Source organism: Segatella maculosa DSM 19339 = JCM 15638, from assembly GCF_000382385.1.
Lineage (GTDB): Bacteria > Bacteroidota > Bacteroidia > Bacteroidales > Bacteroidaceae > Prevotella > Prevotella maculosa.
Map to the genome: position 1 here is coordinate 1 of NZ_KB908325.1, position 57,671 is coordinate 57,671.

The window sequence follows — 57,671 nt, forward strand, 5'->3', positions numbered from 1 at the left end:
GCTGCCAATGAAAGTGATATGAAACACTTAGAAACACCCCTGAAGAAAGCTAAATTGCCACGGAAAGCACTTGTCTATGCCGATAAAGGATATGACTCGATGGAGAACAAAGAAACCCTCAAACGTATGAAACTTAAAAGTCGTATCATGCATAAGGGAACAAGAGGACATGAAATTACAGAAAGGCAGCAGCGTATCAACGTTGCTATAAGTAAGATACGCTACAAAGTAGAACGTACCTTTGGTTCTATGCATAGATGGTTTGGTGCTGGAATAGCAAGATACGTTGGACTTTCAAAAACACATGCGCAGCATATAATGGAGTCCATTGCCTACAACTTATACTGAACACCAGAGATTATGGTGTCAAATTGTATCAGATAAGGGGAAAATACACCGATAAAAAATTGTTATCTACTCAAAAATAACCTCCAACGGCATCTTTTGATCAAAAATATTCATTCTTCTAAGAGTGTATGGGTGAAAATTGAGAGGGTGGTAGGTTTTGCAGAGGTCTCGCTTTGCTCATTTTCTTCCCGAAAAACGTGCAAAAGGGGGGGGGTGACGGATTTTGTATCTTTGCAGAACAACTCTTTCAAGGCAAGAAGATGACTTTGACAGATATAATACCCACGCAAAGGAAACATTCCTAATTGGTCATTATAAATACTCATATTCAAATATTCTAATGACCAATTTAAGATAAAGTTTAAACAACTAAGTCGTTTGACAATAAGTAACTGAGAATGATTATAAAAGCGATTGAAAATAAGCACGAAGATCTTTCCAGTGATAATAGGGGAAGACATCTGTGCGTAATGCAAGATGTGCCTCTTTTTCGTTATGGAGGATCTTCACCAAGATATCATTCTTTTTATTCTTATAGAAAACAAACTGAACGTTGCCTGCCATGGGTACAGCCTTGAAATCACTCCACACCTTATAGACTTCATAAGGATTACTAACACTGACATCAAAGTGCTCAAGCTTGATGAATGCCAGCAATGGAATGATATTTCCATCATGACCGAATCTCAAGGTGGCTGCGATGTTCTTATTGGCAATTGCCTCATCGGCACTTTCTATGATATTCTTTACCAACGGCGCAGCTTTACCCGGACAAGCACCTTTTCCATCTGCATGGTTGGCACCATCAACATAAAACTTATAGTTGATGACCTGCCACAGGTCGAACAACTCACGATTGGTCAGCACTTGAGGCAACTGAATAGCGGTATCAATGTCCTGCATGTCAACAACTATCCAATAGAGTCCCCACATGAGTTCGCTTGGATTTACTTTCTTCAACACGTAGATGCTATCGCTAAAAATAGACTGACACATACGTTCGGGGCGTGTCTGAGCGAGTGAGAACTTGCGATATTCCTCCACCCAGGGACCATGCTTGCCATCGGCAAATGCATTGGAAGCTTTCGACTGCCAGTTCAAATATCTCACATATTTTTCACTGGCTTCAAGGTGCATGTCAAGTCCTGGTGACAATCCTTTGAGCTCATCGCAGAAGGCTGCCATGCTCATTGCACACCGCAAGGACATGGTAGATCTTGCAGAAACCTTCTTTGCCTTTCGAAAAACTTCAGGGTAATGGGCATACATGCGATGTGCAATTCCACGATGCTGACGCTCGCCTACCGAAGTTAGGTCACCGCCTCTGCCCTCTACCACGGGCCACAGTTCTTCGAGTTTAGTAAGCAAGTCGCGTCCCAAGTCGGTCAATGCCTGCTGCACCTGTGCATCCTTGAGCAAGTCTATAATCCATTTATAGTCCCTGTCGCCCAAGAGAAAACGAGAACCATGTCGGCCATAGTGGCTGATATAGAATGGCTGATAGCCTTTGGGAGCAGGAGTCTGCAAATGTTCCTCTACAGGATAAGCCAGGTAAACTCCTCCCGCCTTGGCAGGGTTGGCATCAATCTCTTCGAAAGAAGTCTGAGCCCAAGCCCCACCAAGGGGCAGGAGAAGCATGATAAGCAGGTATATTTTAATAGTTTTCATTCTGTTTCAAAGTTGGATTGTTGGTGAGTTCGGTTTCTGGTATTGGGAATAAAATGTATTTATCATCAACATCTGCACCTTGCTGCTGAGCAGCTTTCCAATCCCAGTTCTTTCCTTTTGTAAACTTTCCGAATCGAATGAGATCCGTACGACGCACAAGTTCTGACGCCAATTCGCGCTGACGCTCTGCAAGAATGAAATCAAGCGTAAGCTGTGAGGCAGTAATAGCACCACTCACATCAGAACGAACACCTGATTTAGCATATCGACCGCTCATATAGGCACGCTCACGAATCTCGTTCACATAGTTAAGGGCATCTGTCATTGAACCGCCTTGTGCCCCACGCAGGATAGCTTCTGCAGCAATGAGGTAAGCCTCACCGGTACGGAACATTGGGAAGTTGATAGAGGTATAGGCTTCACCTTGCGCCGGAATCTGATTTTCCTTAGTAACATTGCGCCATTTGATATAGCCATAACCACAGGTGAATGTGCTTGTCATTGCACCCTTATCATCATAAGTTTCCTTCTTTTGATTAGGGAGTGCGGTCATGAACTGCGCACGCTTGTCCTTTTTCTGATTACCCCACACATCGGTCTTGTCAAACAAAACATCATCAGTATCAAACGCATCTACAAGGGTTGCCTTGGCACGCACATTACCCCAACCACGTGAACCAACACCCGTCTTATAGAGTTCATTCATTGGACCATTTACAAAAGCCTTAACATAAAAGTTTGTTCCTGCCGAGCTCTGCGCTTTCTGTCCATCCTGACAAAGAGGCCAGATGATTTCAGAACACTGGTCATTATCAGCAAGGAAGATGTGACGATAGTCTGAAGCCAATGGGTAACCACCTTCATTGATGACTTTCTTGGCATAAGCAAGAGCATCAGTATAACGGTTTTCGCCTATCCATGTCTGTGCATTAAGATACATTCTTGACAGCAGAAACCATGCTGCAACCCTGTCTATTCTGCCATATTCGTTGCTGCGTGGTGCTTTCAAATCAGCATCAATGGCTTTTAGTTCACTTTCAGCAAATTCAAAGATTTGTTTTCTCTGCCACTGTACAGGGATTTCCTTTACACCCGTATTCTCGTCGATATAAGGAACATTACCAAAAAGGTCGCACAAGGTTGCATAGCAGTAAGCCCGAATGAAACGAGCCTCAGCACGATAGCTTGCATATTCACCTGACATTTTATCCCAGAGTCCACGCTTTTTCAGCTTATCCTCCGTGCATTCACGCAACACCTCATTGCAATAGGCAATACTCATGTATAGGCGCTGATAGGTCCAGGTGACTACAGGAGCATTAGAAGCATCCCATGACAGATTGAGCATTTTGCGAAGACCATTGGAAGAAGAAGGCATGAGGAAATTGTCGGTGTTCAGTTCCTGAAGATAGAACAACAGACGTACATACCCTGAATAGCCTTCATTTGCACCTTGCAAATCGCCATCTCCTCCATCGCCACCTTTCTGACCAGTTAGAATCATTGAGCTGTAACACTTTGCAAGCATACCGGCATATCCGTCTGTTGTGCTGTAGACTTCTTCGCTAACAATCTGGTTATCATCAAGTGGCATGGTATCAAGATCATTGAAACATGATGTAAATCCTAAACAAAATAGGATTGATATGACTGCGATGATTTTATTCTTATTCATAGTTGTATATTCTTGGGTAATTAGAAATTCAGATTCACTGATAAAGAGAATGTGCGTGGACGCGGGTAGACATCACGGTCGATACCATTCGCCAACTCGGGGTCAATACCCTTATAGCCTGTAAGCGTACAGACATTCTGTATGGCAAAAGCCAAACGGAGATCAGACTTATCGTTCCATAGTTTCTTAAAGGTATATCCCAACGTAATGTTGTCTAAACGGAAGAAATCACCTTTTTCAAGGAAGTAATCTGAATAGAGCTGCTGTACATCAAAGCCCAAATCCCGAGTAGAAGGAAGAATGTTAGAGAAGCTTCCTTGATCACTATACACCTGCTGCAAATATTGGTCAGCACGAATATAGTTATAAACATAGGCTCCGAAAGCACCATGAGCATTCAATCCCAAATACCAATTCTTATAGTTCACATGAGTATTAAAGCCTAAATATGCCTTGGGAAGTGCACTCTTGTCAGTAGCATAGCGGGTTTCCGTAGAGGATATTGAGCCATCAGGCTGCACATATTTCCCCTCTAAAGGCTTACCGTTATTATCGTATGCCTGCTTGGCAAGATAGAAGGTATATGGACGCTTGTCTACCATGAATACTTGAACATATTTTCCTGTACCTGAGATTGCACCCGTTTGAACAAAGTTAGACTCAGAGTCGATGGTGTTCAGTTTCGTAATCTTAGAAGTATTCCATGTGTAGTTCAGCCCTAAATCCCAAGTAAGATTTTTCGTGCGGATAGGTTGTGTATTGATAGAAAACTCTATACCTTTATTGTTCATCTCACCAATATTCGTAGTGAGAATAGAAGAGAAATTAGTTCCTGAAATCACATTGATAGTATTCAAGAGGTCTGTTGTATGGCGCTTATACAAATCAACAGTTCCATAGATGCGGTTATCCAGGAAACCATAATCGAAACCTACGTTCCAGGTTGCAGTTGTTTCCCACTTGATATCCGTATCGTAAGCATTCGGACGATAAGTGCGATACCATTTATCTCCAAAACGATAGCTTGCTTCAGGATAAGAAATTGTAAAAGTAGTCATGTAAGGATAGTCGTTAAGGATATCCTGTTGACCGGTTTCACCATAACTCAGACGCAGTTTCAAATTGCTCAAAACACGGTTGTCCTTGAGGAAATCCTCGCTGCTTACACGCCATGCCAATGCAACAGAAGGAAAGTAACCCCAACGATTGTCCTTAGCGAAACGTGATGATGCATCAGAACGCAAGGTGGCTGTCAGCATATACTTTTCATCATAGGTGTAGTTGACACGGCCATATAAAGAAAGCAAGTAATATTCAGACTCATAATGCGATGGAGAGAACAGTTCCTTACCTGTAGGTGAAAGTGTAGTGTCATCGTATTTTTTCCAAAAATGCTGCCATCCATAACCTACCATGGCACTGAAATCATGCTTCTTATCAAACACATGCCGATAGTTGGCATAGAGGTCTAAAAGCGTGTTGCGCTTATTCTGCGTACCATCATAATCCAATCCTGTCCCATCCTTCATGTTTGAAGTGTACATTGGTCCTGCCTTATCTGGGACATCCTTGGTATAAATGCTTTTGAGAATATCAAAACCAAGATTTGCATTCAACTGCAAGTCTTCAAAACCATGCATTTTATAGTTTACGGTGGCATTACCAATCGCACGGGATAGCTTATTGTTGAACTTCTGAAGTTCAAGTTGTGCCACAGGATTATCAGTCTGAATAGCCATTGGGGAACCGCCATTCATCCAAATAAAATATCCCAATCCAGGAGTGTTGCTGCCTCTTGCTCCAGTCATAACCGGACGCGTTGGGTCATACCGCAACGCATTATTTACAACATCGCCACTTACCATTGCATTATCTTCATACGAAGCCTTCAACTTCAAACCAACAGTGAGATGATTATCAAAGAATGTAGGATTTATACCACCATCAAACGTATAACGGCTATAGTGATTGGTTCTGATGATACCACTTTGGTTTGTATAACCTACAGAAACACGATACGGAGCCTTTTTCATCGCATTGCCTGAAAGCGAAACATTGTGCTCTGTACCAATAGCCGTACGGAAGATTTCATCTTGCCAATCAGTATTTGCAGTACCAAACGAAACACCGGAAGGGACACCAGTTACTGTTGGCACAAAGCGACGAAACTCGTCAGCTGTCAGTGGAGTAAGACGCTTGGCAATAACGCCCACTGAAACATTTCCATTATAATTCACCTTTATACCGCCTTCACTTCCCTTCTTGGTGGTAATCACAATTACACCATTCGAAGCTCGTGAACCATAGATAGCTGTAGCCGAAGCATCTTTCAATACAGTGAATGTCTCTATATCATTAGGGTTGATACCGCCCAAAACATTACCTCCACCCTCAATCGTCGAATTGTCGACAGGAACGCCATCAATAACAATCAATGGGTCGTTGCTTGCAGAAAGCGAAGCACCACTACGTATTCTGATTGTAGAACCTGTTCCGGGAGCACCTGAATTTGTGATAACATTCACACCAGCAATCTTCCCCACAAGAGCTTCCTGAGCAGTGTTCTGAACACCTTTATTAAGATCATCGCGATTGATTGCCGTTACAGAACCCGTAAGGTCCTTCTTTTTCACCTGACCATAACCAATCACTACGAGTTCGTTCAGCGTATTACTGTCTTCATTTAGTTTAAAGTTATAACTACGCTGATTACCTACCTTGAACTCCTGTTGATTATAACCTACATAAGAGATTACGAGTGTTACACCATTAGGAACGTCCAATTGGAAATTACCATCCATGTCTGTAACGGTAGCAATAGTACTGCCTTTAACCATTACCGTAGCACCAATGAGAGGTTCACCGCTGGCGTCGGTGACATTTCCACTAATCTTCTTTCCATCTTGTACAGCTGCAACCATTGAGGTTATGCCGCCATGTGTATGGCTTGAGGCAAAAGTACCTACAGGAATAATAAGCAATCCTGCCATACATAGCAAATGGAAGACATGCACATTTTGCCAAATAGAATCCGATTTTTTCATCGTCATAAATTTAAGATATAAAATATTAATAGTATATTCAATTGTATTTAGGTTTCAGCTTTTTTCAAATAAATTAGCCGAAACAAAAATACATCAAATATGAATCGTTGTCAAGTGGTATTTGATAAAAAGTAAGTATATAAAGAATGTTCCTTTACTAAATATCAATAACTTATATATTCAGGCTATAAACAAAATAGTAACTTTAAAGTAAGTCTTACTTTTCATAAAAGTCTTACCTTTTCAATCAATTCTTCACGAGAAGCACCAATATGTGAACGCACTTTCTGTCGATAGTTATATACCGTTTGCTTCGAGTAACCAAGAAATGAAGCTATCCGAATACTATCGGTAATCCCCAAACGAACCAATGCATAAATCCTCAACTCAGGCGAAAGGATTTCACCTTCCTTGGGCAGGAACGTCGTTCCATCAGTGATGAGTCTATTGAAATCAGTAATAAAATCGGGAAACAACTTTAGGAAGATTGTATCGAAAAGACGATAAAGTTCCTTCTTATACTTCAATGCTACAGGTGATTCAAGAGTTGCCAGCAGTTCATGAGTTTTACGCGTTTTCATTTTTGTAAGCAAACTAAGACGATAAGCCTCCAACTCATTAATATATATAGAACAAATATTAAAAAGCTGAGCAATATATTCTTCTTTGAGGTTATTATCTTCTTGAAGCTGTTCATTTAACAAAGCAAGTTCTTTGTTCTTAGCCTCAATAAAGACATCATTCTCTTGCAATTTAATATTCTTTACTTCAAGTTCATTTCGCAAAATAGACAAGCTTCGGTTTCGTTTTAAAACAAGGATAACCATGGTTACTAACACCAAAAGTAAAAAGCCAAGCGTTACAATATAAATGATGAATGTCGTACGTTTCTCTTCCACCACCTTATCATGAGCAGCTGTAATGATTGGGAGAAGGCCTGCCACATTGGTTAACCTACTCTTAGCCTTACTTTGCATAATATCATTCATGCAAACCGTCATATACCGGTAAGCACGGTCTATATCCCCTCTCTCATAAAGCATTCGGGAAAGGTCCTGGAGAGCAGTATAACTCTTGTTTCCCACCAATTTATCCAAAATTGCAGCCTTAGCAAGAAAACACATACTATTATTTTTATATCCCGCAGCAGCATATAACTCTGAAGCCACTGCACACGCTGAAGCATCATTCCAAACACTATCAGGATATTTCTTTTCATAACTGCGAAACAAGTTTATCGCTTGATTATACCGCCCATCTAAACGCAGAATCATACTCTGATTGCATACAGACATCATCGTATTTGGAATCTCATAGACAGCCATTGAATCCCTATACCGACGTTGCATAAGGCGATAAAACCTTTGTTCTTCGCTACTCCTCTCCTCTTTCAGCAAAGAAAAATAAATTCCATGAAGCATATTGTAATATTGTTTGCCATGTATACGGATATAGCTTCTATCCATATTCCGCAGAACATTCAGCGCCTCGTCATATCTTGCAAGCTTCTTATATGCATCGGCAATATTCAGCATGGAACTCTGTATCTTCTCATAATCGCCCATCTTCTTTGCTAACAACCAACCTTCTTTCGCATAGATAAACATCGAATCAAGATTATACTTCTTGTATTGGCTGAAAAGGTCCACGCAAATCTCATACCGATTCTTGTCATTCACTGCTTCATCAAACATCTTGAGCGACTTTTCTATTGATTTCCTCTGTTTGCGGTCTATATCACTTGATAATGCTATGGCCTCATCAAGTTTATACAACAATGATTGTAAATTATGCTCTTCACATTGCATTGGCAATGAGAACAAGAAAAATATCATAGCAATTAGAATTCTTTTCATCAGTATATTATAGTTATTGGACGTAAGATACTTTTGGCATTACTTTCATCTACATACAAATATAACAACATTTCCGCCAAACATCAAATCATCATGGTGCTATATGTCCCCAATTAATGATTTTTATATTCTAAAAAGCACAATGTATAAGCTTATTCCGAATAAGAACTGACTTCACCGATACCAGCAGCAACGACCTTATGTAAGAAGAAATATAGGAGAACAACAACTGTATCAAGACAGAGATGAAACAGATTGTAAAAGATGGGCCTGAGTGGACTAAAAATCATTCAAAGCTTGCACATTAGCGCAAATGCAAGAAAAGTTTACTCATGCTTGTATTTCATGTAGAACGAGCAATGTTATGTGAGAGAAAAAAAAACAGTTAAAAACTTGCAAATCGAGTGCAGAATTTTGTATCTTTGCATTCAGCAAAAATATATTAAAAATTCTGCGAAAAAAGAAAACTCAAATAGAAATTTAAATAAATTAACAAATTAGGCCATTGATAATCAACCTGTTAACGTTCCTAAGAACAATGAACAAGAACAAGAACAAAAAAAAGACGACGAAAAGAGTAGAAAAAGTCAACGACGTCGACGACGTTGTTCTCGAAGAAAAGGAATACCTCCCCCAACCACTCAGATACCTCCCCCAACCACTCCGAAGGAAGGGAGCGCAAATTGCTTGCAAACCTGATATTCCTCCCCAGATATTGCTACAAACGAGCCCTCAAATACGGGCACAAAAGCGGCTTGCTTGCTCAATACCTCTCACTGTATTCACGGCGAGAGCAGACGCTGTATTACGTCCGCCATGCCCACAAGGTCGGTCTCCCTCCCTTTGGGAGGGTCGGGGTAGGTTTTTGGAGGACAGGGCTGGGCATCGCCTTGCAATCCCAGCCACTTTGCCATGCAATCTCAACCATTCTACGTGTCAATCTCAGCCACTTTGCAAGGCGATATAGCCTACACTAGCAGTGATGAATTCAAGTACGAGTGTATGTTGCGACTCAAGTTACCGTATAGTCTTTTCAATCTGATGGCTCTGATTGTCGTTACAACAAACCGTTCTTTGCATCAGCGTTCAGCCTTATGTTAAATTTCACATTGATGTACATAATTAGAGAAATCTATCTATTATATGAAGAAATCTAATGCAAAAGTATTAAACATAAGAGAAATGGCACATACATGTGGAGGATTTAATCACCACACAAAGAATCTTCGGAGTCGTAAGACAAGACAAGAACAACTTAGTGCAGTAGCAGATAATGATTCTATACAAGTTAAAATTGATGGCACAATAACTTTCGATAAAGAAAAACAAAACTTTTTGTACATTTTGGCTTAATCGTTGTAAACAAACGTAATATAACTAATATCGATTATGAAAAAAAATAAAGTAAGTTCAATGAATTTTCAGCAGATATTTGGTATTTGAGATAGTGGTATGGGAATCACTATAAAAGATATAAAATTTCATATGATTAGAAAACAGAAAAATAGTCAAGTGGTGATGGCGCAGGATCAGTCAATTGAAATATCTGATACTGTGACAGATGAAAGTTAAAATATTGATTTTTATAAGTAATCTTGAATACGACTCAAGGCACACTTAAATTTAATGGATGATGATATATATACCGAAAATCATAATTCTGATGGTTATGTTATTGAATTTTAACAATGTATATAGCCAAATGCTAAATAAGGAGCGTATAGTTTCTATATTGAATGAGGCGCACCAAATGGATCAAGCACCACGATATATTATAGATAGTTTGATGCGTGCTGGAGAAAATGATGGTAATAAGTATTATGAAGCAATATTAAAGATGAATCATAATGATAGCCTTAATCAAAAAACTATTTTACCTTTAATAGATTCAATATATGAGTTGCAGATTTATGATCTTGATTCTACTGCCTATAATACTTGCTGGGAAATAATTCAACATTCACCAAATGAGGTTTTATCAAAATATTATGATTTTGTCAATAATTTGCTTAAAAAAGGTTTGATACCAAGGAGTTCATATATGGCTTATATTGACCGAGTTGAAGTTGAAAGTTCAAGACCTCAACTTTATGGTTACCAATTCCATCGTTTTACTAACGGTGCAGTGACACAGTATCCGCTTTTAAAAGGTTATAAAAAGCGATGGGAAAAAATGGGGTTAGAATATTGTGAAAATAATCTTATCCCCTCAGAGTATAAGGCAAATTTAAAGGATAAGATTTGTATTGATAGAAAGCAGTTTGCTATTATAGGGCTTATCGAAAATCATTTTTTCGACTCTGATGTTAACAATATTTCAATAACGATAAACGGTACCAACAAAATAAATATAGATTCTAATGGACTATTTAAAATGGTCGTTAAGAAAAAAGATTTACCATTAGTTATCTATTTTACAATAGCTGGAAGAAGTAAAAGTTTTACAGTTGAAAAGGTCCAAGATAAAAGTTTTATTATGCTGAATTGCATTTTTAGTGATAATACAATAGACATAATGAAAGAATGAAATAACTATTTGGTTGAGTTAAATTAAGGCATATTTATCTCTCCGATATACATATATGTCAGCTTCTTAATTATCATTTTACGAAATAATGACTATATTTGCAACATATACAAAATAGCTGGTTTATGAAGAAAAAGGCACCTAAATTAAGTCGCAGGACTCTGAAGAAAGCTGTCAAGACCTTACGGTTCATTTCTTAGTTCTGCTTTATTGCAGCCATCTTGCTTACCCGTATGGACTTAACGTTTGAAAATTTCATGATGACAGGTGCATTGCTTTTCATCAGCTTTGTTTCTTACCTACTGAAAGTAGGTACAAAGACCGAAATAGAATTTTTAAATATCGAAGAAGGGAAAGACTGTCCGTGGTGGTATGCGCCACTCACTCCGTGGTGGCAAGGTGCACTTTAAGTCGGTTGTTGTTTGATTCCACTCTTTCCTAAAAACTCTTCTTTGGTTCGTTCCAAACATAAATCATCTGAAAAATCCAAACGGCGGAAGATATTGAGCAGCTTATTACTGATATTATCGAGTTGCCAATTCGTCCTCAAGACTTCAGTTGTTCGACCTTTAAGGCGTTCTTTGTCAATATCCCAAAGAGACTTCAAAACAGAGATACCCGTTGATCCGATCGAGAGACGCTCATTGTTGAGATAAATTCTCAACATCATAGGTTTCTTCCCTTCTTTGTTCACATAATTACTTCTAAGATATAAGGTTGACTTAAAAGTTTACTTTATAAATATTTGTTTTTAATTGTAGCCATAGTATGGATTTTGTGTATCTACACTACTCCAAAAGAAGGAAATAATACAAAACAAAAATATCATAACTCCTTGAAGTTATGACATTTATTGTTTTCTTTAGAAATCTCTGCTATTATTTTCAGAGTACTTAAAGCGGTGCGTACGAGATTCGAACTCGTGACCTCCTGCGTGACAGGCAGGCATTCTAACCAACTGAACTAACGCACCAAGGTGCTGATTGCGGCAAAATAAAGGCGGTGCGTACGAGATTCGAACTCGTGACCTCCTGCGTGACAGGCAGGCATTCTAACCAACTGAACTAACGCACCAAATGGCCTTGCGCTAAATTGCGAGTGCAAAAGTAATGATAATATTTTATTCCGCAAAACTTTTTATGCCCTTTTTTGGAAAAAATATTGCAGCAAATAGGCTTCCCGATACGTATCATTGGCATGCAGCCAATCTTTCAATACGGCACCATCTTCGAACCCCAAGGACTTGAAAAGTTTTAGGGAGACTTCGTTCTCCACGGAAATAACGCCATAGACTTGATGCAGATGGACCACCTCGCGGGCATAATCCAACGCAAGCCGCAAGGCTTCGGTAGCATACCCCCGGCGACGGTAACGCTCTTGAATGACTACACCCACTTCTGCCCTACTGTGCCGTGGGTCGAAATTCACCAAATCCACCATTCCGACGCAAGCTCCTTCGACATTCTCTATCATCAGTCTCACCTGTTTATCCGCATAAATATCACCCGTAGCATTGGCGATATAATCATGCAAAAGATAGCGGGAATATGGCACATTGACAACACCCACGCACCACGTTCCCGGGTCGTTCTCAATCTGATAAAGCACATCGAGATCCTCTGGCTCCATAGCCCTTAGTCGTATTCTACCCTTCATAACGTATCACTTCTTTTGCCGTAATCAGCGTTCCATGGCGATAAGTGCCCAACGAACAGTGGCCGTCGAAACGCAAAACCATGTCTTTTAGAATGAAAGCATAGTCGAAAGTCTCTGTGTCATAAACAATATAGGCGACTCCGCTACCTGCATCGGGCAAGAAATCTGGCATATCCGAGGGACTTCCTGCTACGAACCGAGCTCTCAAATCATTGTTTTCTGCCAACTGACGACACTCATCCAACATTTTTTTCCTACCGATAAAAACATAGCTGGCCTCGTTTTTCTTATGTGAAGACAATCCAAAAGCATGCAAAACACCACTTATCATCTGCCCGACCAAGGCCGTAAAAGCTTTTAAAAAGATGGCCACCTTCACGGGAATGCTAATCAAAGAGGCGGCGGTGTAGTGCTTACACATGAAAACGAGCATGGCCTTATAGAACACATGCACATAACGAAACGACGACTTCTCGGTACTCTCGCCCTTATAATGGAGGATATCAAGCGGTAAATACCAATTCTGCCATCCCTTTTGAAGCAGTTGATAACTCAACTCAATGTCTTCCCCATACATGAAATAGTCCTCGTCCAATAACCCCGCCTGAAACAAGGCCTCACGGCGCAGCAAACAGAAAGCACCGCTGACCACTTCGATCTGCTGCGGACTGTCCCACAGCAGGCCACCCATGTAATAATGTGCGAAACGACTGCTTTCCGGAAAACGCTTGCATAGTCCCACCATCTTATAAAAAGCCGTCATGGGTGTCGGAATACCGCGTCTGCTTTCCATTGCTCGCTTTCCACCAGCCTTAAGCATGCTAACACCTACGGCCCCAGCCTTGGAATGGTTTTCCATGAAAGCCAAAGCCTCCCTTAACACCTGCTCGCCAACAATAGTATCAGGGTTCAACAGCAACACATAGTCGCCCCTGCTTTGCCTAACGGCCATGTTGTTGGCACGGGCAAAACCCAGATTATGACTGCTTTGAACAAACCTGACACTGGGAAACAGTGGCTTTAAATAAGCTACACTACCATCTTTCGAATGATTGTCTACAACAATGACCTCGGCCTCAATCCCTTCCACGGCACGACATAAGGAGCACAGACACTGCTCCAGATAAAATTTCACGTTGTAGTTGACAATAACGACCGAGAGTTGCATAGTCCGTTCCAAGAGAAAGTGTTTCAACCGTTCGCAATCGCAGCGTACTCATCTTCACAACGCGCTTTCGTGGGAAGAATAAAGCATGCAGACAGAAAGAGAATGATACCCATGTAGCCAAAAGCCACATTCATAAACAAATAATAAAAAACGACATTGGCCAGCATCGGCAGCAAAATCATCTCCAAACGCACGAGCGAACAAATGAGAAACATGCGAAGATGAGGGTCGTTATCGTTCTTGACGGCATTCCGAATACATCGGAACTTGAATAAACGCAGGGCAACCGGAATGACACAGATGGTCAGAATCTCCATCAACGAAGCAAAGATGAACTCCTGATTGGCATCGGCATGTCCTGTTCCTAAGATTTCAAACACATCGTTCTCATTGATGACAACCCACGATAATGCCATCATCAACGGCACAAGATAGCCAACGAGAAGAATCTTCTGTATGCGTTTCATTGCTTAAAAAATGCGTTTCATTGCTTAAAAGGGGTTCGGTTAATGATTGAACGACCGAGCGTCACCTCGTCGGTATACTCCAATTCGTCACCTACGGAGATGCCCCGGGCTATCACACTGACCGCAACATCAAAACCAGCGAGCTTACGTGAGATATAGAAATTGGTCGTATCGCCCTCCATCGTAGAGCTCAATGCAAGGATAACTTCCTTGATTTTCCCGCTTTTCACGCGCTCCACAAGCGACTCTACCGCGATGTCATTGGGGCCAATGCCGTCCATCGGCGAGATAATTCCACCCAAAACATGGTACAATCCATTGTATTGTTGGGTTTTTTCTACAGCCATCACGTCCTGAATGTTCTCCACCACACAAATCGTTGTGTCGTCTCTTCGAACGTCAGAACAGATGGGACACACCTCCGTATCACTGATATTGTGACACACTCGGCAGTATTTCACCTCATGTTTCAGTGTCGTGATGGCCCGACCGAACGCATCCACCTCTTCATCTTCACGTCGGAGCATATACAACACCAACCGCAAAGCCGACTTACGCCCTATACCCGGCAACTTGGAAAACTCGCTTACGGCTTTCTCCAACAATGCCGAGGGGTACTTGTCCGTCATAGATTCAGAGATAAACGCCTATTCCTACCTTCAAACCTATCGTGGAATATTGGCTGTGGTCCTTGAAACTTTGGTCGTAATAAATAGCCGGTTCGATGGTAACCGTGCCGCTGACGAAGAAAGCATAGCCCACTTCAACTCCCGGCATGAAGTCATTATAGTTCTTAATGTGCACGAATTTAGTATTTGCACCAAGGAAAATACCATTCTGTTCAATATAATATCGTGCGCCGACACCAGTCATAAAACGATTTGGTGTCAAGGCATTCGAGTTCATTTGAAAGTCTATCAACCCCAGCAACATCAGGTCATCGGTGAAGAAGTAGCCCAACTTTCCCTGCACACCGAGGTTCAAATTGTCGGCTCCACTATAGCTCATGTTCAAGCCGGTCAGTGAAGCTCCGGCATAAAACTTACCTTCTTCAAACTGCGCATGGGCGGTGATGGCCATCAACAAGGCTGCCACAAACAAGATAATTTTCTTTTTCATCGTTCTTTTTCTCTTATAAAACGCTAATTATATGAATTCTTTCAACAGAAGTAATGCTGCAAATTTAGTGATTTTATCACAGCCCGCAAAATTTTGAATGGCTTTATTTATACACAAAGAAAGTTCCTCCATCGGTGCCGGCATACTTTTTCAACAAATCAAGAATATATCCCGCGTTGGCCTTTACCCGCTTTTCATCGCCGTCATAGCCATTGATGAGCACCAAAAGATGCGTTGTTTTGTCCGTTATCTTCGTGCGTTCATGGTCACTGGTCGGCGTTCCTACGCCCCCGATTTCATCGCGATAGACGGGCAATCCCTCTATATTGAGCAGTCCACGCCCTATTCCTTCGTAGGGTTCACCGGCTTTTCCGATGCCCAAGGTCAGCCTTTCTCCCACGATTTTATCGGCATCAAAGCCACCGATACTATAGCCATAGGCCATCGAAGCAAGGTTAATCAAGTCCACCAAAGTGTCGATTTGATAGAGCGCTTTGCCCTGTAACAGCCTTCGAATCAAGGCTTCTGAGGCCGGACGATAGCGTGATGGGTCTTTCCCTGAAGCCCGATATACACGACGGGTTGCCGCAATTCCGCTAATATTCTTCAACGTTTCGGTGGTGAGTTCCGTCCGAATTCGCTTGCCAAAAGCGTGGATTTCGTCCCACAAACTACCGTTATAGGGCGAGTTGACGACCTTTGCTTCCACACAAGCCCCAACAAATTCGGGGCAAACCTTCGCTATTTCTTTGCTTACAATGATTTCCATAACGACTACAAATGTAGGCAAAAAAATCAAGAAACATAGGCTTTCATTTCACAAAACAAATCAAGTGCCCTATTATGTCCTAAACTTTATGGGCACAGCAAAAACTTTATGGGCACAGCAAACCTGCAACGAACGGGTCGTCCGTCCTTGATGGCAGGCTTGAAACGCGGAAGCTGTCGCCACACTTTCAAGGCTTCGATTTCAAAAGGCACATCGGTTCTATGAACCAATTGGGGACATGAGAGCGTGCCATCGGCCTCAACGACAAACTGAATGACCACTTTCCATTGCCCACATGACTCCTGAGCTACGGCCGGCCACAGCAAATGATCGATTAAGAACTTGAACATTGCCTGCTGACCACCCGGAAATTCGGGCATTGTATCGCAGACTTCGTAAATCCGTCCACGTGTTTCTCGCCAGCCATTCAGCTTGAAAAAGAAGGAAGGGACAGCCATTCTACACTCGCCATCTATGTGATATTGCTCCCAAGGATAGACCGAAACCAACGACGAAACAACGATTTCTTTCAATCGTTTTTGGGCAGATAGGGATAGTGAATCGGGCCACATGCGCATGATTTCTACCCTGCATGAGTCGGCCATTTGGCCCCAACGCGAAGGGAACAACCGTGCTTGCAGCACTATCGAATGGCCTTCCAACTCGGGAATATCGGCCAAAGGAATATGATTTTCGATGGAATCGGGGTGGAAAAGCTGCATGGGTGACAGCCCCACAAGCTTCTCATTGCGAAACGTTCTCTGCTTTGTAACATTCCCATTCAGCACATCTGCCATCGTTTCCTGCACGTAATTGCGGTCGAAACCATCGTGCACATAGCGCACAAGATCGCCTCTTCCGTAGCGCAAGGTGCCCGAAACCCACTTGGCAACCACGTGCCCATGCTTGAGATAGGCCTTGAAAATGCGATTGAAACTGCATTTGTCAAGCATCGCATAACCATCACCTTTCTTCGAAACATAGCCCACACTGTCTAACAACAATTGCCCGTTTGCTATCGTCCAATAACCTTTGAAACCGTCCCAATTAGAGGTCCTGGAACCTTTTTCCTTGTCAACAAGGCCCTGTAACGATTGAAACAACGTTTCATTCTGCACTATCGGTCGTGCCAACAACGCATAGGCGATGCCGTCAACATAAACAACATCCGCCTCTTGTGCTGTCGCAAAGCCCCGCAAGGTTAATGCCGTAAGCCATAAAATCAAAAGCAAACGTCGCCTCATAAACTTAAAATTCAAGGCCGTTGATACGCACCCATGAAACAAATGGCACCAAAACGATTGGTCACTACATAGAGAAACGGATGGTTGCAAAGCACAAAACGTTTCTTCAATTCCTTCTTCTTAGGTTGTTCAGTGGCACTAAGCACAGCGACTTCCACCGTAGTTTGGGCCTCAGCATGGGTGCGCTGCTCATTGAAATCAATCCGAACTTCCTGCTTGACACCATCAACATAGGCCCGTTCTGCCACCATATTGGAGAGGTTGGCAAGCTTCATATCAAAAGCATCTTGCACGCCTAACTGCCTCAGAACGCCTTTCATGTCATTTTCTTTGGCTGCACTGAACTTCGGAAACCATAGGCTCACGTCGGCCAACTCCATTTGTTTCGCAGCCTGTCGCCATGCCGTAGCATTCAAATTCGGCACAATCTGCCCCAATTTCTTCCCCATCTTAGGCAGCAATACATAGAGATTGAAGTTGCCTTTATACGGAATCTTAACCAACTGATAATCTTCTGTTTCCATATAATTGAGGTCGAATTGGCCCTTCATCAGCGGCACTTTGGTTGCCTTTCCCTGTTCGGTCGTGAACGTATGAGGCTGCGTTTCCATTGGTTCGAACTCCTCTTTCCAAGCCCCATCAAATGTCAATATATTGCTAAGAATGAGCTTTTGAGTCTCTTTTCCCGCTTCAATCGTTGCAAAATAACTTTGTATCATGCGCTCTTCAAAGGCAGACAGCAACGCAACATCGGCCCCGACCACGAGCTTGTTGGCGCTTGTCAGCGTGGCAACCTCGTCATCAGGGCTTTCAGAATGGCTTTTCACCGTAGCTGCATCGGCCAACAACATCTTACGGCATAGACTGTCTGCCAGTCCTTCTCGGCCCAAAACACGACTGATTTGCTGTTGTGTCATGCCCTCGGCACCTGCATTCAGCATATTCAAAGCATAGCAAAGACCGAGCGGAGAAACCAAGAAGTTCTCTTGATTACGGTGCATTTCGTGGAGCAATTGAAAGGCCACACCATTCACCATACTGTCAATTTGGGTGCATTCCGTGCCGTTTGCCTTGAACAAACCATACTTCCCGGCTGCCTCTTCCTGCAATGTCGGTGCCTTACATGCCACAAAAAGCACAGCCAAAGACCCTATATACCACTTTGTTTTCATCATGCGTCGATAAGATTTTTATTTGAAAAATGTAAAAACTGTCGTTGTCTTAATCATGTTCTTCTTTGCAAAGATAAAGCTTTTTTGTGCAGATTGGTTCAAATGATGCCCTAAATTTGAAACTCATCTCTGATTTTAAAAAGAAAGGGGAAGCCTAAACTTGCAGACTTCCTATGGCGTATAAAAGTGCAAACTTAGTGCTCTTTCGGTTTTTAGAGCCTGAAACAGGGCCTCTCTTTTGTCAATTTTTACTCCCTATTTTTAACACTTCGAGAGGTGATGAAATAGAAATAAGGAGACCCTAAAACGGACTTTCCTGCAATGGTTTTATGCTATTGAGGGTCGTTTTCCATCACTTTCCGACGCAACATGCCCCATATTTGCATGCAAAATGAGCCTTATCGCACATCAAAATAAGCCATGTGATGACCATAAGCCACCCACTTTTCACTCAAAAACCTATCATCTTTCAACACAGAATGCCGCAAAAAGGCACCTATCTTCATCTATCTTTCATAACTATTTGGCAAACAATAATTTACAAACTACGCTCAAAACACACGTATTTCCCCCAAAAGATTTTGAATTTTGAATAACGCAAGCACGCAAAGGCATTTGTAAAAGAAAATCGGAGAGCCCGAACCGTGAGTCAATAAAAATTTAATGGGGAAGAATAAGCTGACAAAAACTATTGCTAAATATTTGCTTTGTCGGCAAAAATGCACTATCTTTGCCTTGGAAACAAATAAAAACGATGATGGAGAAACAAATCGGATTAAACCCCACACAGTTGTATCTGCTGAAGCTGTTTGCCCAAAATGGATCAGAAAAAAGCCTGAATGAACTGAAAAAAGTGCTGGTGGAATACTACCAAAAGAAATTAAACAAGAAACTTAATGACCTTTGGAATGACGGAGTAATAACTCCTGAGAAGTTGGAAGAAATCAAACACATGCATCTCAGGACTCATACCAGCAATTGATGGAACATATTGTTCTTGACACAAATTGCCTTATACTCTGTCTTCCAGAGAAGAGTGCCTACCATAAGGTGTGGCTATCTTTCCTGAAAGGAACGTATAAGTTATGCGTATCCAATGAGATTATGGAGGAGTATGCCGAAATCGTCGGCAGGTTTTGGGGTAAGGACATTGCTGATTATGTAATGAAAGTCATTATCGGAAGCAGCAATACACATTTCTTTACGCCTTATTTCAAGTTCGGCCTCATTACAACTGATCCTGACGACAATAAGTTCGTAGACTGTGCCATTGCTGCGAACGCCCATTTCATCGTAACAGAAGACAAACATTTTGAGGTTTTGAAAGAAATAGACTTTCCACAAGTAGACGTAATAGGCATTGATGCCTTTGTCGAACAACTCAATAAGCTTCCCACAGCGTCCAAATAAGCCCATACAAGTAGTCACTCACTCCCTTTGGAAGGGTCGGGTTGAGCGTCCTACTCATTCTTCCTGTAACTCAAAATAGCCCAAGTGTCGAAGAACAGGGCAAAGACCGAAAGACCAAGCAGTTGGGGAAGAATGCTTTGGAAATCGCCCCCACGCACGAAGACCGTGCGAATGCCTTCAATGAAATAGGAAACAGGGTTGACGAAAGTGGTCAGATAGGCCCACCAGGGCATAGAACGTACGGGCGTGAACAGGCCGCTCATAAGCATCAACACTACCAAGAAAAACCACAAAACGAACATAGCTTGCTGCATGGTTTGGTTGTAATTGGAGATAACTAAGCCGAAACCACTGAAACAAAAGGCCAAAAGCAGTGCCAAAAGATAGACCCATCCAAGGCTTCCCACACATGTAATGCCATACACAAGCCATGCAAGCACGAAGCAAATCGTCATCACTATCAATCCAAGAAACCAATAAGGAATGAGTTTAGCCATGATAAACGAGAACTTACCCACAGGTGTTACGTTGATGGCCTCAATGGTTCCGGTCTCCTTTTCGGCCACGATATTGAGTGCAGGTAGGGCACCACAAACCATCATCAACAAGATGCCCATAAGCGCAGGCACCATGAACAGTTTGCTGTCAAGGTGCTTGTTGTAGAGATACAAGGTGGAAACGCGGTCGGTCAACGTAGAAAACAGAGCGTCAGCCGATAAATGCTCGGTCACAATACGGTTCATATAAGCGGCCCCCATAGCCCCTTTCGTCCCGTTGACTGCATTCACAGCCACGAGAATTTGAGGCTGTTTGCCTTGCATTCTGTCGCGTTCAAAATGGTCAGGAAGCTCGACAATGACATCTGCTTCAGACTGTTCGATGTCGTTCAAAGCGTCACTATATGATGCTTTCTCACCCTTGAAAACGAAGTAATGACTTGCTTCAATGCGATGAACCAATTGCTGTGAAAGTGTAGAACGGTCGTTATCGACAACCACAACCGCGATATTCTTCACCTCCATATTCATCACCCAAGGCATCACACACATGATGAAAACGGGGTAAATCAGTACCAACACCTTGAGAAAAGGATTGCGCTTCATCTGCAACAACTCCTTATATATGAGATAATGTAAGCGCATTTTATTCCAATCTTTTGTTAAACTTCAACAGAGCCGCTGTCAAGAAGACTACCGTCATGGCTGAAAGTATGATAACTTCTTGCGCAATATGACGGAAACCTACGCCCATAATGAGTAGCTTGCGCATGGCGGAAATGAAATAACGAGGGGGCATCAAGGCCGAGACCCACTGCAAAACAGAAGGCATGCTTTCGATAGGGAACATCATACCGCTTAGCAAACTGGTCGGCATAAGCAGCATGATTGCTGATGCTAAAAGGGCAACCATCTGCGTCTTTGCTACCGTACTGATGAGTAAACCCAACGATAATCCCAAGAGAATATAAATGGCTGAGACCAATAAAATGAGCCAAACACTGCCAGCAATCGGCACGTTCAACACATAACGCGACATGAGAAGGATACTCAACAGCACGGCAAATGCTAATACAAGATAGGGCACTGCTTTCGACAAAATGATAAGTAATGGGCGCACAGGAGACACCAACAAGACTTCCATTGTACCCCGTTCTTTCTCACGAACAATGCTGATACTCGTCATCATTGCACAGATTAACATGAGCAACATGCCCATGATTCCGGGCACAAAGTTGTAGGAACTCCTCATTTGGGGATTGTAAAGCATTTTTAAGGAGACACTATTTGGTACTTCAATCCGCATGATATTCATCAGCTGAGTACCCATGATTTGCGAAGCATAATTGCTGTATTGCTGTGCCATATTGGGGTCGGCACCATCTATAATGAGCTGCACTCCACCATGTTTAGTGGCAAAATCGGGGCTGAAAACCACAGCCATATCGGCCTTTTGATTGCGAATGAGACGTTCAGCTTCAGCGGGTGTGTGAACCCAAACCGTCACATTGAAGTATTCAGACTGGTCGATTGCCTCGACAATACGCTGCGTCTGGTGATCGAGTTGTGAGGCAACGACCACCGTACGCACATTGCGTACATCGGTAGAAATGGCGAAACCGAAGAGCAACATCTGCACGACAGGCATGCCAAAGAGTATCAACATCGTACGCACATCACGTGTGATATGCTTAGTTTCCTTGATGATAAATGACCAAAACTCTTTCATGTCTAATCACTTTGCCGAGTAGATTGGCGTGCTAAAAGCGTGAACACACTGTTCATATCGGGCTGATTGAAGCGCGTTTTCAATTCATTGGGCGTGCCAATTGCACTGATTTTACCATCTACCATGATGGAGATACGGTCGCAATATTCGGCTTCATCCATATAATGCGTGGTTACAAAAATCGTTATACCTCGTTGAGCCGCCTCGTAAATCAGCTCCCAAAACTGTCGCCGAGTGGCTGGATCTACACCACCAGTTGGCTCATCCAAGAAGACAATATCGGGCTCGTAGAAGATGCTTACCGAGAAAGCAAGTTTCTGTTTCCAGCCTAAAGGGAGCGACGAAACAATGTCATTGGCATGGTCGGTAAACTGCAAGCGTTGTAGCATTCGGTTGAGTTTAGACTCTATCTCTGCCGATGCCATTCCGTAAATATGGCCGAACAGACGGATATTCTCTGCCACCGTGAGGTCTTCATAGAGTGAGAACTTTTGGCTCATATAGCCGATATGTCGCTTGATTTGCTCGTATTCCGTCGACACACTAAAGCCTGCTACAGTCGCATGTCCACCGGTGGGCTGACTAAGTCCTGTCAGAATGTGCATCGCTGTGGTCTTTCCTGCTCCATTGGCTCCCAAGAATCCGAAGATTTCTCCACGGTGAACACTGAACGAAATGTCATCAACGGCATGGAAATCCCCAAAGGCTTTCACTAAATGCTGCACTTGAATAACATTTTCTTCGGTCTTTTCCGATGTACTTTCTTCATGATGTTGAAGTGCAGGAGGATTGAAAACATCTTTGAACTTCTCTAATATCTCATCAGGACTCCCCACTCCTTTCAACCTTCCTTCATGGAGGAATGCAACACGATTACAGCGCTTCACCTCTTCCATATAGGGTGTTGCGGCAAGGATAGTGATACTTTGACGCAAAGTTTCAAGCATATCCCAAAACTCTTTACGGCTTACAGGATCTACACCTGTGGTAGGTTCGTCAAGAAAAAGGACGGAAGGACGATGCACCAAAGCGCAACATAACGCCAGCTTTTGCTTCATTCCGCCCGACAAAGCGCCTGCCTTTCGTGTTTTAAACCGTTCGATCTGCGAATAGATAGGGGCTATCAAGGCATATCCTTCTGCCACGGTTGTAGAGAAAAGTGTGGCAAAAAACTGCAGATTTTCTTCTACTGTGAGATCCTGATAAAGTGAGAACCGACCGGGCATATAGCCAACTCGCCGGCGAATAGCCTTCATTCCCGTCACCACATCAAAGCCATCAACGGTGGCACTTCCTTCATCCGCCAACAGCAAAGTGGTCAGAATGCGGAACAGTGTAGTCTTCCCTGCTCCGTCAGGTCCGATGAGTCCGAAGATTTCTCCACGATTTACATCGAATGAAACGTCTTGTAAAGCCTGCACTTCATAGCGTTTAGACAGGTGACTAACGGAAATTGACTTCTCCATACATACCGATTTTAATCTTCCCGTCATTCTTTACAGCTACCTTCATGGCATAAACCAAGTCGGCACGCTCATCATCCGTGAGAATTGTCTTGGGCGTAAACTCACTCTTGGAGGCTATCCATGCGATTATACCCGGGTAGCTTCGCTTCTCATTGCCATAGTCTGCAAAGACCGTTACTCGCTGTCCTAAACGCACTTGTTGCAATTGTCGGCTCGTGATATAGGCACGCAAGAAGAGCCGTTCTGTGTCGGCCACCTTGAAAAGCGGTTTTCCTATAACAGCGAACTCACCGGGTTCAGCATACTTCTCCAATACAAAGCCACTGATAGGTGAGACGATATGGCACTTACGCAGCTGGTCTACGACTTGCAATTTCTCTACATCTGCCGTCCCCATTTGGGCTGTCAAGCTACGCGTAGAGGTTCCCAATGTCGCACTTTGTGCCGCTAATTGGCGCTGCAACACAAGCAGTTGGCTACGCGAATCGTCTAAGATTTTGCGGTTAGCTGCCCCATCTTTCACGAGTTGGGTATAGCGGTCGACCTCTTGTTGTGCCTTGGCAACCTGCTGACGTAAGGCTGCAATCTGTGTAGCTGTATTCGGTTTCTGTGCCTGATAGACCATTCTGACGGCACCGATTTGTCGGGCTTTCAGGTAGAGCGGCACGGTATCGATGCACCCAACCTCTGCTCCTGCCATGACTTTTCCGCCTTCCTGTACGTCAAAGCGTAACAATTTACCTGTCTGTTCGGCCGAAACGGTCACCTCAGTAGCCTCGAATGTGCCCGTTGCGTCGAATGTGTTATCTTTATCGCCACATGCCACCAAGAGCAAGGCTGCAAACAAAATGTTCTTTTTCATAACAGATTGTATTTTATGATTATTGATTGATGTTCGTTCGGAGGGCATACAGTGCCTCTATTAACCGGATTTCGTGCATTGAACGCTGCTGGCGTGCCTTTGAAACCGCATTGATATCGCGTAGCATTTCATTGACGCTCTCCGTGCCCAGACGTACTTTCTTCTCGCTTTTGTCGCGGATTTGCTCACGAAGTCTGACGATTTCATCGTCGTGGACAAGCTGTTTCTTCAGCATGGCGATGTTGCCTTCGGTGCTTTCCACCTCTAAACCGTTATTGAAAAGAAAGGTGGCACGCTCGGATTCCACCTGCTGTCGCTCTACATCAAGCCTGCGAAGGTCGTTCTTCCGCGTGTAGAGTGCGCCGATATTCCAACTGAATGTGATACCACCGGCCAGCATTCCATTCTTCATCAAATCGGTTACTTTCGTGTGATATGCGCCCATTCCAAAAGCTTTCAGCGTGGGCATGAGACGTGAATCGAGCTGTTTGCGTTGCGCATTCAATAGCCCTTCACGCGCTTGATAATAGGAAAGCTCTGGCCGAAGCACCTCCCTTGACGACGTTTCCAAGGCAGTGGGCATCTCCAACCGGGTGTCATTACCTAACGATTGACCAACGAACAGCCCCAACATCTTCAGATATGAAAGTCTTGAAGCCTGCTGCGTGTCGAGCAACTGTAAGGCATTCTCCTGCTCAACTGCCACGACATCGACATCACTTTGGTTGGCAACACCCGCTTTTAGCATAGCTTCTACGGTCTTACGGCTTAGAGTTAAGTCCTCTTGCAACAAGCGTGTGTGCTTGATTTGCGCATCCAATAACAAGATACCGAAGTAGAGTTGTTCCACCCGGCGGTTCAAATCATAGAGCGAAACGGCTAACTGTCGATGCTGAACTTCGGCCTGTGCCCGCACCATCTGGCGCTGTGTACGGGTCTGACCACCGTCATAGAGGTTCTGATTGAGCATCACCATGCCCGAAGCCATCGTATTCTTGGTGTCTATTCCCAGCTGTTTCATCGGCCCGCTTACGTCCAACAAATCTGTAAATGCAATGCCACTGACCGACACAGCAACTTGAGGAAGCCACGACTTCGCAGCATTCTCAAGCGTAAAATCACGTGTGAGTTCGATTAAACGATACTGGCTCACGGCGGGATAATTGGCTTCAGCCCGCTGTTTACAAGCCTCCAACGTGAGCGATTGTGCCCACAACTGCAAGGGAAGAACGCAACAGCATATCAATAATTTCTTTTTCATTGTTCTGTCATTTAGTTGCTGCAAAGATAGGACAAAATACATCATGATGTATTATCCTTTTATAGTGAATAATGTTCTTTTCGTAAGATTCGAGGCAAAAAAGCGCTCTAAAAAGCAAAAATCATTATCTTTGCATCATATTTCAACCCAAAAAGAGATGCAAGACAAGCCCGTTTCACTCACTTTCGACCGTTTCAAGGCACTCGTCGAAACCTACAAAAGCAACACACCCAGCAATATTGTCATCACAAAAGACTTCTCTGTGGTCACCGATTTGAGGTATGTTCTCCAAGCAGTACTACAAGTTGGCTCGATATTTCAGCTGCAAGACTATCGCTGTGGCCTGATACGTTCGGGCAAAGCTACGGTTCGTTTCAATCTTCTTGATAAGGAATTGACCTCCGGAACCCTTGTTTTTCTCACACCGGGTACGATTGTTCAGCCCCTCAAAGCATCAAAAGACTTCAACTTAACGGGCATGGCTTGCTCGCCGGATTTCCTGCATTTAGCCTTAAACAACGACTTTCCTGCGACATTCAATAGGCCGATGACCGACGCACAAAAACTACTTTCGTCCACCGAAAGCAGCTTCATTCAGCGCCTTTTCGGACTTCTCCATGAAACGGTTTCGCAACCGGAACATAGCCAACAAGTCGTTAAAAGCATCATTCGCACGATTATCTATCAATATGATTTTCATTTTTCGGTTGTCAAAGAGACTACTACGGAACATTCCAACAATCGAAATATCTTCGAACGCTTCATTTATTTGGTGAACAATCACTGCAAACAAGAGCACCGAATGGCTTTCTATGCCGAGAAAATGTGCCTTACCGACCGCTATCTCGGTACGGTTGTAAAAGCCGTAAGCGGGCAGACGGGCAAGGAATGGATAGACCGTGCGCTGATTACCTCGGCCAAAGTGATGCTCAAACACAGTGACCGCACCGTGGTACAAATAGCAGATGAGCTCAATTTTCCTACCGTTAGCTTCTTTTGTAAATACTTCAAAAGGCTCACAAACCTTACGCCCAATCAATTCAGACAAACTGTACCGTGAAAAAACTTTAGCCGAATTTCGGGCTTATTCAATAGAAAAATCGTATTTTTGTCGCTAAAGAACTATTCATTATGGCAGAAGATAAACTGAGAAAGATGCGCGAACTGGTTGATACACTCAACGAAGCAGCCGACGCATACTATAACGGACAAGGCGAACGCATGTCGGATTATGAGTGGGATGCCATGTTCGACCAACTGAAACAACTGGAAATCGAGACCGGACAGCAGCTGCCTGACTCGCCCACCAACCGCGTGTCGGAAGACAATATCACGGGACAAAAGGAGGAACATGAGTTCCCTGCGCTCTCATTGGCCAAGACCAAGCAACCCGAAGAGCTGGCGAAATGGGCGGAAGGTCGCCCAATTTGGCTCAGTTGGAAGCTGGATGGACTGACCCTTGTCGTCACATTTGACAACGGGAAACTGACGAAAGTGGTGACAAGGGGCAATGGACACGTGGGCACAAACATTACACATCTGGCCCCGGCCATAGCGGGAATACCGTACGAAATCAAGGCAGTAGGCCACGTAGTCGTGCGTGGTGAGTGTGTCATCAGCTATGAAGACTTTGAACAATTCAACATGGAAAGCGACGAAGAATACGCAAATCCGCGCAATTTGGCATCGGGTTCGCTCACCTTGAAAGACGTGGACGAAGTGCGACAGCGCCATCTTCGGTGGATTCCCTTTACGTTAGTCTATACCGAAGAGGCCATCGACTCATGGGGAGCACGCATGGATTGGCTCGAAATGAACGGCATGAAGGCTGTGGAGCGTGAGCAAATCGCACAGCCAACGCTACAGAACATCGAGCGGGTGATAGCCCGATGGACAGAGAAAGTGACCGATAAAGAAAACCCATATCCTGTAGATGGGCTCGTTATCACCTATGACGACACGGCCTTTGCACAGACGGGAAGCGTCACAGGTCATCATGCCACGCGTGCAGGTTACGCTTTTAAGTGGCAGGACGAGCATGCCGACACAACGTTAGATCACATCGAATGGAGTTGTGCGGCCAGCACCATCTCGCCCGTGGCAGTCTTTTCGCCTGTCGAACTGGAGGGAACGACTGTGAAACGCGCCTCACTCTGCAACATCAGCGAGTGCGAACGGCTCGGCATCGGCAGCCGGGGAACACGACTGAGCGTCATCAAAGCCAACAAAATCATACCGAAAGTAATCCGCGTCGACGAGAAAATCGGCGAATTGGAGATACCGGATTGCTGCCCTGTTTGCGGTGCACAGACACGCATTTCCATCAGTCCTGCCAGCGCAACCAAGACGCTTCATTGCACCAACGCCAAGTGTCCGGCCAAGCAACTGCGCAAGTTTGCGCGCTTCGTGAGCAAGGAAGGCGTCAATATCGACGGCATTTCAGAACAGACAGTGGCCAAGTTCATCAACTTGGGTTGGGTGAAAGAATATGCCGACTTGTACAGATTGAAAGACCATGCCATGGAGATTGCAGCGATGGAAGGCTTCGGCGAGAAGAGTGCGCGCAATTTATTGCGTTCCATTGAGAAGGCCCGCGATGTGGAAGCACGGCGTTTTCTCTATGCTTTGAGCATTCCGTTGTGCGGTCAAGACGTGTGCAAACGCTTGTTGGGCGCCTATCCTCTGCGCGAAATCATCAACATTGCCAGCGGTAAAAGTGACAAAATAGTACCCGGAGGTGATACTCCTTTCGCACTCATTGCGGGCATCGGACCGGAAAAGAGTAACCGCATTGTGGAATGGTTTCATGACGAAGAGAACCTGATGATGGTTGAAAAGCTGCTCGGGCAGGTGCGCGTGAGCCAAGAAAGTAATGAGCCGAGCGGCGAGAAGTGCAAGGGATTGACTTTCGTTGTGACCGGCGACGTGACGCGATATAAAAACCGCAACGAACTGAAAGCCTATATCGAGGGCCAAGGGGGCAAGGTGACGGGTAGCGTAAGCAAGTCGACCAACTACCTTATCAATAACGATGTGGCCTCCGTAAGCACCAAAAACCAAAAGGCACGGCAGTTGGGTATTCCCATCATCTCCGAGTCGGAATTCATCGAACGTTTCGGAAACGAATAGCAAGAATGCCCCATCTGGCTTGCCCAATCGCAGAAAAAGCATTACTTTTGCAGGCATGAGAATAGACATTATAAGCGTCCTCCCGGAGATGATTGAGGGATTTGTAGACGAATCCATATTGGCACGGGCACAGAAAAAAGGCTTGGTAGAAATCAAACTTCACAATCTTCGCGACTACTCACGCGACAAATGGCGTCGCGTTGACGACTATCCTTACGGCGGAAGCGCGGGCATGGTGATGCAGTGTGAGCCGATTGACCGCTGTATCTCGGCCCTGAAAGCCGAGCACGACTATGATGAAGTAATCTATACCAGCCCCGATGGCGAGCCATTCAACCAGCACATAGCCAACGATCTCTCGCTGAAGGGCAATCTGATTATCCTTTGTGGTCACTATAAAGGCATCGACCAACGCGTGCGCGACCACTTGATTACGCGCGAAATCAGTATCGGAGACTACGTACTCACGGGCGGAGAACTGGCAGCAGCAGTGATGACAGATGCCATCGTTCGCCTTATTCCCGGCACAATCAGCGACGAACAGAGTGCACTAAGCGACTGTTTCCAAGACGATATGCTGGCTGAGCCCATCTATACGCGCCCTGCCGACTACAAGGGCTGGAAAGTTCCCGACATTCTGCTAAGCGGAAACGAGGCAAAAGTGCGCCAGTGGGAGTTCGAACAAGCCATGGAACGCACCAAGCGACTGCGTCCCGACCTGCTGAAATAGTAGGCTTACAGAAGCCTAACAGCCATAATGGCGATGGGGCGGACGCACGAGTCGTGCGTCCGCCCCATCGGAATGGAAACATAGACATAGGGTTATTTGAGCGGATGCACGGGCCATGCGTCCCTACATTATTCGAACTGATATTCAACGACTTACACCTTGCATTTCAATTCCACCCATTTTACCACACAATCTCAACCATATTGCACGCTAAAATGGCTGAGATCGCGCGGTAAAATAGGTGAAGTCAGAAAACAAGATGGCTGAAAAGAAAAGCCGGACATCACTGCCCGGCCTGTTTATATCTAAAATGATGAACCTTCATTTAGAAGTTCTCAGCTGCAACTTGGAAGAAACTCTTCGGATGGTTGCAGACCGGACAAACCTCAGGGGCTGATTTTCCGATATGAATGTGGCCACAATTGCGGCATTGCCAAATGCGGTCGCCGTCCTTGGAGAACACAATACCTTCTTCAATGTTCTGCAACAGTTTGCGATAACGCTCTTCGTGACGCTTCTCAATGGCCCCAACGCCACGGAATTTAACAGCAAGTTCGGGGAAACCGTCCTCGATTGCCTGCTTAGCCATGGCATCATACATGTCGGTCCACTCGTAGTTTTCGCCCGCAGCTGCGTCGGCAAGGTTCGTAGTTGTCGTGGGAATGTCTCCCTCGTGCAAGAACTTGAACCACAGTTTTGCATGCTCTTTCTCGTTAAGAGCAGTCTCTGTGAAGAGCTCTGCAATCTGCTCATAGCCGTCTTTCTTGGCCTTTGAGGCATAATAAAGATACTTGGTATGCGCCTGACTCTCGCCTGCAAAGGCCGTCATTAAGTTCTGTTCAGTCTTCGTTCCCTTCAATGCTTTGGGGTCGAATGCCTTAAACTTTTCAGCTTTGGCATGGCATACGGGGCACGATTCGGGTGCTTCCGTTCCCTCATGAATGTACCCACAAACGGTACAGATGAATTTCTTTTTCATAATGTTCTTGTATTAATGTTTTTGTTTTTGTTGATGCAAAGTTAGTTCTTTCTTTTCAGATTTGCAAAAGATGGAACCTATATTCCGATAGAAGAAATCTATAATATCCATTCTGAACCTTTATCCATCGGCGTCCGAGGCTTTTTGAGAAACAAAAAAATGAGGATTATTTGATATTCCATGTCTTCTTCTGCCCGAAAACATCAAAAAAAGCGTATCTTTGCAATAAAATCTTATACCACAGGAGGAATTATGACCCTGCAACAATTGGAATATATCATGGCCGTTTACCGCCACAAGCACTTTGCCAAGGCGGCCGAGGCCTGCAATGTGACCCAACCTACGCTCAGTTCGATGATACAAAAGCTTGAGGAAGAGCTGGGCGTAAAGATCTTCGACCGTAAACGCCAACCCGTTCTACCCACACCTATCGGGCAAAACGTCATCGACCAAGGATGGGAAATCCTGCAACATGCCAAGCAACTCAAGGAGTCTGTGGAAGAAGAAAAGCATTCCTTGCGCGGCACTTTCCATGTAGGTATTCTGCCAACGATAGCACCTTATCTCATACCGCGTTTCTTTCCACAACTCATGCAACGCCATCCTGAGTTGGATATCCGTATCCGTGAGATGCAAACTCACGAAATAAAGCAAGCGCTTCTGCATGGAGATATCGACGTAGGTATACTGGCTAAGCTCGACGGAATGGACGACTTTGAGACCTCACATTTGTTTTTCGAACAGTTCTTCGGCTATGTAGCGAAAGGTGACCCCCTATATATAAATAAGGTGATACACACAAGCGACCTGAAAGGAGAATATCTTTGGATGCTTGATGAGGGCCATTGTTTCAGAGACCAATTGGTGAAATTCTGTCAACTTCAAGGGGCCAAGCAGAGTCAAAAGGCTTATTCATTGGGCAGTATCGAGACTTTCATGCGCATGGTTGAGAGCGGAAAGGGCATGACCTTCATTCCCGAACTAGCTATTTTCCAGTTGGCCGACAGCCAGAAAGAACTTGTCAGGCCGTTTGCCATACCCATCCCAACGCGTGATATCGTGGTCATCAATAACAAAGATTTCGTGCGTGCGACTGTCCGCCGACTGCTTATCGAAGAGATTCAAAAGGCCGTTCCCGCTGATATGCTAAAGCTGAAACAGGTTCAACAGCGCGTATAATAGCCCCGGAAATAAGAAATCTTCATGTAAATAGCCGCCAGTTTTCACTGTCGGCTATATTTTTCCCCATTAATGAGGATATTTTTCTCCTAATTTGACAACTATTTTAATATTATTTACTATGAAGTCATCTAGACTTTTCCCTCTTTCTTATCTTTTTCAGAAAAATCAGTATAAATGCGATATAGTTCCATCCCTCCCAACTGGTTTGTGTGGTATCGAACCTGTTGAGCACGCTCCTGTACGAGTCCATCCACGCATTGGTCCTTTCAATGCTGTATCTCTCCTTATAAAGCAGTTCATCAAGTAACTCGTCATCTCTGCGCATTCCTCTCCGCTTATTGAAGGCGACGTTTGGGAACACCTCCTGCCGAAGGCAATCCCGCCTGAATTGTGCAGAGTCAAAACCGGCGTCTGCATTGAGAAAGAGCCCCGATATGGACAAGCCTGAGTCCTCAATACCTGCGAACAAGCCCTGAAGTACCTCGGAGATGCAGTGAAGGTCGTTGTGGGAACCCGAAACAGGCGTGGACATGGCAAGCGGTATGCCTTGCCGGTCTGTGACATAGATGGCATTGGTGGTCGTTCTTTTCTTGCGTCCTTGGTATCCACAGCACTCCCCACCGCGAAGCGTGGTGGTGTGGCTGCCGTCCAAATCCACACTGGACATGTCCAAGAAAGACCTGTGACGGCTTAATATCATGCCCCAAACCTTTTTCCATTCGCCGTTCCTCGACCACTTGCGGAAATGGGCATACACGCTCTTGTAGCTCAAAACCCTCCCCGTGAAGATGGCTGAAACGGGAAGCATGTGCCACTGACAGCCCGTTTTCAACTTGTAGAGAATGCACTGAATGACCTCCACCAGGTGACTTTTTGTAACATAACCGCGTTTTGCCACCGACAAATATGGCAAGATCTCAGATTTTATTGTATCTTTGTCCAGTACTTCGTACATGAGAGGATTGTTTATCTTGGTCTTCACAGCACAAAGATAATAAACTCCTCTCAATTTGTAGAGATTTAAAAAGTCTAGACGACTTCTATATTTGCAGCATAAACAAATGAACAATCTATGAAGCGACCAACCTATACAAAGCTGAAAAACGCATGGAAATCATTTGTCGATAGGCTTTCTTTTCGACAAAAGGTAACGATAACAACGCTTTGCGGGGTTGCTTTCGGATTGGTAATTCTATTCATGTATCTGCTCCGTATGCATACATATATCGTGGGAGATGACCCGGCTGCCTGCATCAACTGCCACATTATGTCACCCTATTATGCCACATGGTCGCACTCATCTCACGGTCGTGATGTGACTTGTAATGATTGTCATGTGCCCAATAATAATATAGTTTCGCATTACTTCTTCAAAGGCAAGGACGGAATGAAGCATGTTGCTTACTTCGTTACCCACAGCGAACGGCAGGCCATTGAGGCTGAAGATGCATCGGCGGAAGTAATCATGGACAATTGCATTCGTTGCCACAAGCAACTCAATCAAGAGTTCGTCAAAACCGGACGCATTGACTACATGATGGCCAAGCGCGGCGAAGGGAAAGTCTGTTGGGACTGTCACCGCGACGTGCCTCACATGGGAATGAACTCGCTTTCTTCCACTCCGGGAGCCGAATTTGTAGAGCCGATGCCACCTGACCCCGTTCCGGCATGGCTGCAAAAGGCCTTGGGACACACGCCTTATGAAGGTTCAAAATAGGGAATATAACGGTCTAATCGTATCATCTCACTCCATCTAACGAAATAAATAATCAAACTTAATAGCTATGGCAAAACAACTAAAGAAATGGCAAGGCTGGCTACTCTTCGGAGGAGCCATGGTTGTTGTGTTCATTCTCGGCCTCATCTGCTCTTCACTCTTGGAAAGAAGAGCCGAAGTTGCCAGTATATTCAACAATCGCCGCACGCCAATGACAGACTCTATCGTAGCCCAAAATGAGAAATTCGCAGCGGATTTTCCACGTGAATACCAATCATGGGCCATGACGGAAGACACCACTTTCGAGAGCAAATACAATGGCTCACAGGAGAAAAGCATTCTGGAGAGATTTCCCGAAATCGTTGTTATATGGGACGGTTATGCTTTCTCAAGGGACTACAACACCCCACGCGGGCACCGTCATTGCATTGAAGACCTGCGCAAGATACTGCGTACAGGCTCTCCGGGCGTTGATGGTCAGAAGGATCTCCAGCCCGGAACGTGCTGGACCTGTAAGGGGCCTGATGTTCCTCGACTAATGCGCGAGAAAGGAACCAATGCTTTCTATGCTGCAAAATGGAGTGATTGGGGCGGTGAAGTGATGAACTCCGTGGGCTGTTCCGACTGCCATGATGCCCGAACGATGGATCTTCGGCCAGCCCGACCAGCTTTGTATGAGGCATGGGCACGCGTAGGCAAGGATGTCAAGAAGGCCGGACATCAAGAAATGAGAAGCTTGGTCTGTGCACAATGCCACACCGAATACTACTTTGAAAAAGAGAATGGTAACTATCTGCATTTCCCACAAGAGAAAGGACTCACATGTGAGGCGGCCGAAGAATACTATGACAGTATCGGTTTCTACGACTATATCCACCCGCTCTCTCATGCTAAGATTTTGAAGGCCCAACACCCGGGTTACGAAATGTTCAAACAGGGAATCCATGGCCAACGCGGCCTTTCTTGTGCTGATTGCCACATGCCTTATATTTCTGAAGGTGGCGTTAAATATACCGATCACCATATCATGAGTCCATTAGCTCATATCAACCGCACTTGTCAAACTTGCCATCGACAAGACGCAGAGACCCTCCGCCAGAACGTATATGAGCGTCAGCAGAAAGTCTATGACTTTGCCGTTAAAGTCAACAAAGAATTGGCTAACGCGCACATCTATGCCAAGTTTGCTTGGGACAAGGGTGCTACAGAGGCCGAAATGAAGCAATGCTTGAGTGACATTCGCAAGAGCCAGTGGCGTTGGGACTATGCGTTGGCAAGCCACGGTGCAGCTTTCCATGCGCCACAAGAGGTGATGCGGCTCCTCGCCAATTCAATAATGTATGCCAAAGATGCCCAATTGCAGGCTACACGTGTTGCTGCAAAGCATGGCTTCACAGGCCAGATACCTCTCCCCGACATCTCAACTCGCGAGAAAGCAGCTAAATATGTAGGGCTTGACATGAAGACTCTGCATGCGCAGAAGCAGGATTTCCTCAACACTGTCGTTCCGAAATGGATTGAAACGGCACGCAAGAACAAGCGCTTCATCACACAACCCATGTAAGGACAACAACAGAAATAACTCCAAAGGGGCATTGAAGATATTTGCTTCGATGCCTCTTTTATAATGAAAAATTATGTGGAAAAAACCTTGGACCATGAAAGAAGGGACGGCCATTGTCATCGGACTGGCTTTGGTTGGTCTGCTTCTTCAACTCACGATAGGGCCTTTAGACTGGGCTTTATTCCTTTGGCCGGCTAATGGAATAACGCTCATCGTCCTTATCATTGCACTTCTTCTCTTTTATCTTCTTCGCAAACGTGTCTACTTCTTCAGTTTCATGGCAACGATGCAGGCAGCCATTCCGTCTATCATCGCTGCGGCATTGCTGACACTCATTATGGGGCTGACCCGGCAAGTTGCCTCAGACAAGCCTGCAGGAGACCTCATAGGACTGAGCAAGATGCTGAATTTCTGGCCGTTCATCCTTGTTTATTTCTGGATGACAATGATTGTAGGAGAAGTCACCATCAAGCAGACAGCCCACTTTGCATGGCGCAGACTACCCGTCCTCACAAGTCATTTAGGGCTTTTCATCGCCCTTACGTGTGCAACATTAGGCAATGCCGACATGCAGAGACTCAAGATGTATTGTGAGAAAGGGCAGCCCGAATGGCGAGGACTTGATGCCTACAACAACGTACATGAACTACCTGTTGCCATTCAACTCAACCGCTTCACGATTGATGAATACCCACCCAAGCTCATGGTGATTGACAAAACAGGGAAACCGATGCCCTATAACAAACCCGAAGTGCTGCTCATCGACGACTCGTTTAAGCAAGGAATAATAGCAGGGTGGACCATACAGATTGATAAAAAGATAGAAGATGCCGTCCCGACTGACCTTGCCAATATGATAAAGAACATGCCCATGCAGATGCGAGGCATGGTTCGCATGGACTCACTTGGCATGGCCATCAAGAGAGGAGGCTATATCAAGAGCCGTCAAGCAGGTGCAGCTTGCGCCCTTTCCGTCACAGCAAGAAAAGCCGGAGCCGTAAAAAAGGGTTGGATAACCTGTGGAAGTTATCTATTCCCGTTAGAGACCTTGAAGCTCGACAATGGCAAATCACTTGTCATGGCAAGCCGCGAACCGAAGCGTTATGCCTCGAATGTGAATATCTATACCCAAGACGGAAAGAACATATTGACCGAGATTGAGGTCAACAAGCCCTACGCTGTTAACGGTTGGAAGATTTATCAGCTCAGCTACAACGAGCAGATGGGCAAATGGAGCAATGTCAGCGTGTTTGAGTTGGTGAGCGACCCATGGCTCAATGTCGTCTATGTAGGCATCTATCTATTATTAATCGGCGCAGTAGGAATGTTCTTCACTGCCGGCAAGAGAAAGGAAAACTAAACCATGACTTGGAGTTATTTTATCATCTTTGCGATTATATCGGTTATCTGTTGGGCTGTCGGAGCCACCGCTGCTTGGAAAGAAAAGAAGGCCATGGCCTATGCACTGACGGGCATCGGACTAACCGTTTTCTTTGCATACATATTATTCATGTGGATAAGTCTGGAGCGTCCGCCACTCCGCACAATGGGCGAAACACGGCTGTGGTATAGCTTTTTCCTACCATTGGCAGGTCTCATTGTCTACAGTCGCTGGCATTATAAATGGATACTCTCGTTCAGCACACTGCTGGCCACCGTCTTTGTGTGCATCAACCTCTTCAAACCCGAAATCCATTCCAAGACCTTAATGCCCGCACTGCAGAGTCCTTGGTTCGCGCCCCACGTCATTGTCTACATGATGTCCTATGCCCTGCTCGGGGCAGCCATGGTAATGGCCGTTTATCTGCTGTTCATCAAGAAAACAAGTATCAACGAAGAGGAACTTGATATCACCGACAACCTCGTCTATGTAGGCCTGTCGTTCGTCACGCTCGGCATGCTCATGGGTGCACTGTGGGCCAAGGAGGCTTGGGGACACTACTGGGCTTGGGACCCGAAAGAGACTTGGGCTGCCATCACATGGCTTTCTTATCTGGCCTATATTCACTATCGCCGCTATAAGCCCACCCATCCTAAGCCCGCTCTCGCCATGCTCATCGCGTGCTTCTGCCTGTTGCAAATGTGCTGGTGGGGCATCAACTATCTGCCTTCGGCACAAGGTGTGAGCGTGCATACGTACAGTATGGAGTGAGAAACGCAAGCACTGATGTAGAGACGCACGGCTCGTGCATTCGCCCAATGCCATGAACAAGTGAACGAGTTGGCAGTTAACAAAACATTGGAGCGGACGCACGAGCCGTGCGTCCCTACATGCCTCGCAGCTTAAGAACGGCACCCCTATAAGGAAGGCCTCACCTTTCATATAAGGAATCCTTGACCTTTCCTATAAGGAAGACCTTACCTTTCCTATAAGGAAGCCTTGACCTTTCCTTATATGAAAGGTGGAGGACTACCAATAGTAATCCTCTTGTACTTCCGATAGTAGTCCTATCGCACTACTGATAGTAATCCTCTTGTACTTCCAATAGAAGTCCTATCGTACTACTGATAGTAATCCTTTTGTACTTCCAATAGTAGTCCTATCGCACCTCCATTGGAAGTCCTTTCCGACCTCCAATAGAAGTCCAATCGTACCTCCATTGGAAGTCCTCTCCGACCTTCAATAGGAGTCCAATTGTATAGATAGTATCTGTCCTTTCCTACAGATAGTATCTATCCTCTTGTATAGATACTATCTATCCAACTCTACACATACTATCTATCCTAAAGGACACTAAGTATAAGTCCTCAAGGAGTCTAAGTATAAGTCCTCGACACCTTTAAGTATAGGTCCTCAAGGACTTTAAGTATAAGTCCTCCTCACCTTCCAGTACACCAGACATTCAGAGCATTAAGGCAGTAGCTTCCGAACATCAAAGGAACCGCTACGGAGCTTCCCGATGTGTCATGCCATCATGCTGAGGAAAGAAAAACATCGTTTTGCTTTGCCGTTCCGAGCGTTTACCGTATCTTTGCAATGAAATACAAAACCGAAAAAGATGAATCTTAAAATCAGACTATCCGTGATGAACTTCCTTGAGTTTGCTGTCTGGGGAGCTTACCTCACCTGTATGGGCATTTACTTGGGAAACATGGGCATGGGCCAACACATCGGAGCGTTCTTCGCCATGCAAGGTATCGTCTCTATCTTCATGCCTGCCATCATGGGTATCATTGCCGACCGGTGGATTCCGGCACAACGTCTGTTGGGTTTCTGCCATTTATTCGCGGGTCTATTCATGTTTGGTGCAGCTTGGTATGGCCAGCAAACAGGCGCAGAAGCTGAGTTCGGCATTCTGTTCCTGCTCTATTCATTGAGCGTTGCTTTCTATATGCCAACCCTGGCTTTGAGCAACTCCGTAGCTTATTCGGCACTCAGTCAGGCAGGCATGGACACCGTGAAAGACTTTCCGCCTATCCGTGTCTTCGGAACGATAGGTTTCATCTGCACCATGTGGTTCGTCGATATCATGGGGTATAAGAGCAATCATATGCAATTCGTTGTGAGCAGTGTCTTGAGTCTGCTGCTATTTCTTTATACTTTCAGCCTGCCCAACTGCAAAACCAATGGCAAGGGAAAGAAAACCAGTCTTGCCGATGCCTTTGGGTTAAAGGCCTTCGCACTGTTCAAGCAAAAGAAGATGGCCATCTTCTTCATCTTCTCGATGTTGCTCGGCGTGAGTCTGCAAATCACCAACGGCTTTGCCACCCCGTTCATCGAAAGTTTCAAAGACATACCCGAATATGCAGACACGCTCGGCGTGAAATATCCTGTCATTCTCTACTCTATTTCGCAAATCAGCGAGACACTTTGCATCTTGATGATACCATTCTTCATGAAGCGTTACGGCATCAAGAACGTCATGCTCATTGCGATGTTTGCTTGGGTGATGCGTTTCGTACTGCTTGGAACGGGTAATCCCGGTAGCGGTGTGTGGATGTTTATCGCTTCGATGGTTATTTATGGCGTAGCCTTCGACTTTTTCAATATCTCTGGTTCGCTCTTCGTCGACCAATCTACAGACCCTGCTATCCGATCAAGTGCACAGGGACTGTTCATGCTAATGACAAACGGTATCGGAGCAACGGTAGGAGCGTTTGCCGCACAGGCTGTTGTCACCAGTCATACCGTAGGGCAGACGACAAACTGGGCTGCTTGCTGGTTCACCTTTGCCGGCTATGCGCTCCTTGTGGGCGTTAGTTTCGCGCTGATGTTCCGACCCGGCACTAAACAACAGAAGAATTATGATTAAAACAAGACTGAAATTCTATAACGTTTCAGAGATTGTCGGTGGCATGGACATCGGGCTTCTCGTGCTGACCGATGAAGCCATGACGCGCCAACTCTCTATCACTTGCGACAAGAATATGGTCAAAGCGTTCAGTCTTCGCATGAATCACGCGCCGGGAGTAGAAAGATTGCTTCCTGAAGCATTGGGAAGACTGCTGAGACAAGAGGGACATCGCTTTGAAATCCACATTCATAGCATTGTAGACGGTATCTATAAAACCCTACTGATAGATACAGATACACTCGAAACCGTTGATATCCGCGTCAGCGATGCCGTGCTCTTTGCGCAGACAAATGACTTCCCTATCTATATCGAAGAGGAGTTAATGAGCAATCAAAGCACGCCTTTCGATGCCGAACAACCCAACAGACTCTCGCTTCCTATCAATGCTTTGAGCAACAAGATGCTAAAGATGGCCCTCGAAAAAAGCATCAATATCGAGGATTACAAGATGGCTGAGTATCTGAACGAAGAACTAAAACGGCGTAAAAACAAAACGGAATGAAAGAGGAGAGATATTTCTATGTGCCTAATGCCGACCGAAACAACGAACTCCCGCCGGAAGAAACGGCCCACGCATTGCGTGTGCTTCGATTGCAAAGCGGCGACGATATGTTCCTGATGGACGGTCGGGGGAACTTCTATCACGCCGAAGTCAGCTTGGCAACCCATAAGAAATGCCTCTATCATATCAAGGAAACACTGCCACAACAGAAGACTTGGCGGGGCCATATTCACCTTGTCATCGCGCCTACCAAGCACATAGACCGCATAGAATGGCTGGCCGAGAAAGCCACAGAAGTGGGCTTTGACGAGATAACTTTCCTGCATTGTGCATTTTCCGAACGTAAGGCGCTGCGTACAGACCGCATAGAAAAGATTGTCATATCGGCTGCCAAGCAAAGCCGAAAGCCTTGGATTCCCGTGGTCAATGAACTCGAAAGCTTCAAAACCTTCATTCAACAACCACGCGAAGGACGCAAGTTCATCGCTCATTGCTATGAAGAAATCGAAAAGAAAGACTTTTTCGATGACCTTATGAACGGCCCTAATGAGAGGATAACAGTGCTCGTTGGGCCCGAAGGCGACTTTTCCGTTGATGAAGTCAAGTCTGCCATGGCGCAAGGTTATGAGAGTGTCTCACTCGGACGAAGTCGTCTGCGCACAGAAACAGCTGGTTTGATAGCTGTCACCATGGCACAAATATCCCTAAGATGATGAAAAAACTAAGTTACATATTTGTCGGTTTCATGCTATTCTATATGGCTTCATGTTCCGACAACACCTATCTAAACGCCATTCCTGCTGAAAGTACGGCACTCATTTCGATAGATCCGGTCAAGATGAGCGGTATCAACAACGTGGCGGTGCTCAAAACGCTGCTCCATGTCACCAATATGGACAAGAGCGGCATCGATGCCAGCCACAAGATATTCCTTTTTACCGCGCCCGATGGTAACTTAGGACTATGTGCCAAGGTGAAAGATGCCGACGACCTCAACGAGACTTTCAAGCAACTTTCAGGCAAAGGCTTGTCCACTGCACCCATCAAGCGACGTGGTTTCCGTTTTGCTGTATTGAAAGACGTGTGGGTAGCCGGTTGGAACGAGCAAGCCATTCTCGTGATGGGGCCTGTCACGCCCGATGCCCAAGCTGCCCTTCAACAGCAAATCTCCCAATATCTGAAACAAGACGAGGCAGACGGGGTCACAAACAGCAGGCTTTATGCCAAGCTCGACTCCATAGATGCGCCCATGGCCATGGTGGCGCAAGCCGCAGCCTTGCCCGAACAGTTTGTCGTGCCTTTCACTTTGGGAGCCCCGAAAGATGCAGATGCCTCGCAAGTGATGGTTGCTGCAGAGATAACCACAAAGAAACAACTGATGCAGGTCAATGGAACAACATTCTCTTTCAACAAACGCATAAACAAGGCACTGCAAGATGCCCGTCAAGTGTTCCGTCCGATAAGCGGAAAACACATCGCGTGCTATCCCAAAGACGCTGTGCTTGGTATGTTCATGAACGTTGACGGCCGCCAGTTCCTGCCCATCATGCAAGCCAACAAGAATTTGCAAGCCCTGCTCACAGGCATCAATACGGCCATCGACATGGACAATATCCTGCGAAGTGTGCATGGTGAGCTGGTGATTGCCACGCTTTCCGATGCCACCGACAGGCTTTCCATGGGCATGACCGCCGAACTAATCCATAAAAGATGGACGAAAGACGTTGCCTATTGGAAGGAAAGTTGTCCCAAAGGCGGCAGGATAGAGGATTGGGGGCCGGACATTTGGCATTATACAAGCGACAAAACGAATTTCTATTTCGGCGTAACGGCCAACCTTCAGTTCTTCTGTAGTAGCAAACAAGACGAGGAAAGCACGATGCTTATGCCCGTGAAAGACCCTTTGTCCACCGAAGTTGCCGACTTAATCAAAGGGAAGAAACTGGCATTAGTGGTCAACCTCCGGGCCATGCAAGGCGAAAAAGCGGGGGCCGTGATGCAAATGTTGCGTCCGATATTCGGCAACATCGACACAATTGTCTATACATTAAAATAACGAAATTGGAAACCATAACATTCAATTCGGTCGTTCCTCAGGTCTTTTCTTCCACAGTTCAGCAACTCAAATCGGAGATTTGGAACACGGAAGTCACTTTCCGGAAAGGCCAGCTCTATCTTATTGAGGCCGATTCAGGTAAAGGTAAAAGCACCTTTTGCAGCTATGTCGTCGGTTATCGCCGTGATTACAGCGGAACCGTGCTATTCGACGCGAACGATACGATGCACTATAAAGTCAAAGATTGGATAGACGTGCGCCGACAGCACGTCAGTTACCTCTTTCAGGAGCTTCGGCTCTTTCCCGAACTCACGGCTTTGGAAAACGTAGAAATCAAAAACAAGCTCACAGGCTTCAAAAGTCGCGCGCAAATCATCGAATGGTTCGATAGGTTGGGCATTGCCGACAAGCTTCAATCCAAGGTCGGCCGCATGTCTTTCGGCCAACAACAGCGCGTAGCCATGCTGCGTGCGCTCGTGCAACCCTTCGATTTTATCCTTGCCGACGAGCCCATCAGCCACCTTGACGACACCAACTCGGCCGCCATGGCCGACATTATGCTGGCCGAAGCCAAGGCCCAAGGGGCCGGAGTCATCGTGACCAGCATCGGAAAACACATGAAACTTGAATACGATAAGACTTTGAAACTATGACTTTGGTTTGGAAATTACTACGCCAACACATCAGTATTCCGCAGTTTGCAGGCTTCTTTTTTGCCAATCTCTTCGGCATGTTGATCGTCCTTTTGGGCTTTCAGTTCTACCAAGATGTCGTTCCCATGTTCACCGCCGAAGACAGTTTCATGAAGAACGACTTCCTTATTGTCAACAAAAAGATAGGAACTGCGAGCACTATCAGCGGCCGCAGCAACACGTTTTCCAATGCCGAGATCGACGATTTCGGCCGTCAACCGTTCGTAGGTCGCATCGGTTGGTTCACAGCAACAGCCTATAAGGCCGACGCCAACATGAGCGTGAACGGGACAAGCGTGCTGAACAATGGTGAAATCAACTTCGAAAGCATTCCCGATGTCTTTGTCGATGCGAAGAAAAGTAACTGGAAATACCGGCCCGGCGACACTACAGTGCCTATCATTCTGCCGCGTATCTACTTGACAATGTACAACTTCGGGTTTGCACAAAGCCATTCGTTGCCGAAGATAAGCGAGGGACTTGTGGGCATGATCGACTTTCGTATATTCGTTCACGGGCACAACAAGGAAGGCCGTTTCAACGGGAAAGTCATCGGATTCTCCAACCGTTTGAGTTCAATTCTCGTGCCTCAGGCCTTCATGGATTGGAGCAATGCGACCTATTCTCAAGGAGAAACACACGAACCCACACGCCTTATCATGCAAATAAACAACCCCGGCGACAGGCGATTCACCACATATCTCGACCGAAAAGGATATGAAATAGAGAACGACAAGCTGAATGCTGAGAAGACAACCTACTTTCTTCGCATGATGATAACAATGGTGATGCTTGTCGGTTTGGTCATTTCTGCGTTGAGTTTCTACATGCTTATGCTGAGCATCTACCTGCTCGTGCAGAAAAATTCGGGCAAACTTGAAAATCTGCTGCTCATCGGTTACAAGCCCACAGAGGTGGCCCGGCCCTATCAACTGCTGACCATCGGCCTCAACTTTGCCGTTTTTCTCATGGCACTTACAATCCTTTTCTTTGTCCGCCAAGCCTACATGGACATCATAGAGACCCTCTTTCCCGACATCGAAGACGGATCGATGCTCCCTGCCTTGGCCGTAGGCATTGCCTTGTTTTTCCTTGTCAGCCTCTCTAATCTTGTCATCATCCGAAACAAGATTGTGAGGATTTGGAAACGAAAAGAATAAGCCTCCGAAGCCAAGTGGCTATCACACTTTGCAATCTCACCCATTTTGCACGCTAATCTCAGCCATATTACCGTGCAAAATGGGTGAGATTGCGCAGTGATATGGGTGAGATTGGAACGCAGGATGTAAGTAGTTGATTTTCAATGTGCATGTGCTGGGTTCTCAAACCGGGCTGGCGGGCGTGCAAATGCCTTAATTCTTGTATGTGTATATTATGCTTTGAGCGGACGCACGGGCCGTGTGTCCCTACAAACTTATAGCGTTTTCCTGACAAACGCAGGCGGAGTGTGCGGGGAATGTAGGGACGCACGGCTCGTGCGTCCACTCAAACTGCCATGCACCTGCATTCACCTTTCAAAGCCATTCAAAAGCAATGGATTGACTACTTCCGCCAAATTGATAGTTGATAGGATTGAAACAGCTGTACAGGCTCCTTGCTCTTGCGTACTAAAATGAACTGAAATAACGGGCGAAAAACTTGCAGAATAGCAAAACGATGACTATATTTGCAAAAGAAATACCATCAAACAAACCCTTACGGAAAAGATATGAGACACGAAAACTGGCGAATAAGCGTGACAGGAAAAGCGAAACTAACGAGTGTTTTACTGATGATGCTGTTGCTGACCGTGTTGGTAAGCTGCTGTAAACAGCGGGAAAAGCCTTCAGTCTCGGGCAACAAGGCCGATACAATCGCAACAGAAAAGAAAGATTTGCTGCAATTATATGATAAGAAAATCAGGCAGTTTTATGATGATGCAGCCGATGTGGGCATGGATGGTGTTGCTGCAATGTCGAATGCTAAGCAAGTGGAATACACAGACATTGCTATTGAACTGACTAATGAAGCCCTACGCAGAATGGGATATAAGCCTGTTGACAACGAAACTGCCCGAAATGCCATCAAAAAGTACTTTGGTTTGGATATCACGGCAAGCAATAGGCTCCTCTATCGCAGCGGTATTCGCCGATATATCTTCAAGAATGGAGACGTAGACGAACGAGACAATCAGAAAAAGGCCATGGCTGCCGATTCATACGAAGACCCAACTTGTTTTTGGGATAAGCTGATTTATGTCCCCAACTATAATTACATCGTATGTTTGCCTACCATCTATGGTGTTGTTCGGATAAAAGGATTACCGGATATATATCAAGAAGCTTTGGATCAGAAAACGTTGAACAAAGGGAAACTTTATTATGATTTGTACGATACATCGGTCTTTTACGAAAATGAATTCATCTTCCATGACAGCAAAAAGGCGCTCGCGTGGTTGAAAAAGAACTATACAGGCTTCCTCATTAACTTGTTTGACAAATATGGTTACGATAAATCCGATGTCATCAACAAGATAAAGCTTGACAATATCCTCCCAAAAGACGGCTCGCTTCCTGATATGAACTCCTATAAAGGGCTATTTGCCACAAAAAACAAGGCAGGCAGACTCGTCATCCATCAAGGGTTGTTGCAGTATATGACGAAGCATGTAAATGAAAATAACCTGTATTACAGCATGTTGGACGACTATATGGATTACGTTCTTCATGTGAAAGCAACCCCGGAGTTTGAAGGTTTCACGAAAAAAGAGCGGTATGAGATCGGTGCATACGTCGGATATTACTACGGATTGATGCAGGATATCTGCACAATCTTCCCCGGTGAGCGAATAACATTCGGGGAAGTACTGTACAGCGACCATGATTTTGTGTCGTTCATCAAGCAACATAAGTATTTTCATCTCAAGAACTTTGCACAGATTATACAGAAACAAATCGACCGATATGACATGGAATTAAGGATAGAAGAACACAGAACGTCGGGAGAATAGTAGAAAGAAAAGACCATCGTAACCATAGATGAAACCAAGAATATTGATGAAAAGATATAACATTTAACATAATTATAACACAACATTGAGAAAAATTAGTTAATTTTACAGCATCAAAGTGTTAACTGGGGCTATTTCCCCTCAAATTATTCATTAATCTTCAGTTAAAAGCCATGCAAAAAAGATTGCATTTTTTACTAGTTTTGCTGTTGTTCTTCACGACATCACTGATGGCACAAGTTACAACATCGAGCATTAATGGCAAAGTTGTCGCTGCAGGTGAGCACGTCATCGGAGCCACAGTCACTGCCGTTCACACGCCATCAGGGACGACTTACACCGCCGTTACCAATACCGACGGTCGCTATACCATTCAAGGTATGCGCGTAGGCGGCCCTTACAAGGTGACCATCTCCTACATCGGCTTCAAGGATGAGACGCGTTCTGACCTCTATCTTACATTGGGTGAGCCAACAGTCATCAATACCGATTTGAAAGAAGATGCCAAAATGCTGGGCGAAGTCACCGTGACAGGCATCGCAGGTAAAGGAGGTATGGGTGCTGCATCAAACTTCTCACAAAAGCAGATTGACAATACACCGACCATCAACCGCAATGTATACGACGTAGCTAAGCTGTCACCGCTTGTGAACACATCTAAGTTGGGAGGCATTTCCATAGCGGGCTCAAACAACCGCTACAATTCATTCCAGATAGATGGTATGGTTAGCAACGATGTGTTCGGACTTGCCAGCTCAGGAACCAATGGAGGACAAACCGGAACCAATCCTATTGCAATGGATGCCATAGAACAAATCCAAGTTGTTGCATCACCTTTTGATGTAAGGCAGGGCGGTTTTACAGGCGGAGGCATCAATGCCATTACGAAATCAGGTACCAATACGTTCCATGCTTCAGCCTATACCTACTATACCAACGAGAATCTTTATTCGAAATGGAGTCAGGTGCTGGACAAAGAAGCTAAACTTGGCAAGCAATCCACCAAGACCTATGGTGCTTCTTTGTCAGGCGCATTTGTGAAAGACAAGGTATTCTTCTTCACGAACATAGAATTGAAGAAAAACACCTATCCAACCTCTATCTATCCGGGCTATATTCCCGAGTACATCACAGACGCTGACGCCAAATTGATTGCAGATACCTATTATAGATATACGAAAATAAGAGACAGCTATGGAGCGAGAGACATCGATTCACGCTCAATATCGGCCTTGTCGCGCTTGGATTGGAACATTGACAACAATAACAAGTTCACCTTCCGCTATCAATTGAACAGTTCATACAAGGACGTTTATGGCGTAAACTCCAAGACCTATACGTTCAATAACAGCGGTTACCGAATGAACAACCGCACGAACTCTTTTGTAGCAGAGTTGAATTCAAGACTCAACGATGTCCTTTTCAACGAAGCTCGCATAGGTGCATCGTTCATTCGCGACCATCGTGGTGTCAAATATGCCGGACCCAATGTCACAATCGAGGGTCTTGGACACAAAGGCGGCATGAAGGCTTATATCGGAACTGACTTTTCTTCGGGTGCAAACCACCTCTATCAAGACATTTATACCATAGAGGATAACCTGAACTGGTCGCTGGGTAACCACAATATCACCTTTGGAACGCACAATGAATTCTACAATATGCAGAATTTGTTCATTCAAGCTAACACCGGTGCCTACTATTATAAGACGCTTGCTGACTTTGTTAACGACAGAGCTTGGAAGTATACATATAACTATTCCGATGTAGCTTTGACAGGAAAAACTGACTGGGCCGGCACAGTAGAGGCTGCTCAATTCGCATTCTATGTTCAAGATAAATGGGATCTCAATAATAATCTGAATCTTACCTATGGTTTACGTCTTGATATCCCGACCGGATTGAACTCCCCGACCTCTAATCCTGAATTCAACAGAAGTGCTTATGCCATTGAAAATGACGTTCGGGTAGGCGAAATTCCATCAACAAAGTTCATGTGGTCTCCCCGTGTTGGCTTCCGTTGGTACACAAATGACAGCCATAACATGTTGCTTCGTGGCGGTGTCGGCCTTTTCACGGGTAGAGTTCCTTTCGTTTGGTTGTCAAATGCATGGAACAATACCGGTATGGAGATGAAAGGTACCACGCTACGGACGGCAGGTCACATTCCTTCCTTGCAACACTATGGCACAAACGCCTATGGTGCAGCGATGTCAGCACCACCGGGTAGCGCATCAAAACCAACCATCAATACCATCAGTAAGAAGTTCAAATATCCGCAAGTGCTTCGTGCAAACTTGGCTATGGAGACCATTCTGCCCGGCGATATCAAGATGACACTTGAAGGACTCTATTCAAAGACGCTCAATAACGTTTGGTTTGACAACCTTGCACTGAAAGCTGACGGCACTTCTTATGCTGTTGATGCAACCACTCCGGCTTCGGCAACCCGCCATTTCAAGACAAATGCAGGAGATTATTATGCTATCATCAACCTAAGAAACACCAATAAGGGCTACAGTTATAGTGCAAGTGCCAAGCTCGAAAAGAGTTTTGCATGGGGTCTTGACCTGATGGCAAGCTATACATTCGGGCATTCTTATTCTGTAAATGACGGAACTTCTTCTGTTGCATACTCCAATTGGAAATACAATTACTGTGTAGATCCTACCGACAGAAACGAATTGGCAAAGTCAATGTTTGACGTTCCTCACCGCGTTTTGGCCGTAGCTTCCTACACATCTCCGAAATATTGCAATGGTCGTTTCGCCACAAACGTCTCCATTACCTACAATGGTAACTCGGGACAGCACTATAGTCTGACCATGGATGAGAAGGCCGACTTCAATGGAGACTCGCAATTTGGCAACACTCTGCTTTATATTCCGACCGAAGCTGAGCTTGCTAAGATGAAATTTGCTACAGAAGCCGACCGAAAAGCCTTTGGAGAATGGATCAACAGACATGACTTTGCAAAAAACAATAGAGGGAAATATTCAAAGCGGAACGCTGCAACGGCACCTTGGGAAAACCGCTTTGACGTTCATTTTGCCCAAAGTTTCTTCTATTTGAAAGAACGTGGCAGCAAGATTGAATTGACTTTCGATATCGAAAACTTTGCAAACCTGCTGAACCACAACTGGGGAACCAGTTATGAACTCGCATATAACGAGACTATTCTCAAAGTTACGAAAATGACTGCAAGCGGAACAAACTACGTTCCAACCTATACTTATCTCGGCTATGGCCCAAGAAAGAGTGACATCTTCAGCCGTTGGCACATGCAGATAGGTCTACGCGCGACGTTCTAAAGCCCGAATAACACGTTGATTCACATATAAAAAAAGGTAATCTCTGCGAAGATTACCTTTTTTTTATTAACTTTGCCCACCAAACGAACACCATACGATTATGATCATAGATTTCAATGACATTGAAGAAACAAGGATCAAGGGCTTCAAAGGCGGGCAAGGAGAACTCCTGACCCGCAACTATGCCGACGAAAAAGTGAGGATAATGAAAAGCATTTTGAGGCCAGGAGCAAGCAGCGGGCCGCACACACATGAGGGAAATTGCGAAATAATGTATATCCTCAAAGGCGAACTCACCTATCATTACGACGGAAAAACGGAAGTGGCACGGGCCGGACAAGTACACTATTGCCCCACGACACACCGCCATTATTTTGAGAATCTCACTGCCGAAGACGTTGAATACTTGGCCATTGTTCCCGAACATCACTAAATATCCTCCCACATGAGCATTGTCATTGGAATAGACGTAGGCATCAGTACGACTAAAATTGTAGGCATTGATGAGCAGGGTATCGTCATGAGCCCGTTCAGAATAAAGGCAACCGACCCCATTACTTCTCTCTACGGAGCCTTTGGAAAGTACCTTCATGACAACAAAATCAAACTCGAAGAGGTCGAACAAATCATGTTGACGGGCGTAGGAGCGGCCTATATCGACGAAAACATCTATGGTAGACCCACCGGAAAAGCGCAGGAATTCATTGCCGACGGCTTGGGAGCACGCTATGAAAGCAACCTCGAACGAATGATTGTCGTCAGTATGGGCACAGGAACAAGCCTCGTGAAATGCGACGGAAGCGACATCAGACACATCGGCGGCATCGGTATTGGTGGTGGAACACTTCAAGGCCTCAGCCGTATCATGCTTAAAACCGACGACATTAGGCAAGTAGCAACCTTGGCCATGGATGGCGATATCTCGAAGATTAATCTGCTTATCGGTGACATCAGCGCCAAACCTCTTCCGGGTTTGCCCATGACGGCAACTGCCAGCCTGTTCAGTAACGCCAAAACCAATGCCACGCGCGAGGACATCGCCATCGGACTCATTTATATGGTGCTTCAGGCTGTGGGGTCTGCAACTATCCTCAGCAGTTTGGAAAGCGGAATCAAAGACTTTGTCCTCATTGGGAACCTCACCCTGTTGCCCCAATGCAAGGAGGTTTATCCCGCTATGGAGAAACTTTACGGCGTACATTTCCGCATTCCGAAGTACAGCGAGTTCTGTACAGCCATCGGAGCAGCCCTTTCCTATATTCAAAAACGATAGGAAACGGCCTACATTCCCGTTCATAAAACAAGATAATGACAAAGAAATTCATTCTCTCCCTACTCTTACTTGTAACTTCATTCCTATCACTTTCGGCCCAACCCAAACGCGAAATGAGGGCCGTTTGGCTTACAACTATCGGCGGACTTGACTGGCCTCACAACTATGCCCGGCAGGGTTTGGCCATCGAAAAGCAGCAACAAGAGCTCCGAACCATACTTGACAAGCTGCAAAAAGCGGGTGTAAATACGGTGCTACTTCAGGCACGTATACGCGGAACCGTCATCTATCCATCGGACAAAGAGCCTTGGGATGGTTGCCTAAGTGGGCTTCCCGGAACCGCTCCGGGCTATGATGCGCTCGGCTTTGCCATCGAAGAATGCCACAAAAGGGGCATGGAACTGCATGCATGGGTAGTCACTATTCCTGTCGGAAAATGGAATGGTTTGGGCTGCAAACGGCTCAGACAACGCTTTCCCCACCTGATTGTAAAGATCGGAGAAGACGGGTATATGAACCCCGAAAAGCCACAAACGGCCGATTATCTGGCTGAAATCTGCCGGGAAATCACCGAGCGTTACGATATTGACGGCATTCATTTGGACTACATTCGCTATCCCGAAACGTGGAAAATCAAGGTCAGTTCCGACCAAGGACGGGCCAACATCACGAGCATTGTCGCCAAAATTCACGACGCGGTCAAGCCCGTCAAGCCTTGGATAAAGATGAGTTGCTCGCCCATTGGAAAGGCCGACGACCTCACACGTTATTGGAGTCACGGCTGGAATGCGCGTAAAACCGTACTGCAAGACGCCCAACAATGGCTCAAAGACGGCCTGATGGACGCCCTTTTCCCCATGATGTATTTCAAAGATAACAATTTCTATCCGTTTGCTATCGATTGGAAAGAGCAGTCCGAGGGCAAGATTGTCGTGCCGGGGCTGGGCATTTACTTCATGTCGCCACGCGAAAAGAACTGGGATTTGGGCGATATTACACGCGAAATACATGTTGCGCGCCAATACGGTATGGGACATGCCTACTTTCGCAGCCGGTTTTTCACTGATAATCTCAAGGGCATCTATGACATTGCAGCCGAAGATATCGACAAAAATCCAGCTTTGGTGCCGGCCATGACATGGGCCGAAACCGACAAACCGCAGGCCCCTACCCTTTTGTCTGCACTGAACGGCAGGCTTGAATGGCTGACCCGGCAAGGCCTCACCTATAATATATACAGCAGCAAGACGTGGCCTGTCGACATATCCCGGTCGGAAAACCTGATGCTTTCACGTCAGGAAATCGGCAGTTTGGCTGTTCCCGACGATGATTCGCGCTATTATGCCGTTACGGCCATGGACAGATTTGGCAATGAAAGCAGTCCTACACAAAGCCAAAACAAGGAGAAAACCACCGAAAGCAAACTCATTCCCAACGATGGAACGCAGGCCAGACTGCCCGAATGGGTGCTCCGGAACGACGGCATCATCATGCTGGCTGGCATAACGGGCAATCTTCTCCGAAAACTACAGCAGAAAGGAGACTCCGTCGACATCAAATCCGTTCCCAATGGCTTCTATCAGCTGCGTAGCCTCAACCGAACAGGCATCAGCCACTGCTTAGGCTACCTTATGATAAAAAGATTTTAGCCGAAAGATTTGGTTAATCTGCAAAAACAACCTATCTTTGCAATAACAGAGTTACAGCTCATTATAAACACAAAGAGGAAAGCTATCGGGGGTTGTTCCGGTTCGATCGGGATACTCATCAAATAATATCGAAAACCGAGAAGGCTTCTCTTGTCAATGGCGGGCCACATAAACTTCGACGAAGCCAAGCTTTCGGGCCGGTGGATTACAAAGACGGAGAGCGCTCAACTATTGAAATGCTCGGAGTTTCATCACATCATCGGGCAACCCCTTTCTTCTTTTTCATCAATAAAAAACAAGAAACAACCTCATGTTTAGTGGTATTGTAGAAGAAATGGCTACACTTGTAGCCATCCGGAAAGATAAAGAAAACATCGACTTTACGCTGAAATGCTCGTTTACCGACGAACTTCAAATCGACCAAAGCATCGCCCACAACGGCGTTTGCCTTACGGTTGTGAGCCTTGATGGCGACACCTACACGGTAACGGCAATGAAAGAAACGCTCGATCGCTCCAATCTCGGCCTGCTGAAAGCGGGAGATTGCGTCAACATTGAGCGTTCGATGCTGATGAACGGCCGCTTGGACGGCCACATTGTTCAAGGGCATGTGGACCGCACGGCCACGTGTATTGCCATGCGAGATGCTGGTGGAAGCACCTATTTCACGTTTGAATACCCCTTCGATAAGGCCATGGTCAAGAAGGGATACTTCACGGTTGACAAGGGATCGGTGACCGTTAACGGGGTTTCACTGACTGTTTGTGAACCGACAGATAACACGTTTACCGTTGCAATTATCCCTTACACGCGTGCCAATACCAACTTCCGCGACATACAACCGGGTAGCATTGTCAACCTCGAATTCGACATTCTCGGGAAGTATATCGCGCGGTTGCAGCAGCTATAAAGCCTCTTCAAGTCCCTCAAAAGGAAGAAATGGGGAGCCCACCCCTAACCCCTCCCAAGGGAGGGGAATGCGAACTTGCGGGCAAAACAGGGGAGATGGGAAGCCCACCCCTAACCCCTCCCAAGGGAGGGGAATGCGAACTTGCGAGCGAGGTAGGGAAGACTTCATCGCAATATCAGCCATATTGCGCGCTAATATGGGCCATATTACCATGTAAAATGGGTGAGATTGCACGATAATATAGCTGAAATTGAAACGCAAGGTGTAAATTATTGATTATCAAAACAAACGCTATTGCCCACAAGCTCGGTCTCCCCTCCCTTGGGAGGGGCCGGGGGTGGGCCTCTCAATTGATTACTATTGCCCGCAAGCTCGGGCTCCCCTCCCTCGGGAGGGGCTGGGGTGGGGCTCCCGCTATGACACTTTTCTACAAATAATGTTAATAAAATTGGGCGATGTAAACGATTTAGCGATGAGCAACATCTAATTGATAATTGTAAAACGAAACCCGGAATAAACCGAACTTGAAATGAAAACAAACCGGAAAATCCTGCTTTTAGGGATTGTATTGACGGCACTTCCGATGCAACTTCGGGCCAAAAACTGGACCTTGAAAGCGTGTATCGACTATGCATTACAGCACAACATCGCTCTGAAAAAGAACCTATTGGCAAAGAAAACGGCTTGGGAAGACCTCAAAGAAAGTCAAGCCGCACTGCTTCCCTCGCTCTCTTTGAGCACTTCGCAGAACGTTTCTTACACGCCATGGCCCGAAACGGGAAGCGCAGTTGTGGCTGGAACGAAGGTGCAAACCAGCGTAGACAAGGTCTATTATAACGGAAGTTACGCGCTGAATGCCAATTGGACGGTGTGGAATGGCAACCGAAACCGCAACCAAGTAAAGCTGAATTCGTATGCAGCAAAGCAGGCCGAACTGGACTCGGCAATCACGGCTAACACGCTTACCGAGCAGATTGCCCAACTCTTCGTGCAGATATTATACTCCGACGAGGCTATTAGAGTGAACCAAGAGAGCCTTTCTACGAGCACGAAAAACGAGGAACGGGGAAAGGAAATGCTCGCTATAGGCAAGATGAGCAAGGCAGATTTGGCCCAGTTAACGGCGCAACGTGCACAGGATGAGTATGCCATCGTACAAGCAGAAAGCCATTTGAAAGACTACAAAAGGCAGTTGAAACAATTGCTTCAGCTGACTGACGAGGCATTCGACGTGATTGTGCCCGAGACAACCGATGAAATGGCGATGGAACTCATACCGAATCTCAACGCCGTTTACGAGCAAGCGGTGGCCAACCGGCCTGAAATCAAGAACGCAAAATTAGCCATCGAGAGCAGCGAATTGAGCATAAAAATGGCCCAAGCTCTGCGTATGCCGACGGTAGGATTGTCGGCCGGGTTCAGCACAAACACCACTTCTATGAACAAAAATGCATGGAACAGTCAGATGAGAAACAATCTTGTGCTGGGCGGGGGAGTCACTATTAGCGTCCCACTTTTCGATAATCGGCAGGCAAAAACAAGCATCAACAAGGCCCGAATCCAGCGTGCCGGCTATCTTCTCGACTTGCAAGACAAGCAGACCACCCTCTACTCCACCATAGAAAACTATTGGCTGCAAGCCAACAACAACCAAAGAATGTTCCGAAGTGCACAAGTAAGCAGTCTGAGTGCAAAGGAAAGTTACACGCTTCTGAGCGAACAATTCAGATTGGGGCTGAAGAATATCGTTGAATTAATGACGGGAAAGGACAACCTTCTCAAGGCCCGGCAAAACGAATTGCAAAGTAAATACCTCGCCATATTGAACATCAACCTGCTCAAATTCTATCAAAACGGCGTGTTGAAATAGGCGTATCGCTAAATATCCAACAGTGCTGAAGGGCTTTCAATGAACGTCGTTGCTCCGTGATCAAGGAGAAACTGCTTGCTTCTGAAGCCCCACAACACGCTGATGCACGGCATTCCACTGTTGCAAGCCGTCTGTATATCGACATCACTGTCACCGATATAGACTGCCGTTTCGCGTACTGCTCCGAGCTGTTTCAAGGCTTCATTCACCGTATCGGGGGCTGGTTTCTTTCGGATATTCTCTCGTTCACCGATGGCAACCCTTATCTTATCGCCGAAGAAATGGGCCACAAGGGCTTGCGTTGCAGCATAAAACTTATTGCTGACCACGGCAATCTGCTTCCCGGCAGCGGTCAAATCGCACAGCATTCCCTCTATTCCCGCATACGGACACGTGTGATCGAGACTGTGAACAAGGTAATATTCACGGAAATCTTGATAGGTTTTGGCAAACAAAGGATTGTCGGAACCGCCGGGAACAGCCCGTTCCATCAACTTCTTCACCCCGTTTCCGACAAACATTCTCACCTCTTCGATGCTCCGTTCGGCCATACCATTGCACCGAAGCGCATGGTTGCAGCCGTTAGCAAGGTCGGTCAGCGAGTCAAGCAACGTACCGTCCAAATCGAAAATATAGGTTTGATAACTCATCATCGCAAGAAAGTATTTGATAATGCCATACAAAGGTAATAAAAAAAAGCCATTCTTCTCACTTAGATAAAAAAAATGGTGTACCTTTGTGCACGATTTTCAATATTGAGATTATGAAAAAAGACTTTAAGAAAAGGTATATCCTCCCCGCCATTGCCTGCATTGCAGTCATCATGGGCGTTGTCTACTATTACTTCTTCTCAGGCTTCTCTTCCATGAATGAGACGGAATACGTCTATATCGACAAGGACGATAACATCGATTCCGTGTACAACAAGCTGGAACCCTTTGCATCAAAGCATGGCATGTGCGCTTTCAAAACATTGGCACGGCACTTTGATTACAAGCATAAAGTGAAGACCGGACGCTATGCCATCAACAGTAATGATGGCGCATTGACGGTGTTTCGCCATATGAAGAACGGGCTTCAGACACCGATAAACCTGACGATTCCGAGCGTAAGAACCTTGGATAAGTTGGCTGCCGAAGTGTCTAAGAAGCTCTTGATCGACAGTGTTGAACTCTATAAGGCCCTCACCGACGAAGCAACTTGCAGGAAATACGGATATGACACGGCCACCATCGCCTGTATGTTCATTCCCAATACGTATGATATCTATTGGAATGTTTCCATTGACAAGTTTATGGAACGCATGCAAAGGGAGAATAAGAAGTTTTGGAACTTCCAACGCACACAGAAAGCGCGGCAAATGAACCTGACTCCCAATCAAGTCGTCACGTTGGCAAGCATTATAGACGAAGAAACCGCCAATAATGCAGAGAAACCCATGATTGCCGGCATGTATTACAACCGTTTGATGCTGCGAAATGCCGAATATCCGAAAGGAATGCCACTACAGGCAGACCCTACCATCAAGTTCGCATGGAAGAAATTCGGCCTGAAACGCATCTATAACAACCTGCTGCACATCAAGAGTCCCTACAACACTTACAAGAATCCGGGGCTTCCTCCTGGGCCAATTCGCATTCCTTCCGTAGCCGGTATCGATGCCGTTTTGAACCATGTGCACCATGATTATCTCTATATGTGCGCCAAAGAGGATTTCAGTGGCACGCATAATTTCGCGCATACCTATCAGGAACACATGCAAAATGCTGAAAAATATTCAAAAGCGCTGAACGAAAGAGGTATAAAATAACTCAACAAAAATCACAATTAAAATGAAATAAAAAAATGCCGCTCTCTTCACAGAGAGCGACATCATTCTCAATAGGTACTAGCTTTTTTAAGGTAAAAAGATTGTATTCAGGATAACGATTGCAAAGGTAAGGCGTTTTCATTTGATGTGCAAATCTTTTTTTATGTTTATAAACATATTTTTCAGTTTAAAGTGGTCTTGTCTGTCCCTGAATCAAATGCCTTTCAAGCTCAGGATAGCCGAATACAGACCATGTATAGGCAAGAAAAATAAAGATTTTCCTTTGCTTTTCCGACCGATTGCAGTATCTTTGCAACATAATATAAATAAAGAACATACATCATGGCAATAAAAGAAGAGAACAGCGAAGAGAAGAAAAGCATCAGTTTCGTGGAGCAATTTGTCGAAGAAGACCTCGCCCAAGGTAAGAACGGAGGCCGAATTCAGACGCGTTTCCCGCCGGAACCCAATGGTTATCTTCACATCGGGCATGCCAAAGCCATCTGCATGGACTTCGGAGTTGCAGAGAAATACAACGGAATATGCAATCTTCGCTTCGACGATACGAACCCAAGTAAAGAGAATAATGAGTATGTTGAGAACATTCTCAACGACATCAAGTGGCTCGGTTTCAAGTGGGGCAACATTTATTATGCCTCGGATTACTTCGAAAAGCTGTGGGAATTTGCCGTTTGGATGATTAAGAACAGATACGCATATATCGACCAACAGACCAGTGAAGAGATTGCCTCACAAAAAGGAACGCCTACAACACCGGGCACAGCCAGCCCTTATCGCGACCGACCGATAGCGGAAAGCCTCACCTTGTTCGCCCAGATGAACACGCCAGAAGCTGTGGAAGGCAGCATGGTATTGCGTGCCAAGCTCGACATGGCCAATCCTAATATGCACTTTCGTGACCCTATCATATACCGAATCATACAGACTCCGCATCACCGAACAGGCACCAAGTGGCATTGCTATCCGATGTATGACTTCGCACATGGGCAGAGTGACTACTTTGAAGGAGTCACCCATTCCATCTGTACCTTGGAGTTCGTGCCTCATCGTCCGC

At 45.4% G+C, this 57,671-nt stretch carries 50 protein-coding genes, 2 tRNA genes and 2 pseudogenes (1 of these 54 running past the window's edge); 30 read left to right on the plus strand and 24 right to left on the minus strand.

Going from position 1 to position 57,671, the window contains the following annotated elements; all coding sequences use genetic code 11:
- Positions 1–348: transposase (locus tag H164_RS14455; RefSeq protein WP_019968033.1), on the plus strand; the 348-nt coding region annotated here is incomplete at its 5' end.
- A 402-nt stretch (positions 349–750) separates the two neighbouring features.
- Here H164_RS14455 and H164_RS0107450 read toward each other — a convergent pair.
- The 5 genes from H164_RS0107450 to H164_RS16065 all read right to left on the minus strand — a co-directional run bounded on the left by H164_RS0107450 (position 751) and on the right by H164_RS16065 (position 9,505).
- Positions 751–2,016, minus strand: a complete 1,266-nt coding sequence (locus H164_RS0107450; RefSeq protein WP_019968035.1) for a histidine-type phosphatase — start codon at positions 2,014–2,016, stop codon at positions 751–753.
- Entirely contained in the window at positions 2,003–3,691 is a 1,689-nt protein-coding gene (locus H164_RS0107455) for a RagB/SusD family nutrient uptake outer membrane protein (RefSeq protein ID WP_026356278.1), read from the minus strand. Before H164_RS0107455 ends, H164_RS0107450 begins: the two co-directional genes overlap by 14 nt.
- Positions 3,692–3,711: 20 nt before the next feature.
- On the minus strand, positions 3,712–6,612 hold the full coding sequence (locus H164_RS0107460; RefSeq protein ID WP_019968037.1) for a SusC/RagA family TonB-linked outer membrane protein: 2,901 nt from the start codon (positions 6,610–6,612) through the stop codon (positions 3,712–3,714).
- Between the two features lie 347 nt (positions 6,613–6,959).
- Positions 6,960–8,591 carry a DUF6377 domain-containing protein gene (locus H164_RS0107465; RefSeq protein WP_051082189.1) on the minus strand — a complete coding sequence of 544 codons (1,632 nt, stop codon included), beginning with the start codon at positions 8,589–8,591 and terminating at the stop codon, positions 6,960–6,962.
- A 782-nt stretch (positions 8,592–9,373) separates the two neighbouring features.
- Positions 9,374–9,505, minus strand: coding sequence for a hypothetical protein (locus tag H164_RS16065; protein ID WP_282705206.1), 132 nt, complete (start codon positions 9,503–9,505; stop codon positions 9,374–9,376).
- 229 nt (positions 9,506–9,734) lie between these two features.
- Between H164_RS16065 and H164_RS0107475 the strand changes: the two genes are divergently transcribed.
- The 3 genes from H164_RS0107475 (at position 9,735) to H164_RS15500 (ending at position 11,528) form a co-directional block, all read left to right on the plus strand.
- Entirely contained in the window at positions 9,735–9,944 is a 210-nt protein-coding gene (locus H164_RS0107475) for a hypothetical protein (RefSeq protein WP_019968040.1), read from the plus strand.
- Between the two features lie 310 nt (positions 9,945–10,254).
- A complete protein-coding gene (locus H164_RS0107485) occupies positions 10,255–11,118 on the plus strand; it encodes a hypothetical protein (RefSeq protein WP_154652124.1) in 864 nt (287 codons plus the stop codon).
- Between the two features lie 233 nt (positions 11,119–11,351).
- Entirely contained in the window at positions 11,352–11,528 is a 177-nt protein-coding gene (locus tag H164_RS15500) for a hypothetical protein (RefSeq protein ID WP_019968043.1), read from the plus strand.
- A 23-nt stretch (positions 11,529–11,551) separates the two neighbouring features.
- Here the strand turns inward: H164_RS15500 and H164_RS0107495 are convergent.
- From H164_RS0107495 to H164_RS0107545, 11 genes and pseudogenes are all read right to left on the minus strand, one after another.
- Positions 11,552–11,845 (minus strand): annotated as a pseudogene (locus H164_RS0107495) (Arm DNA-binding domain-containing protein); the annotation flags it as partial.
- A gap of 172 nt (positions 11,846–12,017) precedes the next feature.
- Positions 12,018–12,091: transfer RNA gene (locus H164_RS0107500), tRNA-Asp, on the minus strand.
- Between the two features lie 27 nt (positions 12,092–12,118).
- Positions 12,119–12,192 (minus strand) — tRNA-Asp (locus tag H164_RS0107505).
- 63 nt (positions 12,193–12,255) lie between these two features.
- A complete protein-coding gene (locus H164_RS0107510) occupies positions 12,256–12,774 on the minus strand; it encodes a GNAT family N-acetyltransferase (RefSeq protein WP_026356279.1) in 519 nt (172 codons plus the stop codon).
- Positions 12,764–13,942, minus strand: a complete 1,179-nt coding sequence (locus H164_RS0107515; protein ID WP_019968046.1) for a glycosyltransferase family 2 protein — start codon at positions 13,940–13,942, stop codon at positions 12,764–12,766. Before H164_RS0107515 ends, H164_RS0107510 begins: the two co-directional genes overlap by 11 nt.
- A 23-nt stretch (positions 13,943–13,965) precedes the next feature.
- Positions 13,966–14,409, minus strand: a complete 444-nt coding sequence (locus H164_RS0107520) for a hypothetical protein (protein WP_019968047.1) — start codon at positions 14,407–14,409, stop codon at positions 13,966–13,968.
- 17 nt (positions 14,410–14,426) lie between these two features.
- Positions 14,427–15,038 (minus strand): recombination mediator RecR, encoded by a 612-nt coding sequence (gene recR, locus H164_RS0107525; protein WP_008566097.1) that lies wholly within the window; start codon positions 15,036–15,038, stop codon positions 14,427–14,429.
- 4 nt (positions 15,039–15,042) lie between these two features.
- Positions 15,043–15,528, minus strand: a complete 486-nt coding sequence (locus H164_RS0107530) for an outer membrane beta-barrel protein (RefSeq protein WP_008566096.1) — start codon at positions 15,526–15,528, stop codon at positions 15,043–15,045.
- A 103-nt stretch (positions 15,529–15,631) separates the two neighbouring features.
- The gene (locus H164_RS0107535) at positions 15,632–16,297 is read right to left on the minus strand and encodes a B3/B4 domain-containing protein (RefSeq protein WP_019968048.1); all 666 of its coding nucleotides are present in this window, start codon (positions 16,295–16,297) and stop codon (positions 15,632–15,634) included.
- Between the two features lie 86 nt (positions 16,298–16,383).
- A complete protein-coding gene (locus H164_RS0107540) occupies positions 16,384–17,541 on the minus strand; it encodes an energy transducer TonB (protein ID WP_036872690.1) in 1,158 nt (385 codons plus the stop codon).
- 11 nt (positions 17,542–17,552) lie between these two features.
- Positions 17,553–18,716 carry a serpin family protein gene (locus H164_RS0107545; protein ID WP_019968050.1) on the minus strand — a complete coding sequence of 388 codons (1,164 nt, stop codon included), beginning with the start codon at positions 18,714–18,716 and terminating at the stop codon, positions 17,553–17,555.
- Positions 18,717–19,467: 751 nt separating this feature from the next.
- On the opposite strand from H164_RS0107545, the gene H164_RS0107550 reads away from it, so the two are divergent.
- On the plus strand, positions 19,468–19,695 hold the full coding sequence (locus H164_RS0107550; protein WP_008566091.1) for a hypothetical protein: 228 nt from the start codon (positions 19,468–19,470) through the stop codon (positions 19,693–19,695).
- Positions 19,695–20,123, plus strand: a complete 429-nt coding sequence (locus tag H164_RS0107555) for a putative toxin-antitoxin system toxin component, PIN family (RefSeq protein WP_019968051.1) — start codon at positions 19,695–19,697, stop codon at positions 20,121–20,123. Before H164_RS0107550 ends, H164_RS0107555 begins: the two co-directional genes overlap by 1 nt.
- Before the next feature lie 50 nt (positions 20,124–20,173).
- On the opposite strand, the gene H164_RS0107560 is transcribed toward H164_RS0107555, so the two are convergent.
- The 5 genes from H164_RS0107560 to H164_RS0107580 are packed head-to-tail and all read right to left on the minus strand — an operon-like array spanning position 20,174 to position 25,938.
- Complete coding sequence (locus tag H164_RS0107560) at positions 20,174–21,265, minus strand: ABC transporter permease (protein WP_019968052.1); 1,092 nt, start codon at positions 21,263–21,265, stop codon at positions 20,174–20,176.
- A gap of 1 nt (position 21,266) precedes the next feature.
- Complete coding sequence (locus H164_RS0107565; RefSeq protein ID WP_019968053.1) at positions 21,267–22,349, minus strand: ABC transporter permease; 1,083 nt, start codon at positions 22,347–22,349, stop codon at positions 21,267–21,269.
- A 2-nt stretch (positions 22,350–22,351) separates the two neighbouring features.
- Complete coding sequence (locus H164_RS0107570; RefSeq protein WP_019968054.1) at positions 22,352–23,815, minus strand: ATP-binding cassette domain-containing protein; 1,464 nt, start codon at positions 23,813–23,815, stop codon at positions 22,352–22,354.
- Positions 23,793–24,677: an HlyD family secretion protein gene (locus tag H164_RS0107575; protein ID WP_019968055.1), complete on the minus strand. Its 885-nt coding sequence runs from the start codon at positions 24,675–24,677 to the stop codon at positions 23,793–23,795. Before H164_RS0107575 ends, H164_RS0107570 begins: the two co-directional genes overlap by 23 nt.
- A gap of 19 nt (positions 24,678–24,696) precedes the next feature.
- A complete protein-coding gene (locus tag H164_RS0107580) occupies positions 24,697–25,938 on the minus strand; it encodes a TolC family protein (RefSeq protein WP_019968056.1) in 1,242 nt (413 codons plus the stop codon).
- A 157-nt stretch (positions 25,939–26,095) separates the two neighbouring features.
- Here H164_RS0107580 and H164_RS0107585 point away from each other — a divergent pair, with 157 nt between their 5' ends.
- From H164_RS0107585 to trmD, 3 genes are all read left to right on the plus strand, one after another.
- Positions 26,096–26,998, plus strand: a complete 903-nt coding sequence (locus H164_RS0107585; protein WP_019968057.1) for a helix-turn-helix domain-containing protein — start codon at positions 26,096–26,098, stop codon at positions 26,996–26,998.
- A 71-nt stretch (positions 26,999–27,069) separates the two neighbouring features.
- The gene (gene ligA / locus H164_RS0107590) at positions 27,070–29,067 is read left to right on the plus strand and encodes an NAD-dependent DNA ligase LigA (protein WP_019968058.1); all 1,998 of its coding nucleotides are present in this window, start codon (positions 27,070–27,072) and stop codon (positions 29,065–29,067) included.
- A 55-nt stretch (positions 29,068–29,122) separates the two neighbouring features.
- Positions 29,123–29,797, plus strand: coding sequence for a tRNA (guanosine(37)-N1)-methyltransferase TrmD (trmD, locus tag H164_RS0107595; protein ID WP_019968059.1), 675 nt, complete (start codon positions 29,123–29,125; stop codon positions 29,795–29,797).
- 325 nt (positions 29,798–30,122) lie between these two features.
- Here trmD and rbr read toward each other — a convergent pair whose 3' ends face one another.
- Complete coding sequence (gene rbr / locus H164_RS0107600) at positions 30,123–30,776, minus strand: rubrerythrin (RefSeq protein WP_008566079.1); 654 nt, start codon at positions 30,774–30,776, stop codon at positions 30,123–30,125.
- A gap of 252 nt (positions 30,777–31,028) precedes the next feature.
- Here rbr and H164_RS0107610 point away from each other — a divergent pair, with 252 nt between their 5' ends.
- Positions 31,029–31,955, plus strand: a complete 927-nt coding sequence (locus H164_RS0107610; protein ID WP_025829797.1) for a hydrogen peroxide-inducible genes activator — start codon at positions 31,029–31,031, stop codon at positions 31,953–31,955.
- A gap of 127 nt (positions 31,956–32,082) precedes the next feature.
- On the opposite strand, the gene H164_RS0107615 is transcribed toward H164_RS0107610, so the two are convergent.
- Positions 32,083–32,913, minus strand: a complete 831-nt coding sequence (locus H164_RS0107615) for an IS5 family transposase (RefSeq protein WP_019968061.1) — start codon at positions 32,911–32,913, stop codon at positions 32,083–32,085.
- Positions 32,914–33,030: 117 nt separating this feature from the next.
- Between H164_RS0107615 and nrfH the strand changes: the two genes are divergently transcribed.
- From nrfH to H164_RS0107705, 18 genes and pseudogenes are all read left to right on the plus strand, one after another.
- Positions 33,031–33,675 carry a cytochrome c nitrite reductase small subunit gene (gene nrfH, locus H164_RS0107620; RefSeq protein ID WP_008566077.1) on the plus strand — a complete coding sequence of 215 codons (645 nt, stop codon included), beginning with the start codon at positions 33,031–33,033 and terminating at the stop codon, positions 33,673–33,675.
- Between the two features lie 67 nt (positions 33,676–33,742).
- Positions 33,743–35,239, plus strand: a complete 1,497-nt coding sequence (gene nrfA, locus H164_RS0107625) for an ammonia-forming cytochrome c nitrite reductase (RefSeq protein WP_019968063.1) — start codon at positions 33,743–33,745, stop codon at positions 35,237–35,239.
- A 73-nt stretch (positions 35,240–35,312) separates the two neighbouring features.
- Positions 35,313–36,599, plus strand: a complete 1,287-nt coding sequence (locus tag H164_RS0107630; RefSeq protein ID WP_019968064.1) for a cytochrome c biogenesis protein ResB — start codon at positions 35,313–35,315, stop codon at positions 36,597–36,599.
- A 3-nt stretch (positions 36,600–36,602) separates the two neighbouring features.
- Positions 36,603–37,391 carry a cytochrome c biogenesis protein CcsA gene (gene ccsA, locus H164_RS0107635; protein WP_019968065.1) on the plus strand — a complete coding sequence of 263 codons (789 nt, stop codon included), beginning with the start codon at positions 36,603–36,605 and terminating at the stop codon, positions 37,389–37,391.
- 280 nt (positions 37,392–37,671) lie between these two features.
- Positions 37,672–37,728, plus strand: a pseudogene (locus H164_RS16135) (sortase B protein-sorting domain-containing protein); the annotation flags it as partial.
- A gap of 510 nt (positions 37,729–38,238) precedes the next feature.
- The gene (locus H164_RS0107640) at positions 38,239–39,492 is read left to right on the plus strand and encodes an MFS transporter (protein WP_019968066.1); all 1,254 of its coding nucleotides are present in this window, start codon (positions 38,239–38,241) and stop codon (positions 39,490–39,492) included.
- The gene (locus H164_RS0107645) at positions 39,485–40,036 is read left to right on the plus strand and encodes a bifunctional nuclease domain-containing protein (RefSeq protein WP_019968067.1); all 552 of its coding nucleotides are present in this window, start codon (positions 39,485–39,487) and stop codon (positions 40,034–40,036) included. The genes H164_RS0107640 and H164_RS0107645 overlap by 8 nt, the downstream gene beginning before the upstream one ends.
- Positions 40,033–40,749 (plus strand): 16S rRNA (uracil(1498)-N(3))-methyltransferase, encoded by a 717-nt coding sequence (locus tag H164_RS0107650; protein ID WP_019968068.1) that lies wholly within the window; start codon positions 40,033–40,035, stop codon positions 40,747–40,749. Before H164_RS0107645 ends, H164_RS0107650 begins: the two co-directional genes overlap by 4 nt.
- On the plus strand, positions 40,746–42,092 hold the full coding sequence (locus tag H164_RS0107655; protein WP_019968069.1) for a DUF4836 family protein: 1,347 nt from the start codon (positions 40,746–40,748) through the stop codon (positions 42,090–42,092). The genes H164_RS0107650 and H164_RS0107655 overlap by 4 nt, the downstream gene beginning before the upstream one ends.
- Before the next feature lie 5 nt (positions 42,093–42,097).
- Positions 42,098–42,745: an ATP-binding cassette domain-containing protein gene (locus tag H164_RS0107660; RefSeq protein WP_019968070.1), complete on the plus strand. Its 648-nt coding sequence runs from the start codon at positions 42,098–42,100 to the stop codon at positions 42,743–42,745.
- The gene (locus H164_RS0107665; RefSeq protein WP_019968071.1) at positions 42,742–43,944 is read left to right on the plus strand and encodes a hypothetical protein; all 1,203 of its coding nucleotides are present in this window, start codon (positions 42,742–42,744) and stop codon (positions 43,942–43,944) included. Before H164_RS0107660 ends, H164_RS0107665 begins: the two co-directional genes overlap by 4 nt.
- Positions 43,945–44,492: 548 nt before the next feature.
- A complete protein-coding gene (locus H164_RS0107670; protein ID WP_026356280.1) occupies positions 44,493–45,773 on the plus strand; it encodes a hypothetical protein in 1,281 nt (426 codons plus the stop codon).
- Between the two features lie 173 nt (positions 45,774–45,946).
- Positions 45,947–49,084 (plus strand): TonB-dependent receptor, encoded by a 3,138-nt coding sequence (locus H164_RS0107675; protein ID WP_036887829.1) that lies wholly within the window; start codon positions 45,947–45,949, stop codon positions 49,082–49,084.
- A 100-nt stretch (positions 49,085–49,184) separates the two neighbouring features.
- On the plus strand, positions 49,185–49,517 hold the full coding sequence (locus H164_RS0107680; RefSeq protein WP_008566063.1) for a cupin domain-containing protein: 333 nt from the start codon (positions 49,185–49,187) through the stop codon (positions 49,515–49,517).
- Between the two features lie 12 nt (positions 49,518–49,529).
- Positions 49,530–50,357 (plus strand): type II pantothenate kinase, encoded by an 828-nt coding sequence (coaW, locus tag H164_RS0107685; protein ID WP_019968074.1) that lies wholly within the window; start codon positions 49,530–49,532, stop codon positions 50,355–50,357.
- Between the two features lie 35 nt (positions 50,358–50,392).
- A complete protein-coding gene (locus H164_RS0107690; RefSeq protein WP_025829805.1) occupies positions 50,393–52,006 on the plus strand; it encodes a glycoside hydrolase family 10 protein in 1,614 nt (537 codons plus the stop codon).
- Between the two features lie 310 nt (positions 52,007–52,316).
- On the plus strand, positions 52,317–52,916 hold the full coding sequence (locus tag H164_RS0107695) for a riboflavin synthase (protein WP_019968076.1): 600 nt from the start codon (positions 52,317–52,319) through the stop codon (positions 52,914–52,916).
- Between the two features lie 529 nt (positions 52,917–53,445).
- Positions 53,446–54,786 (plus strand): TolC family protein, encoded by a 1,341-nt coding sequence (locus H164_RS0107705; RefSeq protein ID WP_019968078.1) that lies wholly within the window; start codon positions 53,446–53,448, stop codon positions 54,784–54,786.
- Positions 54,787–54,794: 8 nt separating this feature from the next.
- On the opposite strand, the gene H164_RS0107710 is transcribed toward H164_RS0107705, so the two are convergent.
- Positions 54,795–55,439, minus strand: a complete 645-nt coding sequence (locus H164_RS0107710; protein WP_019968079.1) for an HAD family hydrolase — start codon at positions 55,437–55,439, stop codon at positions 54,795–54,797.
- 110 nt (positions 55,440–55,549) lie between these two features.
- Between H164_RS0107710 and mltG the strand changes: the two genes are divergently transcribed.
- Both mltG and H164_RS0107720 read left to right on the plus strand, forming a co-directional pair.
- Entirely contained in the window at positions 55,550–56,596 is a 1,047-nt protein-coding gene (gene mltG, locus H164_RS0107715; protein ID WP_019968080.1) for an endolytic transglycosylase MltG, read from the plus strand.
- A 342-nt stretch (positions 56,597–56,938) separates the two neighbouring features.
- Positions 56,939–57,671: the 5' portion of a glutamine--tRNA ligase/YqeY domain fusion protein gene (locus tag H164_RS0107720; RefSeq protein WP_019968081.1), read on the plus strand. The gene runs 986 nt beyond the window's last position; only the first 733 of its 1,719 coding nucleotides appear in the window; it begins with the start codon at positions 56,939–56,941; its stop codon lies beyond the right edge, outside the window.

Coding starts and splice junctions, on each gene's coding strand:
- H164_RS0107540 (WP_036872690.1), bottom strand. CDS start 17,541: ATGAGGCGACGTTTGCTTTTGATTTTATGGCTTACGGCATTAACCTTG.
- trmD (WP_019968059.1), top strand. CDS start 29,123: ATGAGAATAGACATTATAAGCGTCCTCCCGGAGATGATTGAGGGATTT.
- H164_RS0107610 (WP_025829797.1), top strand. CDS start 31,029: ATGACCCTGCAACAATTGGAATATATCATGGCCGTTTACCGCCACAAG.
- H164_RS0107530 (WP_008566096.1), bottom strand. CDS start 15,528: ATGAAAAAGAAAATTATCTTGTTTGTGGCAGCCTTGTTGATGGCCATC.
- H164_RS0107690 (WP_025829805.1), top strand. CDS start 50,393: ATGACAAAGAAATTCATTCTCTCCCTACTCTTACTTGTAACTTCATTC.
- H164_RS0107465 (WP_051082189.1), bottom strand. CDS start 8,591: ATGAAAAGAATTCTAATTGCTATGATATTTTTCTTGTTCTCATTGCCA.
- H164_RS0107510 (WP_026356279.1), bottom strand. CDS start 12,774: ATGAAGGGTAGAATACGACTAAGGGCTATGGAGCCAGAGGATCTCGAT.
- ligA (WP_019968058.1), top strand. CDS start 27,070: ATGGCAGAAGATAAACTGAGAAAGATGCGCGAACTGGTTGATACACTC.
- H164_RS0107630 (WP_019968064.1), top strand. CDS start 35,313: ATGTGGAAAAAACCTTGGACCATGAAAGAAGGGACGGCCATTGTCATC.
- coaW (WP_019968074.1), top strand. CDS start 49,530: ATGAGCATTGTCATTGGAATAGACGTAGGCATCAGTACGACTAAAATT.
- H164_RS0107520 (WP_019968047.1), bottom strand. CDS start 14,409: ATGAAACGCATACAGAAGATTCTTCTCGTTGGCTATCTTGTGCCGTTG.
- H164_RS0107555 (WP_019968051.1), top strand. CDS start 19,695: ATGGAACATATTGTTCTTGACACAAATTGCCTTATACTCTGTCTTCCA.
- mltG (WP_019968080.1), top strand. CDS start 55,550: ATGAAAAAAGACTTTAAGAAAAGGTATATCCTCCCCGCCATTGCCTGC.
- nrfH (WP_008566077.1), top strand. CDS start 33,031: ATGAAGCGACCAACCTATACAAAGCTGAAAAACGCATGGAAATCATTT.
- H164_RS0107485 (WP_154652124.1), top strand. CDS start 10,255: ATGGTTATGTTATTGAATTTTAACAATGTATATAGCCAAATGCTAAAT.
- H164_RS0107580 (WP_019968056.1), bottom strand. CDS start 25,938: ATGAAAAAGAAATTATTGATATGCTGTTGCGTTCTTCCCTTGCAGTTG.
- H164_RS0107665 (WP_019968071.1), top strand. CDS start 42,742: ATGACTTTGGTTTGGAAATTACTACGCCAACACATCAGTATTCCGCAG.
- H164_RS0107515 (WP_019968046.1), bottom strand. CDS start 13,942: ATGCAACTCTCGGTCGTTATTGTCAACTACAACGTGAAATTTTATCTG.
- H164_RS0107450 (WP_019968035.1), bottom strand. CDS start 2,016: ATGAAAACTATTAAAATATACCTGCTTATCATGCTTCTCCTGCCCCTT.
- H164_RS0107560 (WP_019968052.1), bottom strand. CDS start 21,265: ATGCGCTTACATTATCTCATATATAAGGAGTTGTTGCAGATGAAGCGC.
- H164_RS0107460 (WP_019968037.1), bottom strand. CDS start 6,612: ATGGTTGCAGCTGTACAAGATGGAAAGAAGATTAGTGGAAATGTCACC.
- H164_RS0107680 (WP_008566063.1), top strand. CDS start 49,185: ATGATCATAGATTTCAATGACATTGAAGAAACAAGGATCAAGGGCTTC.
- H164_RS15500 (WP_019968043.1), top strand. CDS start 11,352: ATGGACTTAACGTTTGAAAATTTCATGATGACAGGTGCATTGCTTTTC.
- H164_RS0107455 (WP_026356278.1), bottom strand. CDS start 3,691: ATGAATAAGAATAAAATCATCGCAGTCATATCAATCCTATTTTGTTTA.
- H164_RS0107645 (WP_019968067.1), top strand. CDS start 39,485: ATGATTAAAACAAGACTGAAATTCTATAACGTTTCAGAGATTGTCGGT.
- H164_RS0107675 (WP_036887829.1), top strand. CDS start 45,947: ATGCAAAAAAGATTGCATTTTTTACTAGTTTTGCTGTTGTTCTTCACG.
- H164_RS0107695 (WP_019968076.1), top strand. CDS start 52,317: ATGTTTAGTGGTATTGTAGAAGAAATGGCTACACTTGTAGCCATCCGG.
- H164_RS0107585 (WP_019968057.1), top strand. CDS start 26,096: ATGCAAGACAAGCCCGTTTCACTCACTTTCGACCGTTTCAAGGCACTC.
- H164_RS0107655 (WP_019968069.1), top strand. CDS start 40,746: ATGATGAAAAAACTAAGTTACATATTTGTCGGTTTCATGCTATTCTAT.
- H164_RS0107550 (WP_008566091.1), top strand. CDS start 19,468: ATGATGGAGAAACAAATCGGATTAAACCCCACACAGTTGTATCTGCTG.
- H164_RS0107545 (WP_019968050.1), bottom strand. CDS start 18,716: ATGATGAAAACAAAGTGGTATATAGGGTCTTTGGCTGTGCTTTTTGTG.
- H164_RS0107575 (WP_019968055.1), bottom strand. CDS start 24,677: ATGAAAAAGAACATTTTGTTTGCAGCCTTGCTCTTGGTGGCATGTGGC.
- nrfA (WP_019968063.1), top strand. CDS start 33,743: ATGGCAAAACAACTAAAGAAATGGCAAGGCTGGCTACTCTTCGGAGGA.
- H164_RS0107570 (WP_019968054.1), bottom strand. CDS start 23,815: ATGGAGAAGTCAATTTCCGTTAGTCACCTGTCTAAACGCTATGAAGTG.
- H164_RS0107535 (WP_019968048.1), bottom strand. CDS start 16,297: ATGGAAATCATTGTAAGCAAAGAAATAGCGAAGGTTTGCCCCGAATTT.
- H164_RS16065 (WP_282705206.1), bottom strand. CDS start 9,505: ATGGCAAAGTGGCTGGGATTGCAAGGCGATGCCCAGCCCTGTCCTCCA.
- H164_RS0107615 (WP_019968061.1), bottom strand. CDS start 32,913: ATGTACGAAGTACTGGACAAAGATACAATAAAATCTGAGATCTTGCCA.
- H164_RS0107710 (WP_019968079.1), bottom strand. CDS start 55,439: ATGATGAGTTATCAAACCTATATTTTCGATTTGGACGGTACGTTGCTT.
- H164_RS0107705 (WP_019968078.1), top strand. CDS start 53,446: ATGAAAACAAACCGGAAAATCCTGCTTTTAGGGATTGTATTGACGGCA.
- recR (WP_008566097.1), bottom strand. CDS start 15,038: ATGACGGACAAGTACCCCTCGGCATTGTTGGAGAAAGCCGTAAGCGAG.
- H164_RS0107670 (WP_026356280.1), top strand. CDS start 44,493: ATGAGACACGAAAACTGGCGAATAAGCGTGACAGGAAAAGCGAAACTA.
- H164_RS0107640 (WP_019968066.1), top strand. CDS start 38,239: ATGAATCTTAAAATCAGACTATCCGTGATGAACTTCCTTGAGTTTGCT.
- H164_RS0107475 (WP_019968040.1), top strand. CDS start 9,735: ATGAAGAAATCTAATGCAAAAGTATTAAACATAAGAGAAATGGCACAT.
- ccsA (WP_019968065.1), top strand. CDS start 36,603: ATGACTTGGAGTTATTTTATCATCTTTGCGATTATATCGGTTATCTGT.
- rbr (WP_008566079.1), bottom strand. CDS start 30,776: ATGAAAAAGAAATTCATCTGTACCGTTTGTGGGTACATTCATGAGGGA.
- H164_RS0107650 (WP_019968068.1), top strand. CDS start 40,033: ATGAAAGAGGAGAGATATTTCTATGTGCCTAATGCCGACCGAAACAAC.
- H164_RS0107565 (WP_019968053.1), bottom strand. CDS start 22,349: ATGAAAGAGTTTTGGTCATTTATCATCAAGGAAACTAAGCATATCACA.